Origin of the sequence: Acidovorax benzenivorans (assembly GCF_028680575.1) — a bacterium.
Classification (GTDB): Bacteria; Pseudomonadota; Gammaproteobacteria; order Burkholderiales; family Burkholderiaceae_C; genus Acidovorax; species Acidovorax benzenivorans.
Genome location: NZ_JAPCKI010000008.1, coordinates 1 through 55903, shown reverse-complemented (window position 1 = coordinate 55903; position 55903 = coordinate 1). Strand labels below are relative to the sequence as shown.

Here is a 55903-nt window from a genome sequence, read left to right as displayed (position 1 = left end):
CCGATGTGGTGCTCGAATCGCGCCAGGTTACCGACGAAAGTGCTTTCCCGGTCAAGAAGATGCCGGTGCGCGTGGCCTCGCTCGACAAGAAATCGCACGACGTGATGCAGGTGCGCCTGCAACTGCCTGCCGCAGACACCTTCCGCTATCACGCGGGCCAGTACATCGAATTCATCCTGCGCGACGGTGCCCGCCGCGCTTACTCGATGGCCAATGCGCCACACACCCAAACCGAGGCGCCCGGCGTGGAACTGCACATCCGCCACATGGCGGGCGGCAAGTTCACCGACCATGTGTTTGGGGCGATGAAAGAAAAGGAAATCCTGCGCGTCGAGGGCCCGTTCGGCAGCTTCTTCCTGCGCGAAGACTCCGACAAGCCCATCGTGCTGCTGGCATCAGGCACCGGTTTTGCCCCCATCAAGGCGCTGATCGAGCACCTGCAGTTCAAGGGCATCAGCCGCCCCACCGTGTTGTACTGGGGAGGCCGCCGCCCTGGCGACATGTACCTGGCCGACTGGGTACAGGCCCGCGTGGCCGAACTGCCGTGGTTGCGCTATGTCCCGGTTGTCTCCAACGCCCTGCCCGAAGACGGCTGGACCGGCCGCATCGGCTTTGTGCACGAGGCGGTGCTGGACGACTTCGCAGACCTCTCGGGCCACCAGGTCTATGCCTGCGGCGCGCCCATCGTGGTCGAATCCGCCCGCGACGCCTACAGTGCCCAGCGTGGCCTGCCGCCCGAGGAGTTTTTTGCCGACGCGTTCACGTCGGAAGCCGACAAGCACGGCGGCTGACACCCCCTCAAAAGGCCCACCACGGCACCTGCCCCGCTACCGACCGTGCGCGCAGCTCTCGCCCCGCCAGCCCCGCAGGGCGCACCGCGCCATTGGCTCGCCACCCACCGCGCAGGCTTTATCGCCACGCTGCTGTGCTTGGCCGTCCTGCTGGTGTGGGGCGCGGGAGAATGGGCCGAGCAGAGCGAACGCGATGCCCAGTGGGACAACCTGCGCCGCCTGGGCGAAGTGCAGGCCCTGGCGCTGCGTGGCGTCGCCACGCGCTACAACTACCTGCCCTTCACAGCCGCGCAGCACCCGCTGGTGCGCCAGCTGCTGCGCCAGCCTGCATCGCAGGCCGTGCGCGACGCCGCCAACGCCTACCTGCAGACGGTGAATCAGCATGCGGGCTCCGACATGCTGTACGTGATGGACCCGCAGGGCCTCACGCTCGCGTCCAGCAACTGGGACACCCCCAACAGCTTTGTCCACCAGAACTACGGCAACCGCCCGTACTTTCGCGATGCCCTCGCGGGCCAGACCGGGCGCTTTTATGGCGTGGGCAAAACCACGGGCGAGCCTGGCCTGTTTGTCTCCGCCCCGGTGGTCGAGGCAGGCCGCGTGATCGGCGTGGTGGCGGTCAAGGTGCGCATGGAGCCCATCTCGGACCCATGGGCCCAGCTGCGCGATCCGGTGTTTGTGACGGACGAGCGGGGCATCGTCTTCCTCGGCTCGGTGCCCCACTGGCTCTACCGCACCAGCCAACCTGTGCCAGCCGCGCAGGTGCAGCAGCTACAACATGACGAACAGTACGGCACAGGCTGGACCCCCCGCCCCGTGCCCTGGACCTTGCGCCCACAGGACGACCCACCCGGTGCCGAGCTGCGCCTGGAAGGTCTGGGGGGCAAGCGGTATCTGGCCTTCGAGGAAAAACTTCCCGACCTGGGCTGGACCCTCACCGTCACTGCTGACAGCCGCGTGGTAGCCCTGGCGCGGCAACAGGCCTGGGCGCTGGCCACGCTGGCGTCGGGCCTGCTGGTGCTGGGCGCGTTGTACTGGCAGCTGCGCGAGCGGCGGCTGGCGGAAAACCGGCTGGCTCGCATCGAGCTGGAGCAGCGCGTGCAAGAGCGCACGCATGCACTGCAGCAGTCCCAGGCGTTTCGCCAGTCGATGGAGGACTCGCTGCTGGTGGGCATGCGCGCCCGCGACCTCGAAGGGCGCATCGTCTATGTCAACGCCGCCATGTGCGACATGGTGGGCTACCGGGCCGACGAACTCATCGGCCAGCTCCCGCCCTACCCCTACTGGCACCCCGACGAGCTGGACCGCCACTGGAACGACAGCGACACCGTGCTGGCCGGCAACGCGTTTCCCCAGGGGCGGGAGAACCGGCTGAGACACCGCGACGGGTCGGACGTGTACACCATGTTCTACACCACGCGCCTCATCGACGGCAGCGGCCAGCACATCGGCTGGATGAGTTCAGTGGTCAACATCACCGCACAAAAACGGGCCGAGGAACAGCAGCAGCAGCGCGAGACCCAGCTGCAGCGGGTGCAGCGCGTGATCACCGTGGGTGAGATGGCGTCCACCCTGGCCCACGAGCTGAACCAGCCGCTGGCCGCCCTGGTCAACTATGCAGCCGCCGCGCGGGCGCTGGCCGCCCAGGGCAAGACCGGCCCCCTCAACGACAGCCTGGAGGCCCTGTCGGCCCAGGCACTGCGGGCCGCTGACATCGTGGGCCGCATCCGCCGCTGGGTGCGACAGCACCCCGAAACCCGCGAGCCTTGCGACCTGCCAGCCATCGTGGAGCAGTCGCTGGAGCTGCTGCTGCGCGCCGAGGCCCGGCGCCAGGGCATCCCCGTGCGCGTGGAACAGGTCGGAGCCCCTTTGCAGGTGAATGCTGATCGCGTGCTGCTCGAACAGGTGGTGATCAACCTGGGCCTGAACGCCCTTCAGGCCATGCAGACCCACCAGCCCTCGCCCGGCGGGCACGAATTGCGGCTGCGCATGGCAGCGGACAACGGCCACGCGCTGTTGCAGGTGCTCGACCGGGGCCCGGGCCTGCCGCCCGGCATCGCCGAGCGCCTGTTCGAGCCTTTCTTCACCACACGCTCTGACGGCCTGGGTCTGGGGCTCAACATCTGCCGCTCCATCATTGAGAGCATGGGCGGACAACTGCAGGCCCGCAACCGAGAGGGCGGCGGCGCGGTCTTCGAGATCCGCCTGCCCTGCACCGCAGCCAGCAAGAATGCCACCGCGCCATGACTTACGACACCGCCCCTATCGCCGCAGACTCGCCCGACCACACCCTGGTCCATATCGTGGACGATGACGAAGGCGTGCGCCAGTCGCTGGCCGCACTGCTGATCGCACGGGGACACACGGTACGCACCTTTGCGGGCGGGGAGACCTTTCTGGCGCAGGCCGCGCTGGACCAGCCCGGCTGCGTGCTGCTGGACCTGCGCATGGAAGGCCTGAGCGGGCTGCAGGTGTTCCACGAACTCGGCCAGCGCCACACCGTGCTCAAAACCGTGTTCCTGTCGGCCCACGGCGAGCTGTCCTCCGCCGTCGCAGCCGTCAAGCAAGGGGCGGTGGACTGGCTCGAAAAGCCGTGCAACGAAGCCACTCTGCTGGCCGCCGTCGAGAAGGCCTCCACGCTGTCGCAAGCGCAGGCACGGCAAGCACAGCGACAGCACCTGCTGCGCGAGCGCTGGAACGCCCTGAGCCCGCGCCAGCAAGAGGTGGCCCAACTGCTGGCCACCGGCCTCAGCAGCAAAGAGGTGGCCCGCGCACTGGCCCAGCGTGACCCCGAGCGCCCCATCGACCCGCGCACCGTGGACACGCACCGGTCCGCCATCTTCCTGAAGCTGGACATCCGTTCGTCGCACGAACTGGGCATGCTGGTGGAAGACCTGGGCGTGGCGCTCAGCGCGCCCCGCACGGCATGACGATCACCGTCTGACCATCACCCCCTCAGGGCTTCATAAGCTTTCTTACGAATTTTTTGCACAATGGCACCCATGAACCGCAGAAACCTCATCCTCCTCGCTAGCGCCGCTGCCGCCGCAACGGTTTTTTCGTCCTCCGCCGCATGGGCTCAGGATGCGGGCCAGCCCATCCGCCTGATCGTGCCGTATGCCCCAGGCGGCCCCATCGACGTCACGGCCCGCGCGCTGGCCGAACGCGTGCGCGATTCGCTGGGCACGGTCATCATCGACAACAAGGGCGGTGCAGGCGGCAACATTGGCGCCGACGCCATTGCCAAGGCCGCCCCCGACGGCCTGACCATCGGTATCGCTGCCACCGCCACCCACGCGGTCAACCCCTGGCTGTATGCGCGTATGCCGTACGACGCGGGCAAGGACTTCGCGGGCATCACGCAGATGGTGCGCGTGCCCAACGTGCTGGTCATCAACGCCGCCAAGGCCGAACAGCTCAAGATCAACACCCTGGCCGACCTGATTGCCTACGCCAAGGCCAACCCCGCCAAGCTCAACTACGGCAGTGGCGGCAATGGCAGTGCGGGCCACCTGGCGGGCGAGATGTTCAAGCAGCGCGCGGGCATCTACGCCCTGCACATCCCCTACCGGGGCGCCAACCCGGCCCAGCTGGCGCTGCTGGCGGGCGAGGTGGACTTCAACATCGACAACCTGGCCGCCGCCGCCCCCAACATCCGCGCAGGCAAGCTCAAGGCGCTGGCCGTGACCTCGCTGGACGCCTCGGCCTCGCTGCCGGGCGTGCCACCGCTGTCGGCCACGTTCAAGGGTTTCTCCATCGACACCTGGTGGGGCCTGGTGGCACCCGCTGCCACGCCCAAGCCCATCATCGACAAGCTGAACAAGGCCTTTGTGGCGGCGCTGAACGCCCCCGAGACCAAGACCCGTTTTGGTGCACTGCTGGCAGAGCCTGTAGCTACCACACCGCAGCAGTTCGACAGCTTCATGGCCAGCGAACGCGCCAAGTACCAGCAGGTGGTGAAGGCGTCCGGGGCGAAGGTAGATTAACCCCCTGAGCGGCTGCGCGCTCGGTGCCGCCGCCAGAGGCGGCAGCTCTTCGATGCCGCCCGCAGCCTGGCGAAGCCGGTTCCACGGTGGCACTGGCGTTGGTGCCGCGCCAGTTTCATCTGGTGCGGGGAAGCCATCTCACCAGGAAAGTTTTTTAAGCCTTTTTGGCCTCTAGCGCTTATCCATAAAGCACTAACAGCTCCTGATTCAGGAGCAAACTATCTACTCACCACAGCGTCTGCCCAACCTGGGCCTTCCAACTGGTGAATGTCCTGCGATGCCACGGCCTGCAACACTGCGGCCTCCACGCGCTCCGGCACCAGGTCGGCCAGGGGGCGCAGCACAAACGCGCGCTCGGCCATGCGGGGGTGGGGCACGGTGAGTGTGGGGGTGTCGATCACCTGGTCGCCAAACCACAGAATGTCGAGGTCCAGCGTGCGCGGCGCGTTGCGGTAGGGGCGCTCGCGGCCGGCAGATAGCTCAATGGCTTGCAGGGCACCCAACAGGGCCTCAGGTGCCAGGGTCGTTGTCAGCTCGGCCACGGCGTTGAGGTAGTCCGGGCCACCGGCATCGACCGGTGCGCTGCCGTAGAGTGGCGACACGCGCGTTACCTGGGTACCGGGCAACTGACCGATGGCGGCCAACGCATTGCACAAGGCCTCTTGCCGCTCGCCCAGGTTGGCGCCCAGGCCCACATAGACCCAAGAGGGCCGCTCGGCCTGCTCGCCCATGTCCAGCAGGTTCACTCGCCAGCCGCGCCAGGCGCAGCACCCTCGCCGCCCCCGCCGCTACCGGGCTTGCGGCGACGACGGCGGCGCTTCTTGGGCGCACCGCCGTCGGCGGCAAATTCGGCCTCGCCGCCTGCATGTTCCGTGTCTTGGGCGAGGCCAGAGGCACGTGGTGCTGCGGCAGGCGGCGCACTGCGCGGCACACGCTTGACCACGGGCTGCGCTTTCTGGCGCGCTTTCTGCTCTTCCTTCGCCTGATCCATCAGGTCATCGCGACGCTCGTCGTCCGCCGCCTGGAAGTCTTGCCACCACTCGGCCAGTGCTTCTTCGACCTCGCCCACATCGGCGCGCAGGCGCATGAAGTCGAACCCGGCCCTGAAGCGCGGCTGCATCACCATGCCATACGGGGTATTGCCCACGCGCTTTTCAAATCGCGGCTGCATGACCCAGATCTCGCGCATGTCGGCGGCCAGCTTGCCCCGGCCCGACACGTCGCCAATGCGCTTGTCGAACACTTCGTCGATGGCCTCCTGCAGCGCGGGCAGAGGATGCTGGCGCTGGTTCAGGCGCTCCGTCCAGCCATTGCGCACGTCCTCCCACAGCACGCAGGCCAGCAAGAAGCTGGGCGCCACGGGCTTGCCTTCGTTCACGCGGCGGTCGGTGTCCACCAGAGCGGCTTTGACAAACGGCGTATCTGCACGCTCCACGGCCACGTCCAACAGGGGGTAGATGCCCTTGGACATGCCCAGCTTGCGCAGTTGCTCGATGGTGGCAATGGCGTGGCCGGTTTGCAGCAGCTTGAGCATTTCATCGAACATGCGGCTTTGGGGCACCTCGGCCAGCAGCGCCTGCGACTGCACCAGCGGTGCGGCCGACTTGGCATCGATGCTGAAGCCCAGCGGGCTGAGCTTGGCCGCAAACCGCACGGCGCGGATGATGCGCACCGGGTCTTCGCGGTAGCGCGTGGCGGGGTCGCCAATCATGCGCAGCGTCTTCTTCTTGGCGTCCTGCAGACCCTTGTGGTAGTCCACCACGATCTGGCTGACCGGGTCGTAGTACATGGCGTTCACGGTGAAGTCGCGGCGCGTGGCGTCTTCGTCCTGCGGGCCCCAGACGTTGTCGCGCAGCACGCGGCCGCTGGCGTCCACGGCATGCTGCATGCCCGACAGCTGGGCCTTGCTGGTCTTTTCGTTGCCCGCCACCTGGCCTGCGGCGGCGTTGTCGAGGTAGGCGCGGAAGGTGGAGACCTCGATCACCTCATGCTCGCGGCCCCGGCCGTGCACCACGTGCACGATGCGAAAGCGCTTGCCGATGATGAAGGCGCGGCGAAACAGCCCCTTGACCTGCTCGGGCGTGGCATTGGTGGCCACGTCGAAGTCCTTGGGGCGCAGGCCCAGCAGCAGGTCGCGCACGGCGCCGCCCACGATGTAGGCCTCGAAGCCCGCGTCCTTGAGCGTCTGCACCACCTCGGCGGCGCGGCGGTCCACCAACTCGGGGTTGATGCCATGCACCGAGGCGGGCACCTCTTCGCGCTTGCCGAAGTGGGGCTTGCCGCCCGAGGTTCCAGGCGTCGATTTGCCCAGCAGTTTGTCGATGAACTTCTTGATCATGGGTAGGGAGGTATCAGGGGTGCTGCGCTCGCGCAGGGGGTCAGGAGGCCGCCTGGCTGGCGGGTGCTGCGAACAGGTCCAGTATGCGCCAGCCGCGCTCCTGGGCCAGGGCGCGCAGGCGCGGGTCGGGGTTGGTGGCCACGGGGTGGTTCACCTTCTCCAGCAGGGGCACGTCGTTCATGGAGTCGCTGTAGAACGTGCTTTCGACATCGGCCCAGGCCAGTTGCCGCTGGGCCAGCCATTGTTCCATGCGCCGCACCTTGCCTTCGCGCATGGTGGGAATGCCGTCGATTTCGCCGGTGAACCAGCCGCTGGTATCGCGCACCAGTTGCACCGCCAGCAGTTGCGGCACGCCCAGCGCCTGGGCGATGGGCGTGGTCACAAACTCATTGGTGGCGGTGACGATCAGCACCTCGTCACCCGCCGACTGGTGCTGGCGGATCAGGTCGAGCGCCTGCGGCTGGATGGCAGGCGTGATGACCTCGCGCATGAACTGCTGGTGCGCAGCCGCTGCGGCCTCGGGCCCGCGCAGGCGCACGGCCTCGGTCGCAAAACGCACGTAGTCGTGTACATCGAGCGTGCCCGCCTGATAGTGGGCATAAAACTCGTCGTTGCGACGCGCGAACTCCACCGGGTCGTTCCAGCCGATGCGGATGGTGAACTCGCCCCACTCGTAGTCGGAGTCCAGGGGCAGCAGCGTGTGGTCCAGGTCAAACAGCGCAAGCCGCAGGCGGCGGGGTTCAGAAGTCATTCAGGTTCACAAAAAGACAAAAGTGGGTCCAGCATCATTCCGATTCGAGCATCGTCTTGAGCAGCGGAATCGTGATGGCGCGCTGGGTGCGCAAGGCAAACGCATCAAGCTGGTCCAGCAGCTGCATGAGGCTGCCCAGGTCGCGCGAGAAGCGGTTGAGCATGTAGTCCATGACGTCGTCACCCAGGAACACGCCGCGTGCATCGGCCTCCTGGCGCAACACGGCGCGGCGCTCGGCCTCGCCCAGCAATTGCAGCTGGAACACATGGCCCCAGCCCAGGCGGCTGCGCAGGTCGTCGCGCAGCGGCAGGTCGGCCGGGGGCAGGTCACCCGCAGCCAGCACCCAGCGCTGGCTGCCGCTGGCAGGGCTGATGGCGTTGACGAACCAGTTGAAGGCGGTGGCCTGCTGGGCGGTGCTGTACAGGTGCACATCGTCCATGACCACGGCGGCCCAGTGTTCATCAAAATCCGGCGGCTCGCCCACCGAGGGGTCGAGCCAGCCTACGCTGGAGCCCTGCTCGCGCAGGGCCTGGCGCACGGCCTGGAGTAAATGGGTCTTGCCACTGCCGGGCTCGCCCCACAGGTAGGTGGGCACGGGAGACCGGGTGGCCTCGCTGCTGCCCACCCCGGCAGCCAGGCGCAGGTGCTGCAGCGCGGCCTCGTTGGGCCCGGCAAAAAAACGGTCCAAAGTAGGCCCGGTGGCCAGGCCAATGTCGAGCGCCAGTTGCTTCATCAGCATGCGCGAAATCCGTGCAGCACGGGCTGGCCCATGGCGGTGGGTGCGAGATCGGCGGTCAGGGAAGGGGTCAGCAGCGGCATCACAAATGGGTGAGAAGGCACCGGGCCGTCGAGGACTCCGGCCAGGCGCGGCGGCAAAGTGGCGTACGGCGCGTGGTCACCGACCGGCTCCCTTGCAGGGGCTGGGTGACAATGGCCGCGATTTTAGTCTGCCGCCAGCCCCCATGGCCGCCACCTGGCCCCACCCTCACCCGCCCTGCACCATGGCCCCTCCCACTGCCCCCACCAAGCGCCTGCCCGCCAGCATCTGGGCCCTGGGCTTCGTCAGTCTGCTGATGGACGTGTCGTCCGAGATGATCCACAGCCTGCTGCCGGTATTCCTGGTCACCACGCTGGGCGTGAGCATGCTGGCGGTGGGCCTCATCGAGGGGGCCGCCGAGGCCACGGCGCTGATGCTCAAGGTGTTCTCGGGGGTGCTGAGCGACTGGTGGGGGCGGCGCAAGCCGCTGGCGGTGCTGGGCTACGGGCTGGGGGCGCTGTCCAAGCCGCTGTTTGCCATGGCACCCACCGTGGGCCTGGTGGTCACGGCGCGCCTGATCGACCGCGTGGGCAAGGGCATCCGGGGCGCGCCGCGCGATGCGCTGGTGGCCGACCTGGCACCGCCCGGCATGCGTGGCGCGGCGTTCGGGCTGCGGCAGTCGCTCGATACCGTGGGCGCCTTTGTGGGCCCGCTGCTGGCCATGGGCCTGATGCTGCTGTGGGCCAACGACTTCCGCGCGGTGTTCTGGGTGGCCGTGATTCCGGCCGCCCTGTGCGTGGCCCTGCTGCTGGTGGGCGTGCGTGAGCCCGAGCGCGCCGCCAGTGCCGTGCGCACCAACCCCATCCGCCGCGACAACCTGCGCCGCCTGAGCAGCGCCTACTGGTGGGTGGTGGCCCTGGGCGCCGTGTTTACGCTGGCGCGCTTCAGCGAGGCGTTTTTGGTGCTGCGCGTGCAACAGGGTGGTCTGCCGCTGGCCTGGACGCCCCTGGTGCTGGTGCTGATGAACGTGGTGTTTGCACTGGGCGCCTACCCGCTGGGCAAACTGGCAGACAGCACCCGCCACACCACGCTGCTGGCCTGGGGGCTGGTGGCGCTGATCGCGGCCGATGCGCTGCTGACCTTCAGCGACCGGGGTGTCGTCGCCTGGCTGGGCATTGCGCTGTGGGGCCTGCACATGGCCATGACGCAGGGTCTGCTGGCCACGATGGTGGCCGACACCGCGCCCGCCGACCTGCGGGGCACGGCGTTTGGCATGTTCAACCTGGTCAGTGGTGTGGCGCTGCTGGTGGCCAGCGGCCTGGCAGGCCTGCTGTGGGACCGGCTGGGCGCCAGCGCCACGTTTGGTGCCGGAATGCTGTTTGCCACGCTGGCGCTGGCCGGTGTGCTGGTGCAATCCGCACGGCACGGTCGCACCCCAAAGCCCCCCGACCCACAGGGCTGAGAAAGTGCGTCAGGGCGTGCCCCTTAAAATCCCCGGATTCCAGCCCGCTCGGCGGGCCTACCAGCACCACACCACCCATGAGCTCTTCTGCCCCCTCCACCCCCATCTCCTACAAAGACGCCGGCGTTGACATCGACGCGGGCGACGCCCTGGTCGAGCGCATCAAGCCGCTGGCCAAGAAGACCATGCGCGAAGGCGTGCTGGCGGGCATTGGCGGCTTTGGCGCGCTGTTTGAAGTGCCCAAGCGCTACAAAGAGCCCGTGCTGGTCTCTGGCACCGATGGCGTGGGCACCAAGCTCAAGCTGGCGTTTGAATGGAACATGCACGACACCGTGGGCATCGACCTGGTGGCCATGAGCGTGAACGACGTGCTGGTGCAAGGCGCCGAGCCGCTGTTCTTCCTGGACTACTTTGCCTGCGGCAAGCTCGATGTGGACACGGCCGCTGCCGTGGTTGGCGGCATCGCCAAGGGCTGCGAACTGAGCGGCTGCGCTCTGATCGGCGGCGAAACCGCCGAAATGCCCGGCATGTACCCTGCGGGCGAATACGACCTGGCCGGTTTTGCCGTGGGCGCGGTCGAAAAGTCCAAGATCCTGACCGGCAAGGACGTGGCCCCTGGCGATGTGGTGCTGGGCCTGGCCAGCCACGGCGTGCACTCCAACGGCTTCTCGCTGGTGCGCAAGTGCATTGACCGAGCCGAAGCCGCTGGCACCGTGCCCGCCACGCTGGACGGCAAGCCCTTCAAGCAGGCCATCATGGAGCCCACCCGCCTGTACGTGAAGAACGTGCTGGCCGCGCTGGCCGCACATCCCATCAAGGCCCTGGCCCACATCACCGGCGGTGGCCTGCTGGAGAACATCCCCCGCGTGCTGCCCGACGGCACGGCTGCCCACCTGAAGAAGGGCAGCTGGCCCCAGACCGAGCTGTTCGCCTGGCTGCAGAAGACTGCGGGCATCGACGACATCGAGATGAACCGCACCTTCAACAACGGCATCGGCATGGTGGTGGTGGTGGACGCGGCCAACGCCGAAGCCACGGCCGCCACGCTGCGTGCGGCAGGTGAGCAGGTGTACGCGATTGGCACGATCGCAGCGCGCGGCGAGGGCGCCGCCGTCGTGGTGGCCTGACCCCCCGCCTGGAACACTGCCCCCTCATCGCGCATGGCGCAGCGCCCCTCCCCAGCCCCCGCACCCTCAGCGCGGCCTGAGCCCACGCCCACCACACTGCCGCCGCGCGCCCTGAACCAGGGCATCGTGGTGGCCAGCTACCTGCTGGTGGCCGCCGTACTGCTGCTGGTGATGTGGCGCGGCCTCCTGCCCGGCCTGCTGTGTGTGTGCCTGGGCTTTTTGCTCACCCGCGCGCTCACGGGCTGGTTTGCGGCGGGGTTGGGCCGCATCCAGCGCCAAGCTCCCCCGTCTACCACCAGCCTGCGCGCAGCGCAGGTCACGGCCGCTGGTCTGGTGATGCTGCTGCCCCTGGCGCTGCTGGCGCTGGGCCTCACCCATTCGCGTGGCTACCTGGTCAACGCACCGCAGCAGTACCAGGAACTGCTCACCTACATGGCCCGCACGGTGCTGGAGCTGCGCCTGAAGCTGCCGGCCGACATGGCCACCCACCTGCCCGAGGGTGTGGCCGACATCCAGCGCATCATTGCCAGCTACCTGGGCGCCAAGGCCGGGGCCCTGGCCATGGCGGGGCGGGCCTGGCTGGCAGGCGTGCTGTTTGCCTACGTGGGCCTGCTGATCGGCGCACTGGCTGCCGTACGGCCACCGGTGCTGGCGCGTGGCCCGCTGGCCCAGCAGCTCAAGCTGCGCATCACGCTGTTTGGCGAGGCGTTCCGCCAGATCGTGGCAGCACAGTTCTGGATCGCGGCGTTCAACACCCTGCTCACCGCCCTCTTCCTGCTGTTTGTGCTGCCCGCGTGGGGGCTGCAACTGCCCTATACGCCGGTGCTGATCACCTTCACCTTCGTGGCCGGGCTGGTGCCCATCGTGGGCAACCTGGTGTGCAACGTGGTAATCACCATCGTGGGGCTGTCGGTGTCGCCGCTGGCGGCGGCCGCCTGCCTGGGGTTTCTGATCCTGATCCACAAGGCCGAATACGTGATCAACGCCAAGGTGGTGGGCCGCCGCACCCAGATGGGCGTGTGGGAGCTGCTGAGCGTGATGTTCGTGGCCGAGGCCGTGTTCGGCCCCGCCGGGCTGGTAGCGGCGCCGCTGTTCTACGCCTACCTCAAGAAGGAACTGGTGGCCGCACGGCTGGTGTGACCGCAGCCTTGCCCCCGCCTTCGGGAGCAGCCTCTGGCTCTTGTGATCACTTTTTGATAGCAACAAGCGCAATGAACATAAGCGCCTGCTGCATTTTTCGTTACTATTTTCCGAATTGCCGGGCCACAAAGGCCCAGACCAGCGCCGACGCATCGGGCCCGGTCGGGTCGCTGTAGGGCAACTGGGCGGCGCCACCGCTCCAGGCATGGGCCAGCCCGACCACCTCGCGCAGGGCCACCACGGTGCGGCCACGGGTCTTGAATTCGGTCACCCGCATGGGGTAACGCTGGCCGCGCTGCAAAGTGCGGATGGCGCTCGCCCGCGCGCCCAGCGCATCGGCCCACAACAAGGCGGTGGCCGCTGCATTGCGCATCGACACCACGCCATCGGCATCCCCATGCAGGATCAGCAGCGGGGGCAAGGCCGCAGGGGCGCTGACGGGCAGCACGGTAGCGTCCGTCGGTGCGACCGCAGCGGCAACCGCAGAAGGGTCCGGCAGATGGGCTTCGCGGCGGCCATGCATGGCCGCCAGGGCGGTGGCGGCGGACTCGGCGGTGCCGGGCGCCACGCCGGAATGCATGGCCACCGCGCAGAACCGGTCGGGGTAAAGCGCCGCCATCAGCACCGCCATGCTGGCGCCAGCCGACAACCCGGCCACCGCCACCCGTGCCAGGTCCACCGGCAGGCGGCGCGCCACCTTGTCCACGGCAGCCAGCAGCGTGGCGGCTTCGGCCTCGGCCCGGCCGCTGCGGCGTTCAAACCAGTTCCAGCAGCCGTGGGCGTTGGCCATGCGCTCCTGCTCCGGGTACAGCACCACAAACCGATGGCGCGCCGCCAGCCGGTTCATGCGCGACACGGCAGCCATGTCCCGCCCCGTCTGGCCGCAGCCGTGCAGCATCACCAGCAGCGGCAGCTTCTCGCCCGGCTGCAGGGCCAACGTGGCGGGCACATACGCATGAAACCGCCGCGCCCCCGCCGGGCCGGGCGCAATGCCAGAGATCCACTCGCCCCGCACGGGCACCGGCTTGCCTGCCGGGTGCGGTGTGCGGGCCGTGGAGGGAGCTTTGGCAACCGCCACCTTGTGCGGCACCGCCCGCAGCTTGGACGCCGCCTTGGCCCGCAACGGCCGGGTGGTGGCCCGTGCAGCCCGCGTGAAGGCCTTGAGATTGCGCTGGTAGGCCCGCGCCAGGGACGACAGCGAGAACAGGCGGGAGCGGCGGGGCATAGGCAGGCAGGTGGTCTTGCGGGCGATGTTCAAAAATCAGGGAAAACCCTAGCCACCTTAACAGCTTCCCGCTCGCCCTGGATTTTGCTATGTTTTTAATAGCTTCAAAGGAATGATTTACCGGCGCAAAACGCCAATTCACCCTCAAAACCTGCACTAAAGAGCGAGCAAGGCACCTGGAATGGTCTGCACGCTCCAGCCCGGCAGATCATCCGTCAGAGAATGATGGCTGAAATTGATCGAATCGTGTCTCCACCAGTTCGGACAGTGTGCCCCTGCGCGGCGAACATAAGCGCATCCCAACCACTTCCTTTGCGAGCACACCATGAAAACCTGTCTGATAGTGATTGATGTCCAGGAGTCGTTCCGCCACCGCCCCTTTTTCACCGAACATGACCTGCCCGCCTACCTGCAAGCGCAGAACGCGCTGATCGACGGGTGTGTCGCCCAGGGTATTCCGGTGGTGCGCGTGTTCCACAGCGACGGCCCCGAAGTGGCCGAGAACCCGTTCTCGCAGGTCTCGGGCCAGGTACGGCCCCTGCAAGGCTTGGCCACCTTCGACGCGGCAGCCACCTTCACCAAGTCGCGCCACAGCGCGCTGGTGGGCACGGGCCTCGATGTATGGCTGACACGCCACGGCATCCAGCGCCTGATCGTGAGCGGCATCCGCACCGAACAATGCTGCGAAACCACCACCCGCCACGCCTCTGACCTGGGCTGGGACGTGGACTACGTGACCGACGCCACCCTGACCTGGGACATGGTGCAGCCCGACGGCCAGGTGCTGGCAGCGGCCGACATCAAGACCCGCACGGCCACCGTGCTGCAAGGCCGCTTCGCCACCCTGTGCACCGTGCAGCAGGCGCTGGACCGGGCCGCAGCATGAGCAGCGTTACCCCCGCCCACCGCGCGCACCCTTTGCAAGTGGCCATCCTCGTTTTCGACGACGTGGAGGCCCTGGACCTGGGCGGGCCCTATGAGGTCCTCACCACCGCCAGCCGCATGCACCAGCGGCAACACCCTGGCGCGCCTGCACCGTTTGTGGTGCAGTGCGTGGCCCGCAGCATGGGTCCGGTGCGCGCCCGCGCGGGCTTGTGCGTGTTGCCCGATGCGGACTTTGCCAACGCAACCGTGCCAGATGTGCTCATCGTGCCCGGCGGGGTGGTTGATGCCGCTGCGGCCTGCCCCGCCACCCGCGCCTGGGTCGCCCAGGCAGCAGGCCATGCGCAGATCACGGCCTCGGTGTGCACAGGGGCCTTCATCCTGGCCGCAGCCGGTGTGCTGACCGAAGGCCCGGCCACCACCCACTGGGAGGACATCGCCGACCTGCGCGCGCAGTACCCCGCACTCGACGTGCAGGAGAATGTGCGCTGGGTGGACCGGGGTGCGCTGGTCACGTCTGCAGGCATCAGCGCGGGTATCGACATGAGCCTGCACCTGGTCACCCGGCTGGTGGGCGCGGCGCTGTCCGAGCGCACGGCCCGCCAGATGGACACGCCCTGGAACCCCACGCCATGACACGCTTTTGAGGCGCCCTCGCTGACAACCACCCATGCAAAACCCGGCCCCTTCCCCCATCCACGTCTATTTCGCCCTGCTGCCAGGCAGCCTGGTGCTGGACTGGGCGGGCCCGGCCGAAGCGCTGCGCATCGCCAACCAGACCCTGGCCAAACAAGGCCAGCCCGAGCGGTTTGTGCAGCACTTTGTGAGCCCCACGCCCGAGTCTGTCTCGTCGGTAGGCGCCGTGCTGACCCAGCTGGAGCCGCTGCCTGCCACCCTGCCCAGTCCCGCCTGGGTGGTGCTGGTGGGGCTGGCCGGGCAACACATCGCGGTGGACGGCGCCGAGGCCCGCGCGCTGCTCCACTGGCTGCGCGGGCTGCGGCCCGTGGCGGGGCAGCTGGAGCTGATCACCGTGTGCGCGGGCTCGGTGCTGGCCGCCCATGCCGGCCTGCTGACCGGGCGCCGCGCCACCACCCACCACCAGCATCTGGACGAGCTGGCCGCCGTGGACCCGCGCTGCGACGTGGTCGCCAACCGCGTGTTTGTGGCCGATGGCGCCGTGTACAGCAGCGCGGGCGTGACCACGGGCATCGACCTGCTGCTGCACCGCATCTCGGACACCTGTGGCCCCGCGCTGGCCGCGCAGGTGGCGCAGGCCATGGTGGTGGCCCTGCGCCGGGGGCCCAACGACCCCGAGTTTTCGCCGTTTTTGCACCACCGCAACCACCTGCACCCCGCCCTGCACCGCGTGCAGGATGCCGTGGGCCAGCAGCCCCAGGCCGACTGGAGCGTGCCCCAGATGGCCGAGGTAGCCCACACCTCGCCCCGGCACCTCACGCGGCTGTTTCTGGAACATGCGGGCATCGCCCCCCTGCAATACCTGCGCCGCATCCGCCTGGCCACCGCCGAGGCCGCGCTGCGGTCCGGCCAGAACGTGACGCAGGCCGCGCTGATGGCAGGGTTCAGCTCGGACACCCAGCTGCGCCGGGCATGGCACCAGTTCGGGCGCGGCGGCACCCCGTCGCAGGGCAGCGCGCGCAGCCATTGAGGGGTGAGGCACAGGCCGTGCCGCGCCGTGCAGCCCCTCGGCACCGGCTGATAATCGGGTCCTTTGCCGCACCACCCCACCGGGTCGCCACCATGCAAGAACCACCCCGCCCCGCCGATGAGCCGGACCGCCTGCAGGCGCTGCGCCAGTTGCTGATTCTGGACACGCCGCCCGAAGAGCGGTTTGACCGCCTGACGGCTTTTGCCGCGCAGGAGTTCGATGTGCCCACGGCGCTGCTCTCGCTGATCGATGACGACCGCCAGTGGTTCAAGTCGCGGGTGGGCATGAACCAATGCGAGACCTCGCGGGGCATCTCGTTCTGCGGCCACGCCATCCTGCAGGACGACATCATGGTGGTGCCCGATGTGAACCAGGACGAGCGCTTCATCGGCAACCCGCTGGTGACGGGCGAGCCCCACATCCAGTTTTATGCCGGTGCTCCGCTCAAACTGCCGGGCGGGCAGAACGTGGGCACGCTGTGCCTGATCGACAACAAACCGCGCACCCTGGACGCCATCGACCTGGCCATCCTGGGGTCGCTGCGCGACTTGGCGGTGGAAGAGCTGGTGCGGCGCGACCAGGGAGCCCCGACCCCATGAGCGACCACAACCCCCAGGATATTTTGCTGATCGAACCCAGCTCGCTGACCGGCAGCATCATCGTCGCCACGGCCCGCCAATTGAACCTGCCAGTGGTGCGACAGGTGAACAGCGTGCGCATGGCCCAGCAGCGGCTGGGCCACGAGAACTATGCGGGCGTGATCGTCTCGCTTGACGAGCAAGAGCAGGAGGCCGTCGCCCTGCTGGAGCAAGTGCGCAACGATGCGCTGGCCGTCAGGGCCAGCGTGCCGGTGGCGGTGACCACCACACAGGTGGATGCGACCACCGCCGTGAAGATGAAGGCCCTGCAGGTGCGGCGGGTGTTGATCAAACCCTTCAAGGTGCGGGACGTGATCGCCACCATCACCATGCTGAAGGACGCGTAACCACGCCCTCGCGCACAACGCGCCGGTGGGTTCAGTAGATCTCCGGCACGTACATGCTGGCAGGCACGGGCTGGCGCAAATACTCGGGGTTGCGCACGCGGTCGGGCAGCACCACGGGCGGGTGTGGCACCTCCTGGTAAGGCAACTGACCCAGTAGGTGCGCGATGCAGTTCAGGCGCGCCTTTTTCTTGTCCACCGCCTGCACCACCCACCAGGGGGCTTCGGGGATGTGGGTGCGCTCCAGCATCGTTTCTTTGGCCTTGGTGTAGGCCTCCCAACGCACGCGGCTTTCCAGGTCCATGGGGCTGAGCTTCCACTGCTTGAGCGGGTCGTGGATGCGCCCCAGAAAACGCAGGTGCTGCTCTTCATCGGTGATGGAGAACCAGTATTTGACCAACGTGATGCCCGAGCGCACCAGCATCTTCTCGAACTCGGGCACGGTGCGGAAGAACTCTTCGTACTCATCGTCGCTGCAAAAACCCATCACCCGCTCGACGCCCGCGCGGTTGTACCAGCTGCGGTCAAACAGCACCATTTCGCCTGCCGCAGGCAGGTGTGCCACATAACGCTGAAAGTACCACTGCGTGCGCTCGCGGTCGTTGGGTGCGGGCAGTGCCGCCACGCGGGCCACGCGGGGGTTCAGGCGTTGGGTAATGCGCTTGATGACGCCGCCCTTGCCAGCCGCATCGCGCCCCTCGAACAGGATCACCACCTTCTGGCGGCTGTGCTGCACCCAGTCCTGCAGCTTGACGAGTTCGCCCTGCAGGCGAAACAGGTCCTTGAAATACTGCTGGCGCGCCAGCTTGTCGCCAGGGCTGGGGGCGCCAATGTCATCGACCTCGCGGTCTTCGATCTCCAGCTCCAGCTCTTCGTCGTAGCTGTCGATGAGGTCGTTGGCGATGCGCTGCATCAGCTCCTGGGTGTCAAGGGCGTTGTTGTAGAACATGGGCAAGCATCCGGCGGTAGTGCAAAACAGATGCGCGATGGTGGACTGCCGCAGTGACAGCGCCGTGACACTGGCGTGATCTGTCACAACGTTGTCATGCCCTGAGGCCAGCATGCGAGGCCGTGCCGCCCGCAGACCACTCCCCCCTTTTGTCCACCCCTCTCTCCGCCAGCGCCAGCCAGAACTACGGCGGAGACGCCGCCGGGCTGATCTGCGGCTACCTGCTGGGCGCCAACACCCCGCCGCATGAGGTGGATACGGCCCAGGCCGCGCAGTGGCTGGCGAGCCTGCAGGCCGGGGCCGCGCCGCCAGGGCAGTTCCTGTGGTTGCACTTCAACCTGAGCCACGCGCAGGCCGTGCGCTGGATGGAGCGGCACGCCGACCTGCCTGAAGCCTTTTTTGACGCGCTCAAGGACCGTTCGGTGTCCACCCGCATCGAGCGCGACGACGACACGCTCATCGCAGTGCTCAACGACGCACATTTTGATTTTGCGTTCGAGCCCTCGGACATCGCCACGCTATGGACCAGCGTGGCGCCGCACCTGATGGTGACAGGCCGCACGCGCCCACTGCGGTCGGTGGACGCGCTGCGAACCGCTGTGCGCAGCGGCAATGCGCCCTGCTCCAGCGTGGCGTTGCTGGCCGAACTGATGCGCACCCAGGCCTCGGGCCTGGTGGACATCGTGCGGGGCGTGACCCAGCGGATTGACGACGTGGAAGACGCGCTGCTGGCTGGGCGCCTGGACCACAAACGCGCGCGGCTCGGTGTGTTGCGGCGCTTGCTGGTGCGTCTGCAGCGACTGCTGGCGCCCGAGCCTGCCGCGCTGTTTCGCCTGCTGCAGCACCCGCCTGTCTGGATGGGCGCCGACGACGCACAGGAGCTGCGCGATTCGACCGAGGAGTTTTCGGTGGTGCTGCGCGACATGCAGGGCCTGCAGGAGCGCATCAAGCTGCTGCAGGAAGAGATCGCCGCCAGCGTGCAGGAGGCCAACAGCCGCAGCCTGTTTGTACTGACCGTGGTAACCGTGCTCGCACTGCCCATCAACATCCTGGCAGGCCTGTTTGGAATGAACGTGGGTGGCGTGCCGCTGGCGGACAACGGGCATGGCTTCTGGATCATCGTGGCCGTGGTGGCGGCCTTCACGGCAGTAGCGGGCTGGCTGGCCCTGCGGGGCACACGCGACGCTTAGAACCTGTTCGCCGTCTTTTCGGGGTCGGGCGCCTGGGCCTCTACAATCGCGCCCCTTGCCCAGATCCCCCGGACCGCCTGCCACCATGAACATCGTCGTCAACGAAGAACTCAAAGCCTACATCGAACCCCTGACCCAGGACGAGCACGACGCGCTGGAACGCAGCATCCTGACCGAAGGCTGCCGCGACGCGCTGGTGCTGTGGGGCGATGTGTTGGTGGACGGCCACAACCGCTATGGCATCTGCCAAAAGCATGGCCTGCCGTTTCAGACCGTGCAGAACCCCCGTTTCCAGTCGATGGAAGACGTGCACCTGTGGATGATCGACCAGCACCTGGGCCGCCGCAGCGTGTCGGATTTCCAGCGCGGTGTGCTGGCGCTGCGCAAGCGCGAGATCATGGCCGAGCGCAAAGCCCGAGCAGCCGCCTCTACAGAGGCCGCCGAAGCCCCCCCCGCCCCTGACGCGCCCGAAGCCGCTGCCGCCCTGCCCGCCCCCGACCCGTTGAGCAGCCGCGAGGCCATTGCCAAGGCTGCGCGCCTGAGCAGCAGCCAGGTGGTGATGATCGAAAAGATCCAGAAGCAGGCGGCGCCCGAGCTGGTAGCGGCCGTGAAGTCCGGCACCATCTCCATCAACGCCGCAGCCGCCGTGGCCACCCTGCCCGCCGAGGAACAGGTGGCGGCAGCGGCGGCCGGCAAGGACGAACTCAAGCAGGCTGCCAAGCGCGTGCGCGAACTCAACAAGCGCAAGCCACGCGAGGAGGCTGCGATAGAAGAGAGCCCAGCAGACGCACCCGCCGACTCCGCACCGGCCACCGACGAGCTACACACCCTGCGCACCCGCGTGGCAGAGCTGACGGCGGAGAACACCGAGCTGCGCCGTCAGGTGGCGCAATTGCAGGCAGCGCTGCCTGCAGACAGCACGCCGTTCTAAAACGTGTTTTTCAGAGGGGCAACGCCGGGGGTCAGCCGTTGGCGTTGCGCAGTGCGCTCAGCCGGTCGGCAATGAGGTCGATGTCCAGCCCGTCTTCACTGTGGGCCAGGTAGGCATCCAGGTCGGCCACGGCCTCGGCCGTGTTGCCACGCTCGGCATGCGCCAGGCCCCGGTCACGCCGTTCGCCCCAGGCCTGGGGTAACAACACGATCAACCGGTCCAGCACGGCGACCAGCCGTTGCCAGTCCTGCTGGGCGCGGTGCACCTCTTTGAGGTTGCGCAGCATGCGCGCAATGATGTCGCGCGGCGTGGCCGCCTGCAGGTACAGGCCGAGCGGCACGTCGTAATCGTCCACCAGACCATTGCGGCGCTTGTAGGGCTCCAGCCGCTCGGCCAGCTCCTCGCGGCTGAGTGACTGGCCCGAGATCGGGTCCAACACCACCTGGCCCTTGGGCAGCAGCACCTTGACCATGAAGTGCCCCGGGAACGCAATGCCCCGCGCATGCAGGCCCAGGCCCTGGGCCAGTTCCATCCACAGCACGGCCAGGCTGATGGGGATACCCCGGCGCGTGCGCAGCACGGCGTTGAGGTAGCTGTTCTCGGGGTCGTAGTAGTTGTTGATGTTGCCGCCGAAGCCCAGGTCGGTAAAAAAGAACTGGTTGAGCGTGCGCAGCCGCTGCAGCGCGGGCGCATCGGCGGGCAGGCGGCGCTTGATGCGGGCCTGCAGCTGGTCCACATCACCCAGCAGTTGCTGCACGTCGAACTCGGGGTATTCGTCTTGTGCGAGGCTGGCTGCGGCTTCGAGCAGCGGAAAGTGGTCGTCGCTTTGCACCAGCGATGCAAAGTACTCCAGCGAGGTGGGCACGGAAAGGCTCAGGGACATGGCAGCTTTGTACGGGGCCGTCGCCATGGCGTCAAGCCACAGAAGAACGGGCTTTGCAGGGTATTTCGGGGGCCAGGTCTGCCGCAGCCGTTCAGCGGCGCAGCAACTGGCGCAGCTTCAGGCCGGCCGCCCACAAGGCGCCAAAGTACAGCACCGCTGCCGCAGCCATCATCGCGGCCAGCAGGCCGATGCGTTGCAGGCGCTGTGCCTTCATTTCCACCCAGTCGAAATGCTGGGCACCCCAAACCAGCAGCACTGCCAGCAAGGCACTGGCCGCCACCACCTGCAGGGCAAACTTGCCCCAGCCCGGCAGGGGCTTGTAGCTACCGCGCCGCAGCAGCCCCACCAGCAGCCAGGTGGCGTTGATGACCGCGCCCACGCCAATCGACAGCGTCAGCGCCGCATGCTGCAAATAGGGCACCAGCACAAAGTTCATCATCTGCGTGAGCACCAGCACCGCCACGGCAATCAGCATGGGCGTGCGCATGTCGTGCTTGGCAAAGTAGCCCGGCGCCAACACCTTGATGGCCACGATGCCCACAATGCCCACCCCGTAGCCCGCCAGGGCCAGCGTGGTCTGCTGCACGTCCCGGTCGGCAAAGGCACCGTAGTGGTAGAGCACGGCCACCAGCGGCTTGGCAAACACCAGCAGCGCCACCATGCAGGGCACCGACAGCACCACCACCAGCCGAAGCCCCCAGTCAAGCATGGCCGAGTAGCGTTCGTCGTCCTGCTTGGCTCGGGCGCTGGCCAGTTGCGGCATCAGCACCACGCCCAGCGCCACCCCCAGCAGGGCGGTGGGCAGCTCCATCAGGCGGTCGGCATAGGTGATCCAGCTCACGCTGCCAGTGGCCAGGTGCGAGGCAATCTGCGTATTGATGAGCAGGGAGACCTGCGCCACGCTCACACCCAGCAGAGCAGGCAGCATCAGGCGCGCCACCTTGCGGGTGGTGGGGTCGGCCCAGGCCGCGCGGATGGCGGACCAGCGCACACCAATGTGTGGCAACAGCCCCAGGCGCAGCAGCGCGGGCACCTGGATGGCCAATTGCAGCAGGCCACCCAGCATCACGCCCGCCGCCTGCGCGTAGATGGGCTCGATGCCGTGGCGCGCAAACAAGGGCGCGCCCAGCGTGATGGACAGGATGAGTGCGATGTTGAGCAGCACCGGCGACGCTGCGGGCACTGCAAACTTCTTCCAGGTGTTGAGAATGCCCCCCGCCAGCGCCACCAGCGACATGAAGCCGATGTAGGGGAACATCCAGCGCGTCATGGTGACGGCGGCGTCAAAACCCTGGGGCGACTGCTGGAGGCCGCTGGCCATGGCCCACACCATCCAGGGCGCACCCAGCACGCCAGCGATGCACAGCAGCACCAGTGTCCAGGCCAGCAAGGTGCCCACATGGTCGATCAGTGCCCGCGCACCATCGTCACCATCCTGGGCGCGGGCGGCAGCCAGCACCGGCACAAAAGCCTGGCTGAAAGCGCCCTCGCCCAGCACGCGGCGGAACAGGTTGGGAATGCGGAACGCCACATTGAAGGCGTCCGTCATGGCGCTGACCCCGAAGACGGAGGCCATGAGCAACTCGCGCACCAGCCCGGTGATACGGGAGACGAGAGTCAATAGGGAGACGGTGGAGGCGGCTTTGAACAGTGACACCGCAAGAAGTGTAGCCCCCCTGAGCCGCTGCGCGTCTTCCCCCGGAAGGGCCGCACCCGCTGGCCTGGCGGAGCCAGTTCCACGGGTGCGCTCGCGATGGCGCTGCGCCGGTTTCAGCCAGTGGAGTGGATGCGGGAAGTGCTCTGGGCTATAATCGCGGGCTTTGCTGGCATCATCCACAGACCCCAAGGAAATAAATCATGGCATCCGCTAAACCAAAGAAGAAGAACCCGCGCCTGGCGTCGGGCCGCAAGCGCGTCCGTCAGGACGTCAAGATCAACGCTGCAAACACCTCGCTGCGTTCCAAATACCGTACCGCTGTCAAGAACGTCGAAAAGGCCGTTCTGGCTGGCGACAAGACCAAGGCGACCGAACTGTTCGCCAAGATGCAAGCCGTGGTGGACACCGTGGCTGACAAGGGCATCTTCCACAAGAACAAGGCTGCTCGCGATAAGAGCCGTCTGTCTGCCAAGGTGAAAGCCCTGGCACTCGCTTCCGCCTGATCTTCAGGCAAACAGCCCGAACGGCAACTGCCGTTCGCCGTTTGTAACGGGTGCGCTGCCAGCAAAAAAACGAACAAACCGCCTTCGGGCGGTTTTTTCGTTGGCGCTTGAAAACGGTGCAGAGCGGCGCGATGCGCTGCAGAGTTTGGGATGTTGAACGCGCACTGGCCGATCGCCCCACCAGCCCCAGCCAGACTAGGTCAGCTCAGGGCTTGGCAGCAGGCGGGTCGGGCAGCAGGCAGGCCTCGGCCACCTGCAGATTGTTGTCGCGGGCGAAATTGATCACGAAGTCCCAGGCCATGGGCTCGTGCCCCTGCAGGTCGCGGTGTACGACCACACATTTCACGCCGTTGAGCGTGGTGGGAATGCACCAGGGCGAATAGCTCAGATGGCTGCCTGGCCGGGCTCCACCGGGTCGAAAGCTGCTCATCACCCCGGCCAGCCGCTCGGCCCAGTCGCTGGGACGAAAGGTTTTCCCGTCATGGGTGATGCCCTGGATGAAGACTTCTTTGGAGGAGGGGGAAACCATCGGGGATTGGGGTGGTAGTGAGGGCACAGACGCAGGATCACTGCATGTTGCACCGCAGCGCGACATTCTAACTCTTATATAAGAGCTAGCTCCCTAATCCCTCTGCCGCGCTACACATAGCCCCCCAAAAGAGGGTAAAGGCCCGGCATTGCAGTGATGCGCAATCGTCAACAGACCGCACCCCTGCTCCCCCTAGAATCGTGACTCGCTTTTTCGCCACCGTACCGTCTGGAGATTTCCGCATGACCGCTTCCATCCCGGCAGCTTCGCCCCACGTGATGAACACCTATGGCCGCGTACCCATCGCGCTGGCCCGTGGGCAAGGCAGCCGCGTCTGGGACGTGAACGGCAAGGAATACCTGGACGGCCTGGGTGGCATTGCCGTGAACACGCTGGGCCACAACCACGCCAAGCTAGTGCCCGCGCTGCAGGACCAGATCACCAAGCTGATACACACCTCCAACTACTACCACTCGCCACTGCAAGAGCAGCTGGCCGCCAAGCTGGTGGAGCTGTCGGGCATGACCAACGTGTTCTTCTGCAACTCGGGCCTGGAGGCCAACGAGGCGGCCCTGAAGATCGCACGCAAGTTCGGCGTGGACAAGGGCATTGCCAAGCCCGAGATCGTGGTTTACGAAAAGGCCTTCCATGGCCGCTCGATTGCCACCATGTCAGCCACCGGCAACCCCAAGATCTACAGCGGCTTCGGCCCGCTGGTCGAGGGTTTTGTGCGCGTGCCGCTCAACGACATCGAAGCCATCAAGCAAGCCACCGAAGGCAACCCCAATGTGGTGGCCGTGTTCTTCGAGACCATCCAGGGCGAGGGCGGCATCAACCCCATGCGCGTGGAATACCTGCAACAGCTGCGCAAGCTGTGCGACGAGCGCGGCTGGCTGATGATGATCGACGAAGTGCAGTGCGGCATGGGCCGCACCGGCAAGTGGTTTGCCCACCAGTGGGCGGGCATCGTGCCCGACGTGATGCCGCTGGCCAAGGGCCTGGGCTCGGGTGTGCCGATTGGCGCGGTGGTGGCGGGCCCCAAGGCCGCCAACGTGCTGCAGCCCGGCAACCATGGCACCACCTTTGGCGGCAACCCGCTGGCCATGCGCGCCGGGGTCGAAACCATTCGCATCATGGAAGAAGACGGCCTGCTGCAAAATGCCACCACGGTGGGTGAGCACCTCAGGGCGGCACTGCAGCGCGAGCTGGGCAGCCTGTCCGGTGTGAAGGAGATCCGGGGCCAGGGCCTGATGCTGGGCATTGAGCTGAACAAGCCCTGCGGCGCCCTGATTGGCCGCGCAGCCGAGGCGGGCCTGCTGCTGTCGGTGACGGCCGACAGCGTGATCCGCCTGGTGCCCCCGCTGATCCTCACCACCGCCGAAGCCGACGAAATCGTCGCCAAGCTGACCCCGCTGGTCAAAGCCATCCTGGCTGAATAAAGCAAAGCAAGATTCTCATGACGACGCTGACACATTACCTGCAGTTCACCGACCTCAACGCCGACGAGTACACCTACCTGTTCGAGCGCGCCGCGCTCATCAAGAAGAAGTTCAAGGCCTACGAAAAGCACCACCCTCTGGTGGACCGCACGCTGGCCATGATCTTCGAGAAAGCCAGCACCCGCACGCGCGTGAGCTTTGAGGCGGGCATGTACCAGCTCGGCGGCAGTGTGGTGCACCTGACCACCGGCGACAGCCAACTGGGCCGCGCAGAGCCCATCGAGGACAGCGCCAAGGTCATCAGCCGCATGACCGATCTGGTGATGATCCGCACCTACGAGCAGGCCAAGATCGAGCGTTTTGCCGCCAACTCGCGCGTGCCCGTCATCAACGGCCTGACCAACGAATACCACCCCTGCCAGATCCTGGCAGACATCTTCACCTTCATCGAACACCGTGGCTCCATCCAGGGCAAGACGGTGGCCTGGGTGGGCGACGGCAACAACATGGCCAACACCTGGCTGCAGGCCGCGTCGCTGCTGGGCTTCAAGGTGCATGTGAGCACCCCGCGCGGTTACGAAGTGGACGAGAAATTGGCCGCTGGTGCCCATGGAATCAGCGCTGACAGCTATCAATTCTTTAGCGACCCCATGGAAGCCTGCCAGGGCGCTGACCTGGTCACCACCGATGTGTGGACCAGCATGGGCTACGAGGCCGAGAACGAAGCGCGCAGATTAGCCTTTGCCGACTGGTGTGTGGACACCGAAATGATGGCCGCCGCCCAACCCGACGCCCTGTTCATGCACTGCCTGCCTGCACACCGGGGCGAAGAGGTCGAGGCCGACGTGATCGACGGTCCGCAGTCGGTGGTGTGGGATGAGGCGGAAAACAGGATGCACGTGCAGAAGGCCCTGATGGAGTACCTGCTGCTGGGCAAACTGGCCTGACAGCCCCATGCCCTGGCGCCGCCAGCCCGCCCACAGCGCCGAATTACTGGCGCACTGGCAGGCCCTGGGCCAAGCGCTGGGGCGCGACACCCCCGCTTGGCGAGCCGAGGGCCGACGCCTGCTGCGCAGCTGGGCCCGCTGGCCCCGCGCCTACCACGACACCACGCATCTGCGGGCCTGCCTGCGGCACCTGCAGGCGGTGCAAGACCAGCAGCCCGGCACGCTCCAAAGCCCCCATGCTGTGGCCCTCGCCCTGTGGTACCACGACGCCATCTACTGGCCGTGGAGCGGGCACAACGAGGCGCGCAGCGCCGACTGGGCGCGCCAGTTCCTGCTAAGCCAAGGGCTGCCCACCGCGCTGGCAGAGACCGTGCACCAGCATGTGATGGACACCCGCCACACGCCCGGCCCGCTCACGGGCGATGCGCAGTGGGTGGTGGACATCGACCTGGCCACCCTGGGCCAGAGCGACGCGGCGTACCGCCAGTTCGAACGCAACGTGCGGCGTGAATACTTCTTTGTGCGCTGGCCGCGTTATGTGGCGGGGCGCAGCGCGGTGCTGCAAGGCTTTCTGAACCGCCCGCACATCTATGGCACAGCCTACTTTGCGCAGCGCTACGAGGCCCAGGCGCGCGCCAACCTGCAACAGGCTTTGAACGCGCTGGGCCAGGGCCAGCTGCATCAGTAGGCGATATGAGCCAAAACGGCCTGCAGCGCTAGTGAATCAAACGCAGGCAGCTATATAAAATATAGCACCCATCAAGAAGCAGGCCCGCGACGTACGGGCATGGCCACGGGCTTTTCAGCGCCCGCCTCGGATGGCGCCGCGCAACTGCCGCAGCTGCTGCATTCACCATCGCCTCCACCGCAGCCGGGCGACTGGACCAGCCCCGGGTGGACCTTGCCCAACCCTTGGCGCCAGCGCCTGGGTAGATAACGCCAGAGCACATAGAGCGCTGCGGCAAGGACGATCAGACCGACGATAAATTGCTGGGCCATAAGAACCGTCCCCCTCAGCCACCGCCCAGCGCCAGCGCCACGCGGTAGGTCACAAAACTGGCGGCATACGCCATGGCAAACAGGTACACCACCATGAGCAGCGGGTAGCGCCAGCCATTGGTCTCACGCCGTACGGCGGCAATGGTGGAGATGCACTGGGGTGCAAACACGTACCAGGCCATCAGCGACAGCGCGGTGGCCAGCGACCACGAGCCTGCAACCAGCGCCCCCAGTTGGTTGGCCACCTCGTCGCCGGTGGCAGACAGCGCGTACACCGTGCCCAGCGCACTCACCGCCACCTCGCGAGCCGCCATGCCGGGCACCAGCGCAATGGCAATCTGCCAGTTAAAGCCAATCGGTGCAACGATGACCTCCAGCAGGCGCCCCAGCTGGCCAGCCAAGCTGTAGGTGATGGCGGGCTGCGTGGCGCCATCCGGCGCGCCGGGGTAGGTGGACAGAAACCACAACAACACCGTGACGGCCAGGATGATGCCGCCCACCCGCTTGATGAAAATCACCGCCCGCTCGTACAGGCCGTAGGCCAGGCCCCGCACGCTAGGCCAGCGGTACGCGGGCAGCTCCATCATCAGCGGCGTGGCCCGCGTATCGCTGCGGGCCAGCTGGGCCACTGCCGCCACCGCCATGGCGCTGGCGATGCCCGCCACATACAGGGCAAACAGCACCACGCCCTGCAGGTTGAACACCCCCGCCACCGTGCGCTCGGGGATGAAGGCTGCGATCAGCAACGCATACACCGGCAGGCGCGCTGAGCAGGTCATGAGCGGGGCGATCATGATGGTCACCAACCGGTCGCGCCAATGGGTAATGGAACGTGTAGCCATCACGCCCGGCACCGCGCAGGCAAAACTCGACAGCAACGGGATGAACGAGCGGCCTGACAAGCCCACCGTGCCCATCACACGGTCCAGCAAAAACGCTGCACGCGGCAGGTAGCCGGAGTCTTCGAGCGCCAGGATGAACAGGAACAAAAACAGGATCTGCGGCAAAAACACCAGCACCCCGCCCGCGCCTGCCAGCACCCCGTCGGTCAACAGGCTGCGCAAGGGACCGTCGGCCATGTGGCTGTTAAGAAGCGCCGCCAGCCAGCCCACGCCATCTTCAATCCACGACTTGGGCAGCTCGGCCCAACTGAACACCGCCTGGAACATCAGGAACAGCGTGGCGGCCAGGATCAGCATGCCCCACACCGGGTGCAGCACTACGGCGTCGATCCGGTCGTCGGTGCGCAGGCTGACTACGGGCACACGCACGGCCAAATCCAGAATGCGCCGCACCTCCTGGTGGGTGCGGATGACGTCGTTCTGCGCTTCGAGGTCGCTCGCATCCAGCCGCGCCGCTGCATCGGGCGCCACCACCGGGCGCTGCAGTTGCTGCAGGTTGGCGCCATCCAGCCACTGCACCAGCTCCTGGGCACCATTGCCGCGCACACCCACGGTTGCCAGCACGGGCATGCCCAGCTCGCGCGATAGCGCTTCGCGGTCGATGGCAATGCCCTGGCGCTCGGCCACATCCATCATGTTGAGCACCAGCACCATGGGCAGGCCCAGGGCGCGCGCCTCCAGCACCAGACGCAGGTTCAGGCGCAGGTGGGTGGCGTCGGTCACACAGACCAGCACATCGGGCACGGGCTCGCCCGCGCGGCGCCCGCGCACGATGTCGCGGGTGATGGCCTCGTCCACGCTGTGTGCATGCAGGCTGTAGGCACCCGGCAGGTCCAGCACGCGCACGCGGCGGCCGGCGGCGGTCTGCAGCAGGCCTTCCTTGCGCTCCACCGTCACGCCCGCGTAGTTGGCCACCTTCTGGCGTGCGCCGGTGAGCAGGTTGAACAGCGCGGTCTTGCCGCAGTTGGGGTTGCCCAGCAGCGCCACGCGCAGGGGCGCATCGGCGGCGGTGGGCTGCACAGTAGCCTGGGCGTTCATGCCAGCTCCTTGGCAGACAGGCTGGTGTCATCCAGCGGCTGCACCTGCACCATGGAGGCCTCCTGGCGGCGCAGCGCAAACGTGGCCTGCCCCACCCGCACCGCGATGGGATCGCCGCCCCAGCCGCCGCGTGCAACCACCTGCACGGTTTCGCCGGGCAGGAAGCCAATCTCCAGCAAGCGCAGCAGCATGCTGTGCTCTTGCGCGTCCTGTGCGGGCAACAAACCCGTGACCCGGCCCTGGGCACGGCGGGGCAACTGGTCCAGCCGGGTGGACAGGGTCTGCTGCGTAGGAAGATGCAACCGCGCCGCAGCGCCATCGTCCATGGTCTTCATGGTGATTGGCCTCGATACAAATAATATTGATTCTCATTCTACCAATATCTGTATCGTGCTGGTTGCCGTCTCACTCTCTCCTTGACGCAGCGCAAGCCGCAGTCCCCGCTGCCCTGCCCAGGTGGTCAGTCACATCGCTCAAACCTGAAGGAAGTTGAGAAATCATCCACCCTGGCGGCGCGAAAATTGGGATTTATTGGGCCAAAGTGGAACGAAACGAAACGGTTCATTGCAATAGCATTGCAACTGGTGGACGGCTGCTAGGGGCTCAGGAACGGCTTCAGTTTTCCATCGACGAAGTGATTGGGCCGCCAGCCCGCGAAGATTTTGTCCACGAAGAATTTATCTGTTAGTCCAGCAGCGACCCCAAGGGTTGGGTCAACGAGGGAGACTGCACCTGTGAATAGGTAGCGGATCAGTTTCGCCTCTGACGTCCGAATCCAGTCTTGAGAGCTAGCCGCCAACAGGTACTCGCGAACTAGTCCCGTATCAGGGGTGGCTGCGCTTAGCCACTGCTTAAACTTCACTGAGCGCTCGTAAAGCCGCATGAAGTCTGCAAACGACCTCTCCCCTGAATCGATGAGTTCCGCGATCATGGGCATGTCCGGAAGAGTGACCTCGAGAAAGGTTTGCTGCGCTGCCAGGTTAATGCCTGTTCTTCTAAGTAGGGCTTCGTGCCTCACTTGGATAACGCCTGAAGTCGTCGTTGATGTAACGAAGTCGCCCCCGTAGTGAGCTGCCAACTCAAGGTCTGTCCTTGCTTCTTGCAGCTGATTGAGGATATGTGCGACTGTGAGGGGCTCCAACGGCGGGACCTGCTGCGCGCGGCGTCCATTTATGGATCCGAAGTCGATGTTCTCGAAAACGTAGTTGCCCAACTCTGTTTCAAGTACTTCGAATTTCAGCCCCGTTCCCGGATCGCCCCCCTCAGGCAAGAGACTGAGAATTCTGCGGACTGCGGCGTGTACATACTCGGCGTCTCTCAAGTCTTGTCTTGCTGCCTCAATCAATCCACCGCTGCGGAAGTGATCACCGGTCAGCTTGCGAACCGGTACATACTGGAGAAAACGGCGAGTGAACTCTTTAGCGCGCCTGCCAGTGATGCCCTGGCGGTTGAGATGAAACTCGATTCTTTCGGCTGTACTCTTGCGGATACCAACAGTTTCGTGGCCAGTAACTGTCATTGCATCGAAGGTGTGAACCTTCATCGGCCCCACAACATTGGTGACGGTGGCCAATGTCTCCTCAGAATAGACAGCGCTGAAATCGGGTCGGGCCAGCAACGCTAATAGACCCTCGGGGCCAACGCTACCGATAAGCGTCCTGAAACTCCCGACATCAAGAATGACGTGAACTTTTTTGTAGAAAAGCAGCGCTTGCGCTATTTGGCCTGCGGAGACCGGCGTCCCGGCTTCTGAGCGACGAAGAACTATGTGTTCGAACATCTGTGACGAGTGGTATTGAGAGTTACTTTTATAGGCAACTGCCAATGTACTCCAGCCCTGCGCAAACGCCATTGATTGGTCCTCAGGCTAGCTGATCAATTCGAGCTGCCCAGCCGCCTCCGCATCCGCGTTCTGCGCCTTGATCTTCTCCCGGATGCGCTTGAGCAACTTCCCCATCCCGCGCGGCGTCATCCCATACCGGCGCGCCAGATCATCCTTGTTGCGGCCGTCGAACTGGTCGTAAATCTCCAACTCCTTGAGCGTCAGCTTGTACTGAGCGTCCTTCGGGAAAGTCACCACCTGGCCCGCCCAATAGGTGCTCAGGTAGTCCACGGCCGACGAGCCGATGACCGAGGCCGCATCGGGGGGCGTGCCCATTTCCTCCAGCTGACGGGCGATCACCGCCTGCAGCTCTTCCAGCAGCTCATGGCGCTTGAGCGCCATGCGGGTGACTTCAACGCTCACTGTGCCGCCCCCTGGGGCGTCAAAACGGCCATGTCGGCCGATATGGGCCGATTCAACACGCCCATGAGGCATTCCCAGGCCCACCAGTGGATGTCAAAGCCCTGGCCCCTGTTCAGGTACAGATCGGACTCCTGCACCAGCTCACCCTGCGCGGCTACTTGCGCAGCGGCATCCACTACCAGGTCACGGGAGATGCAGAGGTCGAGGTGGGCAGCAACACCAAGTACGCCGCCATCCACCAGCTCGGCGGCACCATCGAGATGCCAGCGCGCCAGGCGACGGTGCGCTATCGCAGCGTGGCCGGCCGGGTGCTGTTTGCGGGCAAGAAGCACAAGCGGGCGACCGAACGGCAGGTGAACATACCCGCGTACCGAGTGAACATCCCGGCTCGACCGTTTCTGGGGGTCAGTTCTGAAGACGACCGTGAAATTAGGCAGATTGTTCTGGCCTGGTTGGGGGATAGGAGGGTGTAGTTTCTTGGGCAAAATGAGGTCGCAAACTACATACTGGAGGAACAAATGGTGGACGAATCCGCAGCGCAGGACGAACAGGAGTCGGACGAATCTGGGCTAGGCGAGGTAGCTAGCGCAGCTTTGGGGCATGTGACTGGGCTTCCAGCGCCTGTTCAGAAAACGCTTGGATACGTTCTTAAGCGGTTGACTACCTCTTTCATGGAGGTACCCCAAGCGTACTTTGCGGGCAAAGTGGCAGAAATTCAGGCAACCTCTGATGCACGGGTTCGGGCAATCCAGGCATCGGGGAGTGCCATAGCAGATCAGATCCAGGTCCCACCTACCTACCTGGATGCGGCCGGTATCAAGTTTGCGGAGCGAATCGTTGGGAAACAGAAAAATCTTGACGCCATCGCCAACAAAGCTGTCCACGAGTTGTCTAGGCGTTCGCCTCCCGAGATGACGGGTGATTCCACAGCATCAGCAGAGATTAGCGACGACTGGATGAACACGTTTGAAGCTGAAGCTGAGAATATGAGCTCCGACGAAATGAGGAACGTCTTCGCCAAATTGCTTGCAGGGGAAGTGGCGAGGCCTGGTTCATTCTCCCGCCGAGCCATAAAGGTTCTGGGCCAGATGGGCAATGAAGAAGCCGAGTTGTTTGCTCGCTATAGCTCTCTCGCAATACAGTTCACAAAAGCAGAAAAGGTTTTCGGTGGCTTGCTGATGACAGTAGGCGAGCGCCCCAGCACAAATGGACTTGGAAAATACGGCCTCGACTACCGATCGCTACTGGCTTTGGTTGAGTACGGACTCGTGTTGATCGATATGGATGGGGCACAACAAGTCGAATTCGAGAAGCAAGGAGACGACATCAGTTTTCTCCATAGCGGCAAGCACTACCGATGTGTTTACGAGGGGCAAGCAAAAACGACGGTGAAGCTTTATGGTGTCGTGACTTCGCAGGCTGGAAAAGAGCTTATGCAACTGGTTACGCCTATACCCGACCCTCAATACACGGAGCGCCTGGAGCGACATCTGAAAGCTCTGTCTTTGAGGCTTGAAGAGGTCAAATGAGACCACCCTTCTGAAGCTAAATAGGGTCCTGGTTCCCAATACTTCCAACCCGCTGCCGCCGACCATGGCGGCATGTCTCAACGCACCGCCTCCCGTAGCACCCGCATCGCTGTCTGCAGCGCTGGTGCCGCCGCCCTGGCCATAGCCGCTTGCACGTTCGGCGTGCCCGCCAAGACCGCGCAGGCGACGGGCGGCACGGTCATGCTGCAGCTCACCCCGGCGGGCACATTCAAACCCAACGACGGCCGCGAGCTGAAGCCCGGCGCCTGGCGCATCGATGCAGCCAGCGCGCAGCACGTTATCGAGCGATTCAAGAGCCTCTCCCTCTACGCCGTGGTCGGTCGCAACGTCTACAAGATGCCCGGCGCTGCTGGCAACGTGAAGCTCGAAGGCAACGCGAAGCAGCTGCCCTGGTTCAATTTCGAGTTCACGGGCGCCTGGCAGGCCGTCGAAGTATTGGGGGCCATGCCCGCCACCACGCCGGTCTTTGAGCTGCCACTGGGCGTAAACGCAGCGAACACCCGAGTCAAGCTGGGTGCCAAGTTCTGGCCCTGTAATGCGTTCAGCATCGACCTGGGCAACACGGTGACCAAGCAGGACTTGACCGAGGTTGACAACACCGAGATCACCGGCCGTGCCAGCAGCGGCTCTATCACGATCCGCAACACCCTGGCCACTACGCACGACTGGGACCAACTGATCGGCACCAAGCTGCCATTCGAGCTGTTGCACGGCCTGGGCGCCACCAACACGCTCACCGTGGCCGCGCCGCAGGCGCAGATCGGCAAGCCCAGCTTCGGAGAACAGGACGGCCTGCAGATGGTCACGCTGCCGCTGAAGTTCATCCCCACGGCCGCAGGAAACGACGAGCTGACCATCCGCGTCTGATCGCCGCCTGAGCCACGTATCGCCCCCGTTTCACGCATTGCAAAGGAGTTTTCCGCCATGGCAGTTGTCATCACCAAGAACCCCGCCTACTGGGCGCCCGGCCACTTCATCGTCCCGGACCAGCCCGACAAGCCGCTGGTCTTCAAGTTCAAGGCGCGCTTCAAGCGTCTGAACGAAGAAGAGCGCAATGCGCTGGACCAGCGCATCCACGCGGGCCGCGAGTATGTGCGCGCACTCAGCCGGGCGCTGCTGGAAAACCAGCCCGCGCCGCCCCAGCCCACCGACCAGATCACCGACAAGGAGGTGCTCGACCTGGTGCTGGTGGACTGGGATGGGTTCAAGAACGATGACGGCTCCGTGGCCATCTACACCCCCGCAGCGCGTGCCCAGGTGGTGTTCGACAACCCCGGCCTTGAGGGCGCCTTCGTGCGCGCCTACCCATGTGTTGCCTGACCCCGCAGAACTGCCTGCGGTCGCGGCCAACCCGGCCTGCCTGCACCGCGCTGGGTGCAGGGCGATGCGCTGGAGGTGCGCCAGGCCCTGCCTGGTGTACAGGCCGACCTCCTTTTCTCCTGCCCGCCCTATGGCAACCTGGAGCGATACAGCGACGACAAAGCCGACCTTTCCACCATGCGCTACCCCCGGTTCCTGCGCACCTACCGCCAGATCATCAAGGAGGCCGTGGCCATGCTGCGCCAGGATCGTTTCGCCTGCTTTGTGGTCGGTGACATCCGGGACACCCAGGGCCTGTACCGTGGATTTGTGGGCGACACCATCGCCGCCTTCCGCGATGCGGGCGCCAGGCTCTACAACGAAGCCATCCTGGTCACTCAGGCGGGCTCTCTGCCGATCCGGGTGGGCAAAGGCTTTGAGATCTCGCGCAAGCTGGGCAAGACGCACCAGCATGTGCTGGTTTTCGTGAAGGGCGACCCCCAGCGCGCGACGGCGGCCTGCGGAGCGGTGCGCTGATGCTCCCGGCGCCCGTGGTTGAGCAGCATGCGGGCGTCCTGGTTGTCCTCACACGGGCGCTGCAACTCGCATGGCCGAGCGCCCGATTTGTGGCGGTGGTGGTGGGTAAAGAGGGGTGTGATACGGGCCGAGCGAGGCGGATATTGCATCCGCTGCCCTTTGGCCGGTCGGCAAAGGTGCTGCCGCCTTTCCCAAGCGCGGCGGGCTACGACGCCAAGGCCTGGGAGTACATACGCGCCGAGGCGGGGCCTGGCGCGTTGTTTTGGAATGTGGGGGCTTGAGAGGGGCGATCAGGCAAAGCGCTCACGCAGGGCCGCATGACCGGCCTCTTTGGCCGCTTCGGGGTCCATGCCAAGCTGAGTCAGCCAGCGAGGGTTCGTGTATGCAGTGCGGGCGTCAAGGATCGCGTCACGGTGCTTGTCCAGGCGGGGGAACGATGCAGCCAGGCGGACGGCGTCAGCCCAACGGCCAGCGGCCATGTGTTCACGAACCAGGGAGGCTTTGGATTGGGGGGCGGTGGTCATTGCGAGGGCTCCTAAAAGTCGGTCGGACTCTAGGGAAGGACCCCGCAAAGTGCGAGTCAGGAGTTCTGCTGACGGCGCTTTGGAGCCAGCCCGGCTCCTCGCTTCATCGCAATTTCATTTCACCCGTTGTAACGATGGGCGAGAGGATTTATCGCACTGTCAGTGCTTGAGTTTTCGCGGCCCGCTTCACAAACCGCTTGCACTCCGCAGTAGCGCGGATGGATGTGAGCGTGTTTTCGCCGTCGATGTGCCGGGCAGTGAACTGCACCCAGGCCCCCTGCGGAATGCCGTGCATCAGGGCGGGGTTGACCACCCGGAAGGTCTGTGTGGTGAACGGCAGCTTGGCGCGAGGCAGCAGCTTCAGCCGCACATGCGTGGTGTTGCCACCCGCATCCACCTCCACAGACACCAGCCGCGCCCGGGTGTAGACCGGAGCCGCCGCAGGTGCTGCAGCCTCCACGGCCACCGAGGCCGCGCCTGCCGGAGCGACCGGTTGGGCGCCTGCCACAGCACACCCTGCGGCCAGAACCAGTGCAATGACCAGCCTACCGCTGCGCAGACCCTTGCGCACAAGCAACGAAGCGACGGCCTGCCCCATCAAAACGCCCATGCGCCCAGCTGGTAATAGTCAAACCCGCTGGTACGGCCACCCAGGCATTGCGCCAAAAAGTCCTCGGTCTTGCGGTACATGGTGAGGTTGTTGGGCCAGCGCTGGTTGCCATGGCCGTCGCCGGTGAAGGTGACGTAGTCCACCTGCTTGCCCGCCTTGCGCAGGGCCGCCACCATCCATTCGGACTGCTCCAGCTTCACGCGCGGGTCGTTCACGCCGTGCATGATGAGGATGGGCTTTTGCGCATGCTCGGCCCGGTACAGGGGCGACTTCGCATCCATGCGCGCACGGTCCTCTGGCACGGCGGGGTTGCCCACATAGCGGTGCCACCAGGGCAGGCCCAGTTCCCAATAAGGCGGGGCGGCCTCCAGCAGGCGCGCAATATCCGTCACACCCACCACATCCACGGCACAGGCAAACACCTCGGGCGTAAAGGTGGCGCCCACCAGGGCCGAATAGCCGCCGTAGCTGGCGCCATAGATCGCCACGCGCTGCGGGTCGGCCACGCCGCGCTCGACGGCCCAGCGCACGCCGTCCACCAGGTCGTCGTGCATGCGGCCTGCGAACTCGCCCCGGGCTTTTTCCATGTGGGTGCGGCCATAGCCGCTGGAGCCCCGGTAGTTCACCTGCAGCACCGCATAACCCCGGTTGGCCAGGAACTGCTGCATGGCGCGGCTGGTGGTGCCATCGCCCCAGCGGTCGCGCGCCCAGGGGCCGCCATGCACCAGCAGCACCGTTGGCAAACGTTGTGGCGCCGCCCCCACGGGCAGCGTGAGGTAGCCGTGAATGGCGAGACCATCGCGCGCGGTGTAAGTGATGGGTTGGGTGGGAGCCAGGTCCTTGGCAATCAGGCTCAGGCGGTTCTCGCCCAGAAAGCGGGGCTCGTGCCCATCGCGCAGCAGGTAATGGCGCGTGCCCCGGTCGGTGGCCACCGCCACCGTGAGCACCTTGTCGGTCCGGTCCAGACTGGTCACCAGCACCTCTGCGGGCTTGTCACCGGCCAGGGCAGACAGCCGGGCATCGAGCGCGGGGTCGAACACCTTGCGCGCCGGGTAGCCCGGCATGAAATGCGCCAGCAGCGGCTCGCGGGTGCGGCGGCTGAGGGTCACGCTGTCCAGGTCCACGTCGGGCGAGGCAAACCACTCTTCCTCGGTGCCTGTGGTCAGGTCCAGCCGCACCAGCGCCAGCTTGTCGCGCCCCCGGTTCGACAGCGCCCAGGCCTTGCGTCCCTCATCGTGCAGGCCAAAGATGTTTAGCGTGTCCCACCGGCTGCGCTCGGCAACGGTCACCCAGCTGCCCGGCTCGGCGCCAGGCCGCTCCAGCAGCACTTGCTCGCCCTTAATCTGTGCCCGGACACGCAGCTGGCCCGTGGTATCCACGCCCCACCAGCCCACGTTGCCGGGGTTGGTGGCCATCAGCACCGGCGCACCACCTGCAGGGTTCACGCGGTACAGGTCAAACACCTTTTTATCGCGCCGGTTGGAGGTGACGATGAAGTCGGACGAGGCATCCACCGCCTCTGCAAAATGCGCCACCGAGCGTGGTGCAGGCATCAGCTCACGCAAGTCAGTGCCGGGGCCATCGACCGCGCCCGCATAGATGCGGGTGTTTTCATCGCCCGCGGGGTCGGCCGTGATGCCGAGCCAGCGGCTGTCGGCACTGAAGCGGATGGCGCGAGCACGGATGCGGAACGCCTTGGCGTCGCTCCCATCGATGGACTGCACCCAGATCGCGGGCACCACGCCGTCGGTGCCAAACCAGGCAATGTGTTTTCCATCCGGCGACACGCGGTAGCCCCCCGTGGACTGCCGGCTGGCCACAAAGTCGCGCACCGGCACCAGGTCGGGCAGTTGCGCCCCTGCCAGCGACGGGTGCGTTGGCCCGGACGCACAGCCCGCCAAAGCCAGCGCAGCAACCAGCGCCGCACTGCCCCACCATCGCCGCATCCCGTCTTGTCCTGTCGTCCATTGCATCGCCTTCTCCCCCACGTGTTGAGCCATTGAACACGGCCATTGTGCAAAGCCCTGTCTTAAGGGCAGCCAAAGACGCCTGCGGCTGCACCCCGCAACGGCCATGGCTCCCGCCACAATCGCCCCATGCACATCCTGCTCATCGAAGACGACCTGGACCTGGGCCGCGCGCTGCAGTCCGCACTGAAGGTGGAGGGCCTGACCAGCGAATGGCTGCGCCGTGCGGTGGACGCGCCCGCTACGGTCGACGCCACCACGGTGGACTGCGTGCTGCTGGACCTGACGCTGCCCGACGGCAGTGGCTTTGACCTGCTGGCGCGCTGGCGCAACCAGACGGGGCACAGCGGGCAGGTGCCCATCATCGTCATCACCGCGCGTTCGGCCGTGGAGGACCGGTTGGCGGGGCTGGACGGCGGGGCGGACGACTTTGTGATCAAGCCCTTTGCCACGGCCGAGCTCATGTCGCGCATCCGCGCCGTGCTGCGCCGCAGCGCCCGCCAAGCCAGCGAGCGCTGGGTGCTGGGCGAGCTAGTGATCGAGCCGCGCCGCCATGCGGTGCAGCGCAACGGCACGGTGCTGGATGTGTCGCCGCGCGAGTTCCAGCTGCTGCTGGAACTGGCGCGCGAGCCCGGCGTGGTGGTGTCCAAAAGCGTGCTGTCGCAGCGGCTGGACCCGCTGGGCGAGCCCATGGACTTTGCCGCCATTGAAGTGCATGTGTCCAACCTGCGCCGCAAGATCGGTGCGGAGCTGATCCGCACGGTGCGGGGCGTGGGCTATCTGCTGCAGGCATGACCACGATGAAGCACGCGTTGCGCGGTGCATGGGCCTGGCTGGCAGAGCCCACGCTGATGCGCCGCAGCGTGGCCTCGGTACTGGTGGCGTTTGTGGTGGTGTGGGCGGTACTGCTGGGATACAACTTCGTCAACTACAAACACACCATCACCCGCGACCCAGGCCTGATGAAGTACGGCGACGCAGTGCTGGAATCGCTGGCCCCAATCACCGCCCCTGCGCACGCCGCCACGGCTGTGGCGGCCACCGACCACTGGACCAACATCCGCCGCCGCCAGATCGGGCTGCTGCCGGGGGTACAGATGCACGAGCTGCTGGATGCTGCCTCAGGCCAGCGTGTGTTTGCCTCGCCGGGGCTGCAGAACGTGGCCTTGCCGCCCGCCACACCACACACCGAGCCATTCATCCAGGAAGCCGCCCTGCAGGGCCGGTCGTTCCGCATCTACACCGGCCGCAATGCGCGCTGGGTGCTGCGGGTGTTCGAGACCAAGCGCACGGATTCCAACTTCCTGCAGTACAACGGCCGCGCCCTGCTGCCCTATCTGCTGCTGGCGTCACCTTTTGTGCTGCTGGCGGTGTGGCTCTCGGTACGCCATGGTCTACGGCCGCTGCAGCAACTGGCCAGCCGCATTGCGCAGCGTGGGCAGGACGACCTGCAATCGGTGGGCTTCAACGCCCGCCACCGCGAACTCAAGCCCCTGGAGCAATCGCTGGACCACCTCTTTACCCAGCTGCGCCAGAAGGTCGAGCGAGAGCGCGCCTTTGTACAAGACGCTGCGCACGAGATCCGCACGCCGCTGGCCGTTATCACCGCACAGGCCCATGTGATGGCCCGCTCGCCCAGCGAAGCCGAACGCACGCAGGCCCAGGCCCACCTGGAGCAGGCCATTGCCCGCACCTCGCACCTGGCGCAGCAACTGCTGGACCTGGCGGCGCTGGACGACGCGCAGCGCCTCGCCCCGCGTGACCTGGATGTGGCGCAGTGGCTGCGCGGCGTGCTGGCGCAGGCTGCGCCTGCAGCGATGGCGCGGCAGATTGAACTGTCGCTGGACGCACCCGACACCCTGGACGCCAGGCTCGACCTGCCCGCGCTCGAATCGATAGCCCACAACCTCATCGACAACGCGATGAGCTACACCCTGGCCGGAGGCAATGTGGCGGTAACCCTGCGCCAGGAAGGCGCGGCCCTTCAACTTGTGGTGCAGGACGATGGGCCGGGCATTCCAGTCACCGAATGCAGCCGGGTGTTTGAGCGCTTTTACCGGGGCGCCGGGCACGCGGCCAATGGCTCGGGCCTGGGCCTCGCCATCGTGCAGCAGGCGGTGCGGCGCATGGGCGGGCAAGTGCAGGTGGGCGAAGGTTTGAACGGCCAGGGCGTGGGATTTTTCGTGAGCGTTCCCCTTCCTCGCAGCGCCTGAATCCGCCGGGCGAACCACCCACCATTTCGCCCCGCGTGCCCGGCTTCTTTCACGCCTTGCTCGGCGTCCGCTGGCGACGGCCGCATCGGTTGTGCTGAGTGCGTGCGATGCACAGAACGCTGTAGAGCGCCGTATTCAGTTACTTTAGGCCTCAACAAAAAACCGCAGGGCTGTTGGAAATAACCGACACCACGGGTTTTCAGGGACATGCAAACTTTGTCCCATGTCAACGCCTTCCTCATCCCACACCCGCCAGCTCTGGGACATCTCCCCGCCCGTGTTTGCGGGCAGCCCCGTGTTCCCGGGCGACACGGCCTACAGCCAGCAGTGGTGCGCCACCATCGGCCCCGGCTGCCCGGTCAACGTAAGCGCCATCACCATGTCGCCCCACGTGGGTGCCCATGCCGATGCACCACTGCACTACGACGCGCAGGGCGCCACCATTGGCGATGTGTCGCTCGACGCCTTTCTGGGCCCCTGCCGCGTGATCCACGCCATCGGCTGCGGCCCGCTGATCGAGTGGCAGCACATCGCCCATGCGGTGGACAGCGCCCTGCCCGCCCGCGTGCTGGTCCGCACCTACGCCCAGGCCCCCGAGCAATGGGACGGCCAACTCACCGCCTACGCCCCCGACACCATCGAGCGCCTGGCCGACCTGGGCGTGTTGCTGGTGGGCATCGACACCGCCAGCATCGACCCGGCCAACAGCAAGACGCTGGACAGCCACCAGGTCATCCGCCGCCGGGGCCTGCGCGTGCTGGAAAACCTGGTGCTCGACGCCGTGCCCGAGGGCGACTACGAGCTGATCGCCCTGCCCCTGAAGCTGACCACCGCCGACGCATCGCCCGTGCGCGCCGTGCTCAGGGCGCTTTGACAACAAAAATTCAAGCCTTTTTGGCCTCTAGCGCCTATCCCATAAGCGCCAGCAGCTATCAAAACAGAAGTAACCGACCCGGACCATCATGACCACTACCCTCCAAGACTGCCGCGCCCTGGATGCGCAAGACCCGCTGGCCCCGCTGCGCGACCACTTCAGCCTGCCTGCGGGCGTGATCTACCTTGACGGCAACTCGCTGGGCGTGGCGCCCAAGGCCGCCGCCGCGCGCGTGGCCGATGTGGTCACCCGCGAATGGGGCACGGACCTCATCAAATCGTGGAACACCGCCAGCTGGTTTGACTTGCCCCAGCGCCTGGGCAACCAGCTCGCTCCGTTGATCGGCGCGGGCCCCCATGAGGTGGTGTGCACCGACAGCACCTCCATCAACCTCTACAAGGTGCTGAGCGCGGCGCTCAACATCGCGCGTGAAGACGGCCCCGCCCGCAAGCGCATCGTGAGCGAGCGCAGCAACTTCCCCACCGACCTCTACATTGCCGAAGGCCTGTGCAAGGAGCGCGGCCTGGAGCTGGTGCTGGTGGAGCCTGAAGAGATCACCGCTGCGCTGACCAGCGACGTGGCCGTGCTGATGCTCACCCACGTGAACTACCGCACCGGCGCCATGCACGACATGGCCGCCATCACCGCTGCCGCACATGCCCAAGGCATCTTGTGCGTGTGGGACCTGGCGCACAGCGCAGGTGCGGTGCCCGTGGACTTGAACGGCGCAGGCGCCGACTTCTCCATCGGCTGCGGCTACAAATACCTCAACGGCGGCCCCGGCGCACCGGCTTTTGTGTGGGTGCACCCGCGCCACGCCAACCGCTTCTGGCAACCGCTGTCGGGCTGGTGGGGCCACGCCGCACCTTTTGCATTTACGCCGGATTACAAGCCTGCACCGGGCATCACGCGCTACCTGTGTGGCACGCAGCCCATCATCAGCCTGTCGGCCTTGCAGTGTGGGCTGGACGTGTTCACGGCGGCCGAAAGCCTGGGTGGCATGGCCGCATTGCGCACCAAATCGCTGGCGCTCACAGACCTGTTCATCAAGCTGGTGGAAGAGCGCTGCGCAGGCCACGGCCTGGGCCTGGCCACGCCGCGTGCGCACGCCCAGCGCGGCTCGCAAGCCTGCCTGACCCGCGACGAAGGCGCTGGCGTCAACGGCCAGGGCAGCGGCGCCTACGCCATCGTGCAGGCGCTCATTGCACGCGGTGTGATTGGCGACTTCCGCAAAGGCGACGGCGGCACGGGTCGCCACAAGGACATCTTGCGGTTTGGCTTCACGCCGCTGTACCTGGGCTTTGAAGATGTATGGAATGCCGTGGAGCACCTGCGCCAGGTGCTGGAAAGCGGCGAATGGCAAAAGCCAGAGTTCAACCAAACGCACGCAGTGACCTGATAGCCGTCTGCATACAAAAACCAAAAATCCGTTCACGCTGAGCTTGTCGAAGCGCCGCGCAGGGCTTCGACAGGCTCAGCCCGAACGGTTCTAGTGGATCGAACGCGTATCCAGGAGACCGACCATGTGCCCCTTTTCCCAAACCCCCGCCAGCGAAGCCCCCGGCGCCGCCCTGCCCGAATCCATCGTGCACGAGGAGCGCGCCCAGCTCGACTTCAGCAAAAGCATGAGCTACGGCGACTACCTGCAGCTTGACGCCATCCTCACCGCACAAAAGCCGCTGTCGCCTGCGCACGACGAGATGCTGTTCATCGTGCAGCACCAGACCAGCGAGCTGTGGATGAAGCTCATGCTGCACGAGCTGCGCGCGGCCATCGGCCACATTGCGCGCGACGAGTTGCCGCCCGCGTTCAAGATGCTGGCGCGCGTGAGCAAGATCATGGAACAGCTGGTGCATGCGTGGGATGTGCTGGCCACCATGACGCCGCCCGAGTACAGCGCCATGCGCCCGTACCTGGGCCAGTCCAGCGGATTTCAGAGTTACCAGTACCGCTGCATCGAGTTCTCGATGGGCAACAAGAACCACGCCATGCTCAAGCCCCACGAGCACCGCGCCGACCTGCTGGCCCTGGTGCAGGCCGCGTACGAGGCACCATCGCTGTACGACGAAGCCCTGCGCTTGCTGGCACGGCGTGGCCTGGCCGTGCCAGCCAGCCACACTGAGCGCGACTGGACGCAGCCCTATGCAGAAAACGATGCAGTGGAGCAAGCCTGGCTGACCGTGTACCGCAACCCCGAAAAACACTGGGACTTGTACCAGCTGGGCGAAGAGCTGACCGACCTGGAGGACGCGTTCCGCCTCTGGCGCTTTCGCCACGTGACCACGGTGGAGCGCGTGATCGGCTTCAAGCGCGGCACGGGCGGCACGGGCGGGGTGAGCTACCTGCGCAAGATGCTGGACGTGGTGCTGTTCCCCGAAATCTGGAAGCTGCGCACGGACCTATGAGCGAAGGGAAGGCTACGGCGGCTGCTTGGCAGCCACGTACCTGCTCAGTGGGAACCAGGGGCAAAGCACGTGGCGCACGCACCAGTCGCCAGCGCAGGCAACCAGGAGGCCGTGGTTTGCCGCTTGTGCAGGCTACTGAACGCCCGCCACCATCATGGGGCGGTTGCTGCGGCACCAGATCGGTGCCAGGTGACCAATCTGGATGGTCAGCTCATTGCCCTTGCCAAGCACGGTGGTGGGGCCGTTGCTGAAGGCGTATCCGGTTTCTGCAGCCTGTTTGGGCAGTTCCACCGTCCAGCCGCTGCGACGCATCACGCTGCGGCCCTGCTCGGGGTAGAACTGCATCTCTACCTTTTCGCCATTGCCGCAGGCGTATTGCATGCTGCGGCCATCCGTCTGTGTGCTGAACGCCTGCATCGCGGGGGGCTGGCTTGCGCAGCCCGACAACATGAGGGTAGCCAACGCACCCGAACCCAACAAAACCATCGTCTTCATCGGTCACTCCTGACATCGCGGCGCAGCCTGACAGCGCACGACAACTTCCATCCAACGGCTTGTGGCCACCGGCCACCGGGGCCCATTCAAAGCCCCGTGGTGACCACCCAAGCACAAACCTTGCCACTCACCACTGCCTGCACCATCCTGATTGCGAGAGACCGAAACCTGCGATTCCAGAGCCGTGACCAACACCCGGTGCAGCGCATAGGCACAAGAGTGCCCCAGGCCCCCGGCACCGTCATTGGGGTGATCCCCACATCGAGAGCCTCCTCTAAAGTCTGCCCGCGCCCTGTGGCGCCCTCATGACGGCCCCGACAGCCCATGGACAGGGCTGGATTGGATGCACCGGAGAGTCCAATCCGCAGAAGAAACATCTAATTACAAACACCGATACCCCAAAGTTCGCAGCATCCGATGCGTTTGGTGGGGTATGGGGCGGCGGGACTGGGACATACCCTAGGTGCGCACGTACAAGCGCCCTCCAGCCGTCCAGCCCACCCCCAATCTGCCTGCCCTGTCCGTGGGCGACAGTGGCGCTCAGGCTCTGCGGGTAACCTCGCGGGGCACAGTCGCTGACGGAGAGCCCCTCCCGACAGCCGCGAAATCTGCTCTGGAGACCCTCCCTCGTGCCCACCTCGCAGCCCTCTGCACCGCTTCTCGCTCCCCGCACTGCCTGGTCCATGCTGCTGGCGCTGGTGGCTGGTTTTGCGTTGAGCCAGGCGTTTCGCACCATCACGGCCATCATGGCCACGGGGCTGCGTGCCGAGTTCGGGTTGTCGGCGCAGGCACTGGGGGTGTTTGCCGGGGCGTTTGCGTTTGCCTTTGGCACCATGCAGCTGTTCATGGGCATTGGCATCGACCTGTATGGCGTGCGGCGCACACTGCTGGTGGCGTTCCCGCTCACCATTGCGGGCGCGGTGCTGTCGGCACTGGCGCCGGGCTATGGCACGGTGCTGCTGGGGCAGGTGCTGATTGGTGTGGGCTGCGCACCTGCCTTTCTGGTGTGCACGGTGTTCATTGCACGCTACTTTCCCGCGTCGCGGTTTGCCATGGTGTCGGGTGTGGCCATGGGTGTGGGCGGGCTGGGTATGTTGTTCACCGGCACGCCGCTGGCCTGGCTGGTGCAGCAGTCGTCCTGGCGCATGGGGTTTGGTGTGCTGGCGGGCCTGGCGGCGCTGGCGTGGTTGCTGATCTTCTGGAAGGTACGCGAGCCCGCACAGCCCACCGACGATGCCGCTCCGCGTGAATCGGTGCTGCAGGCGGTGCGCGGCTTTGGCGCCTTGTTCTTGCTGCCGCACACGGCCGGCATCATGCTGCTGGCGCTGATGACCTATGCCTCATTTCTCACACTGCGCGGGCTGTGGCTGGGGCCGTTGTTGATCGAGCGGCACGGCTATTCGCTGGTGGCCAGCGGCAACGTGGCCATGCTGACGTCCCTGGTGTCGCTGTTCAGCCCGGCCTTTTTTGGTCGGCTGGACCCCGGCCCCACGCGGCGCAGGCGCTGGCTGCTGGGTTTTACGGCCCTGCTGGCGGCCTTGTTTGCGGCCATGGGCTTTTTGCACGCCGAATGGCTGGACGTAGGCGGCTCCATCGCCGTGGGGCTGCTGTCGGGCTACATGGTGCTGCAGTATTCGGACGTGCGCTCGGCCTACCCGGCCGCCATGACCGGGCGCGCCATGGCGGTGTTCACCATGGCGCTGTTTCTGGGCGTGGCGCTGATGCAGTGGGTCACGGGCGTGGCCGCGTCCCTCGCCACAGCGCAAGGTGCCGACCCCTATGTGGCGGTGATGCTCACCATAGCGGCCATGCTGGGAGTGGGTGCGGCAGCCTTCAGGCTGCTGCCCGCGCCCGCACCTTGACCCGCGCGGGGCCGGGCGGGCACGCTGCCGCGCTGGCACCGTCCACACGCCACCACTGCAGCACGCCAAACATCAGCTCAAAAGCGGTGAAGCCCAGCACGATGGCATTGGCCCCGTGCGCCACGGCGTAGATCTGCCAGGCGGCAAACAGGAAGCGCGCCACGCCATCGAGCCGCCCCAGCAGCAGCGAAGGCGCCACGATGCGCGCCACCGACCACACCACCACTACCGAGCCCAGCAGGTTGGCCAGCAGCATGTGGGTGGTGTCGAGCGGGTGCAGCGTGCCCGGCAGCCCCAGCGTCTGGGCCAGCAGGTTCAGCTGGGCGTAAAGCCAGGCAAAGGTCCAGGGCAGGGCAAACGGCCAGGTGACGAGCAGGTCGTACCAGCCGCTGGTGCGCACGATGCGCAGGTAACGGTCGGAGGCGAAAGCGGGGATGTGCATAACAAGAAACCTCTGTGAATGAATCAATGAGGTCCTGAGCTTCCACCTTGAAGTACGCTTCAGGGTCAAGCACTTTGTACTTTGTATTGAGAGGGAGCGTGGAATGCTGATCGGAGAACTGGCCACCGCCTCGGGCCTGAGCCGCGAGGCGCTGCGTTTTTACGAACAGCAGGGCCTCATTCGTGCACGGCGGCTCAGCAACGGCTACCGCGACTACCCGCCCGAGGTGGTGACGCTGGTGCAGTACATCCGCACCGCGCAGCAGCTGGGCTTTACGCTGGCCGAGATTGGCGACCGGTTACCCGCCATCTGGGATGCGGCCGAGCCCGGCCCCGCGCTGGCGCAGGTGCTGGCCGCCAAGCTGCAGGAGATCGATGCCCGGATTGCAGCACTGCAGACCCTGCGCCAGACGCTGGCCGAGCGTGTGGCCACCGACTGCCCGCTGCAAGCCCGTGCGCCACGGGCCAAGGCCTCTTCGCCCGTTTTTTGAGCCCAATCGGGCGGTAGCGCTAGTGCATCATGCGCCAGCAGCTATCAAAAACAGAGCAGCCATTCTTCGCCCGCTGCGCAGGCGCCAGCGCAGCCGGGTCAGGTGACTGAAGCAGGCACCTGGTGCAACAGCACCGGGTGGTTGCCGTCGGCGTCCACACTCTCGATCTGCACCCCAAAGCCCCACAGGCGCGCCACATGCCGCAGCACTTCCTGCGTGTCGTCGGCCAGAGGGCGGCCCTGGTACTGGGTGTGGCGCAGGGTCAGGCTGCGGTCGCCGCGCAGGTTCACGTTCCACACCTGGATGTTGGGCTCGCGCGTGCCCAGGTCGTACTGCTGCGACAGCATCTGGCGCAGGTTGCGGTAGCCGTTCTCGTCGTGGATCTCGCTGACCAACAGCTCACGCTCGTTGGCGTCGTCGTGCAGCGCAAACAGGCGCATCTCGCGCATCAGGTGCGGGCTGAGGTACTGGCCGATGAAGCTCTCGTCCTTGAAGTTGCGCATGGCATGGTCCAGCGCGGGCAGCCAGGGGGTGCCTGCGATGTCGGGGAACCAGTGCCGGTCTTCGGGCGTGGGGTACTGGCAGATGCGCTGGATGTCGCGGTACATGGCAAAACCCAGCGCATAGGGGTTGATGCCACTGTAGGCACGGTGCCCCACGGGCGGCTGGTAGACGACGTTGGTGTGCGAGCCCAGCCATTCGATCATCACGCCATCGCTCAGGTAGCCCTCGTCGTACAGGGTGTTGAGCAGCGTGTAGTGCCAGAACGTGGCCCAGCCTTCGTTCATCACCTGGGTCTGGCGCTGGGGGTAGAAATACTGCGCGATCTTGCGCACGATGCGAACGATCTCGCGCTGCCAAGGCTCCAGCAGGGGCGCGTTTTTTTCGATGAAGTACAGGATGTTCTCTTGCGGCTCCTGCGGAAAGCGGTTGTGCTCCTGCGCCGCATCGTCCTTGCCGGGACGCATGGGCAGGGTGCGCCACAGCTCGTTCACCTGCTGCTGGGCATAGGCCTCGCGCTGCGCGCGCTCCAGGCGCTCGCGCGCCAGGTTCTTCTTGGAGGGGCGGCGGTAGCGGTCCACTCCAAAGTTGGCCAGCGCGTGGCACGAATCCATGAGCCGCTCCACCTCAGCCATGCCGTAGCGCTCTTCGCACTGGGCCACGTAGTCCTTGGCATACACCAGGTAGTCGATGATGCTGGACGCATCCGTCCACATGCGAAACAGGTAGTTGCCCTTGAAGAAGCTGTTGTGCCCATAGGCGGCATGGGCAATCACCAGGGCCTGCATGGCGGTGGTGTTCTCCTCCATCAGGTAGCTGATGCAGGGGTTGGAGTTGATGACGATCTCATACGCCAACCCCATATGCCCGCGCCGGTAGCGCCGCTCGGTGGCCAGAAACTCCTTGCCGTAGCTCCAGTGCCGGTAGTTCACCGGCATGCCGACGCTGGAGTAGGCATCCATCATCTGCTCGGCGGTGATGATCTCCAGCTGGTTGGGGTAGGTATCCAGGCCAAAGCGCTCGGCCGCGGCAGCAATGGCCGCGTGGTAGCGCTCGATCAGCTCGAACGTCCAGTCGCTCGGGTCGGGCAACGGCTCGGCGGGTCGTTCCCCGGCGGGCAAGGGCTGGCCGGGCACGGCGCGATGGCGACGCTCGCCCACGGCGGCGGCTTTCCAGGGGTTGTCGGTGATGCGGCGCTCCAGCACCGGGTACTGCACAACGTTGTTCATGCGGGCACCCCCTCTTTCTTGAAGAGGTCGCGGAACACGGGATAGATGTCGCCCGGCTCGGAGACCTTGCGCATCGCAAAGTGGGAGAACAGCGGCAACAACTGGCTGTACTCGTCCCACAGGTTCTGCTCCTCCTCGGCCACCTGCACATAGGCAAAGTAGCGCACCAGCGGCAGGATGCGGTCTACCAGCAGGTCGCGGCAGTTGCCGCTGTCGTTGGTGAAGTTGTCGCCGTCGCTGGCCTGGGCGACGTAGATGTTCCAGTCGCCTTGCGGGTAGCGCGCACGGATGATCTGGTCGAGCAGCACCAGCGCGCTGCTCACCACCGTGCCACCGCTTTCGGTGGAGTGGAAGAACTGCTCCTCGCTCACCTCGGCCGCCTGGGTGTGGTGGCGGATGAAGACGATGTCGATCTTCTCGTAGTGCCGCGTGAGAAACAGGTACAGCAGGATGAAAAAGCGCTTGGCCAGGTCCTTGCGCGCCTCGTCCATGGAGCCCGAAACATCCATCAGGCAGAACATCACCGCCTGGCTGTTGGGCACGGGCACCTGAACGCGGGCCCGAAAACGCAGGTCGATGGGGTCGAGGTACGGAATCCGGCCCACGCGCTCCTTGAGCACGTCGATGCGGTGCTGCAGCTCGGCCACCGCCTCGCTGGTGCCGTCGTCCTGCGCCAGCAGGGCGTCCAGCTCGGCCTGCAGCGCCAACAGCTCGCGGTGTGCCGACTTGCCCAGCGCAATGCGCCGCCCCAGCGCCCCACGCATGGTGCGCAGCACGGCCAGGTTGTTGGGGATGCCGTCCTGGCTGTAGCCCGCGCGGCGCGACTTCCACTGTGGGTTCTCGCCAATGTGGGTGCGCAGCAGGTGCGGCAGCGCCAGGTCTTCAAAAAAGAGCTGCATGAACTCTTCCTTGGTCAGCGTGAAGGTGAAGTCGTCCTCGCCCTCGCCGCTGTCACTGGCCTGCGAGCCGCGCCCGCCCGCCCCGCCCTGGGGCCGCTCAATGCGGTCGCCGCGCACATGCTCTGCATTGCCGGGGTGCACGGTGTCGCGGATGCCGCCCTGGCCATGGTGGAACACAGGCTCGCTGATGTCCTTGCGTGGGATGGTGATGCTCTCGCCCTGCTCCATGTCGCGAATGCCACGCTGCGAGACCGCACGGCGCACACTCTCCGCAATCTGCTCCTTGAAGCGGCGGACAAAGCGTTCGCGGTTGCCCACAGATTTGTTCTTGCCTGCGAGCCTGCGGTCGATGATTTGCAGTGCCATCCCCTTGCTCCCCTGCATAGGCCAGCGCCCCGGCGGGACGCGCTGGCAAAACCTTCCAGAGCGATCAACAGCGATCAGCTGCTCTTGCGCACCCGCAGGTACCACTCACACAACAGCCGCACCTGCTTGGAGGTGTAGCCCTTGTTCACCATGCGGGTGACAAAGTCCTCGTGCTTGCGCGCCTCTTCGGCGCTGGCCTTGGCGTTGAAGCTGATCACCGGCAGCAATTCTTCGGTGTTGGAGAACATCTTCTTCTCGATCACCAGGCGCAGCTTTTCGTAGCTGGTCCAGCTGGGGTTCTGGCCCTGGTTGTTGGCGCGCGCGCGCAGCACGAAGTTGACGATCTCGTTGCGGAAATCCTTGGGGTTGGCAATGCCTGCGGGCTTCTCGATCTTCTCCAGCTCGGCGTTGAGCGCACCCCGGTCGAACACCTCACCGGTGTCGGTGTCGCGGTACTCGTTGTCCTGGATCCAGTAGTCCGCATACGTCACATAGCGGTCGAAGATGTTCTGGCCGTACTCGCTGTAGCTCTCCAGGTAAGCGGTCTGGATCTCCTTGCCGATGAACTCGGCATAGCGCGGCGAGAGGTATTCCTTGATGTAGCTGGTGTACTTGGTCTCCAGCTCGGCAGGAAACTGCTCGCGCTCGATCTGCTGCTCCAGCACGTACATCAGGTGCACGGGGTTGGCGGCCACCTCGGCGCTGTCGAAGTTGAACACCTTGGACAAAATCTTGAACGCAAAACGGGTGGAGACGCCCGTCATGCCCTCGTCCACACCCGCGTAGTCGCGGTACTCCTGGTAGCTCTTGGCGCGCGGGTCGGTGTCTTTCAGGCTCTCGCCGTCATACACCTGCATCTTGCTGAAGATGCTGGAGTTCTCGGGCTCCTTCAGCCGCGTGAGGATGGCGAACTGCGCCATCATCTTGAGCGTGCCGGGTGCGCACACGGCGTTGCCCAGAGACGATTCGCGGATGAGTTTCTCGTAGATGCGGGTCTCCTCGCTCACGCGCAGGCAGTACGGCACCTTGACGATGTAGATGCGGTCCAGGAAGGCCTCGTTGTTCTTGTTGTTGCGAAACGCCTTCCACTCGCTCTCGTTGCTGTGGGCCAGCACCACGCCGTCGAACGGGATGGCGCCAAAGCCCTCCGTGCCCTTGTAGTTGCCCTCCTGCGTGGCTGTCAGCAGCGGGTGCAGCACCTTGATGGGTGCCTTGAACATTTCCACGAATTCGAGCAAGCCCTGGTTGGCCAGGCACAGGCCGCCGCTGTAGCTGTAGGCATCGGTGTCGTCCTGGGCAAAGGTTTCGAGCTTGCGGATGTCCACTTTGCCCACCAGGCTGGAGATGTCCTGGTTGTTCTCATCGCCCGGCTCGGTCTTGGCAATGCCCACCTGCTTGAGCACGCTGGGGTAGCGCTTGACCACGCGGAACTGGCGGATGTCACCGCCATACTCTTCCAGCCGTTTCACCGCCCACGGCGACAGCACACGTTGCAGGTAACGGCGCGGAATGCCAAACTGATCTTCCAACACCGGGCCGTCCTCCTGCGCATCGAACAGGCCCAGCGGCGACTCGTTCACCGGCGAGCCCTTGAGCGCATAAAACGGCACCTTCTGCATCAGGGCCTTGAGGCGCTCCGCGATCGAACTCTTGCCGCCCCCCACGGGGCCCAGCAGGTAGAGGATCTGTTTGCGCTCCTCCAGCCCCTGCGCGGCGTGGCGGAAGAAGCTCACCACCTGTTCGATGGACTCCTCCATGCCATAGAACTCGGTGAACGCGGGGTAGCGCTTGATGACCTTGTTGGCAAAGAGCCGCGACAGGCGCGGGTCGTTGCGCGTGTCCACCATCTCGGGCTCGCCAATGGCGGCCAGCATGCGCTGGGCCGACGTGGCGTAGGCCATGGGATCACGTTTGCACTCGGCGAGGTACTCGTCGATCGACATTTCCTCTTCGCGGCTACGGGCATAGCGCGCGGCGAAGTTGCTGATGGCATCCATACGACCTCCTGTGACAGCACCCCTGACGGGCTCAGGTGGCACCACGGTGTTGCATTGGCTATCGCTACCGGCTTGGCCCTTTGTAGCACCACGAACTGCGCTTGAACAGCGAATTCGTGAGGTCATGATGGACCTTTTCAGGGCGTTGCACACACAGGGATAGAGCGTGGCACACTGCGCAAAGTTCACCCTGCAAAACCCGCTCACGGGTTGCCCCGGATAGGGAATGCACTGACAACCCAGAGGTCGTGTTGATGCCCCATGCGTGGAGCATGCGCCAACGGCTTATGCGCAGGACGCCCCGCGCACACCCCCCATCACAACGAACTGGCGCTAGAGCCGTCGCCCCGGTACAACCAGGGCACATCCAGCACCCGCTCGCCCAGCAGGCGCAACGACAGGTCGCGCCCCCAGCGCGCGGGCCCGGTGGCGTGGAAGATGCGCCCGTTGCGTGTAGACCTGGCCTGCACCCGCGCGTTGCGTTGCCAGCGGTTCAACGCGTAGCGGCGCAGGCGCAGCGGCACGTCGAGGTCGTGCATGGCCAACGCACGCTGCAGCTCGGCCGCGTCTTCAATCGCCATGCCCGCACCCTGGGCCAGATACGGCCGCATGGGGTGGGCCGCATCGCCCAGCAGGCCCACCAGGCCTTGCGCCATCTCGTCGGCGCTGCGCACGGGGGGGCGGTCGCACAGGGGCCACAGGCGCCAGCCAGCGCCGCCCACAGCACTCACGCTGCGCACAACATCCTGCAGTGCGGTGCAGGTGCCTTGCAGCGCATGCTCCAGGCCTGCAGCGTTGGCGGCATGGTCCCAGTTCTCCAGATCGTGCGGCGCGGGGCCTTGCACGATGACCACCAGGTTCTGCAGCTCGCCCCGGCGCACGGGGTACTGCACGGCATGCAGGCGCGGGCCCAGCCAGGCGGTGACCTGGCCCGTGCGCAGTGCATCGGGCAGCGCATGTTGCGGCACCAGCGCTCGGTAAGCCAGGTGCCCTGTCACGCGGGGCGGCACGGCACCGAGCAACTGGGTGCGCGTGCGGCTCCACAGGCCATCGGCGCCGATGAGCGCATCGCCCTCTACCGCCTTGCCCCGGCTGGTGCGAACCGTCACGACACCATCGGCATCGGTGAATCCGTCAATGGCGTGCTCCAGATGCAACTGCGTGTCTGTGTATTTGGTCACGGCGGCCAAGAGCAGGCCATGCAGGTCTGCACGATGAATGGTGGCGTAGGCCGCGCCATAGCGCTGCACCGCCGTGGGGCCCAGCGGCAGCACGGCCAGTTCCTGGCCGCTGACGGCGTTACGTACCTGCAAGCGGCTGGGGAACGCAGCCACAGCCAGCAACGGCTGCTGCAGGCCCCAGGCTTGCAGGCGGCGCACCACGTTGGACCCAATCTGCACGCCCGCCCCTACTTCGCTGAACGCGGCAGCACGCTCATACAGCCGCACATCCCACCCCGCACGCGATGCACCCAACGCCGCGGCCAAGCCGCCTATGCCGCCACCGGCGACCAACACCTGTTTTTTCATGGAGTGATTGTGAACTGCACGCGCTGGCGGGCGTTTGTCATAACGCAGGCCGTAGCGCCCGCTCCAGCACTTCGGCCGGCATGGGCCGGCCAAACAGGTAGCCCTGGAAGGCCTTGCAGCCGTAGCGCTGCAAAAACTCCAGCTGGCCTGTGGTCTCCACGCCTTCGGCCACCACGGCCAGGTCCAGGCTGTCGGCCAGGGCCAGGATGGTGCGCACGATAGCCGCATCGTTGGGGTCGGTCTGCAGGTCACGCACAAAGCTCTGGTCGATCTTGAGCTGGTCGAGCGGCAGGCGCTTGAGGTAGCTCAGGCTGGAATAGCCGGTGCCAAAGTCGTCCAGCGAGAAACCCACGCCATAGCGGCGCAGGCGCTCCATGCGCACGATGATGTCCTCCACATCGGCCAGCAGCAGGCTTTCGGTGAGTTCGAGCTTGAGTCGTTCGGGGTTGGCGCCTGTGGCATCCAGCACGCCCAGCACCTGCTCCACAAAGTCGGGTTGGCGGAACTGCCGCACGCTCACATTCACCGACAGGAAGAACTGCCGGGTGAGCGAGCTGCGCGACCAGGCCACCAGCTGTGCGCACGCGGCTTCCATCACCCATTGGCCCAGGGGCAGGATGAGCCCGGTCTGCTCCGCCAGCGGGATGAACTCGGCGGGTGAGACCATGCCACGGCGTGGGTGGCGCCAGCGCACCAAGGCCTCGGCGCCCTGCAGCCGACCTTTGCCGTCCACCACGGGCTGGTAGTACAGCACCAGCTCCTTTTCTTGCAGGCCCCGACGCAGGTCGGCCTCCAGGGCCGAACGGTTGCTCACGGCCGCCTGCATGTCGGGGTCAAAGAACCGCTGGGTGTTGCGTCCCGCCGCCTTGGCCTGGTACATGGCCAGGTCGGCGTGTTTGAGCAGTTCGTCCACGCTCACGGTCTGCCGGCCAAACAGCGCAATGCCTATGCTGGGTGTGCTGTGGTGACTGGCTTCGCCCAGGGCATAGGGCTTACCCAACGTGGTAGCGATGTGACTGGCAACCAGCGCAGCCTCGGCACTCGCGTGGGCGGGGTCGGGGCTGAGGCCTTCCACCAGCACCACAAACTCGTCGCCACCAAAGCGGGCCACGGTGTCGGACTCCCGAACGCAGCCTGTCAGGCGCTGCGCCACCTGCAGCAGCAGTTGGTCGCCGGTGTCGTGGCCCAAGGTGTCGTTAAGGTCCTTGAAGTTGTCGAGGTCGATGAACAACAACGCGCCCTGAGTGTCAGAGCGTGCCACCGCCAGCGTGGCGTGCTGCAGCCGGTCCACCAGCAAGCGGCGGTTGGGCAGGCCGGTCAGCGAGTCATAAAAAGCCAGGCGCTCGATCTGGCTCTCGACCTGTTTGCGCTCGGTGATGTCGCGGCCCACGCCCCGGTAGCCGCGCAGGGCGCCGTTGGCATCGAACACCGGCACGCCGCTGACCGAGATCCAGTGCATGCTGCCATTCGCTCGCAGGCGCTGCAGCTCCAGGTCACGGAACGGCTGGTGCGCCGCCAGCAGGGCGCGGTGCTCGGCCCAGTCGGCCTCGGTCATGTTCAGAGCGCCGATCTCCCAGCGCGTGCGCCCGATGACGTCCGACAGCGGGATGCCGTTCACGCTCAGGTCACCCGCCAGTTGCACAAAGCGGCCCTCGACATCGTGCTCCCAATACCAGTCGGACGACAGGTCGCTCAGCGACCGGAAGCGCGCCTCGCTCTCGCGCAGTTCGTTCTCCACGCGCACATAGTCGCTCACATCGGCAAACGTGCGCACCAGGCTCCCGTCGGCCAACGTGGTGGTGCGCACCTCGAACGTGCGGCCATCGCGCGTGGTGCGCCAGTACAGCGCCGGGGCGGCAGCCACGGCCCCCCGGGCCACGTAGTCATGTCCGCGCCGGTCCACCAGGCTGTAGCCCGCGCCAAAGTCGCCGCGCTCGGCCTGCACCCGCGTCAGATCGGCCAGCGTGGGGCGCGCGGCCATCAGCGACTCGGGCAGGTTCAGCAGCTCCAGCACCCGCTCGTTGTAGACGGTGATGCGACCGTCGGGCCCAGTCTTGAAGATGCCCTGGCTCATGCTGGCCAGTGTGGCCTGCAGAGCCGAGCGCTGCTCCTGCAGCATGGTCAGCGCCTCTTGCCAGATGCGGGCATCCACCATGCGCACGGGCTGGCCCTGTCCCTTGGCGCCCTGGACCAACGCCACCAGGCGGTTGAGCAGCTCGCTCAGATGCGCGGCGCCATCGGCCTCGCGCAGCACATAGTCGCCCAGCCCGCAGCGAAAGGCGCGCGCGGCCAGCGCTTCTTGCGCCGCGTCGATGCACATCAACACCGGGCGACCTGCACACAGCTCCAACAGGCCGGGCAGCTCCTGGTCGGTGGGCTTGAGGCACAGCACCACAGCGTCCCAGGCCTGGCTGGCCAGGGGGGCCTTGGCGGTCTCGGGCGTGGGGCTGTTGACCACCCGCCAGTCGGGGTAACGCTCCGCCATGAGCCGCCGCGCAGCCGCCGCATGCTGGGTATCGATGTCCACCCACAGGATGCCCACGCTGTTCATGGCTGCGGCTCCTGCTGCGAGGACCGTGCTGCGGGCCCCAGCAGCGCCGAGTGGCCTGGCAGATGCTCACGCTCAAACAATTCCACGGGTCCGGGCCTTCCAAACAGATACCCCTGAAACCCCTCGCACCCATGCAGCCTCAGGAACGATAACTGCCCCGTCGTCTCCACCCCCTCCGCCACCACCTCCAGGTCCAGGCTCTTGGCCAGTGCCAGGATCGTCCGCACGATCGCCGCGTCGTTCG

The 55903-nt window shown here is 65.9% G+C and carries 55 protein-coding genes (1 of these 55 cut by a window edge); 30 read left to right on the top strand and 25 right to left on the bottom strand.

Annotation, left to right across the window (positions count from 1 at the left end):
- From OIN59_RS15260 to OIN59_RS15245, 4 genes are all read left to right on the top strand, one after another.
- Positions 1 to 791: the 3' portion of a CDP-6-deoxy-delta-3,4-glucoseen reductase gene (locus OIN59_RS15260; protein ID WP_274111776.1), read on the top strand. The gene continues 274 nt to the left of window position 1, outside the view; 791 of the gene's 1065 nt are visible here — the last part of the coding sequence; the start codon falls outside the window, past its left edge; the stop codon is at positions 789 to 791.
- Between the two features lie 45 nt (positions 792 to 836).
- Entirely contained in the window at positions 837 to 3038 is a 2202-nt protein-coding gene (locus OIN59_RS15255; protein ID WP_274111774.1) for an ATP-binding protein, read from the top strand.
- Positions 3035 to 3721, top strand: coding sequence for a response regulator transcription factor (locus OIN59_RS15250; protein ID WP_274111772.1), 687 nt, complete (start codon positions 3035 to 3037; stop codon positions 3719 to 3721). Before OIN59_RS15255 ends, OIN59_RS15250 begins: the two co-directional genes overlap by 4 nt.
- Positions 3722 to 3793: 72 nt before the next feature.
- Entirely contained in the window at positions 3794 to 4777 is a 984-nt protein-coding gene (locus tag OIN59_RS15245) for a tripartite tricarboxylate transporter substrate binding protein (RefSeq protein ID WP_274111770.1), read from the top strand.
- Between the two features lie 218 nt (positions 4778 to 4995).
- Here OIN59_RS15245 and folK read toward each other — a convergent pair whose 3' ends face one another.
- From folK to hda, 4 genes are read right to left on the bottom strand one after another with little or no spacing between them, the layout of a single operon-like run.
- Positions 4996 to 5508 (bottom strand): 2-amino-4-hydroxy-6-hydroxymethyldihydropteridine diphosphokinase, encoded by a 513-nt coding sequence (gene folK / locus OIN59_RS15240; protein WP_274112013.1) that lies wholly within the window; start codon positions 5506 to 5508, stop codon positions 4996 to 4998.
- Between the two features lie 11 nt (positions 5509 to 5519).
- On the bottom strand, positions 5520 to 7115 hold the full coding sequence (gene pcnB / locus OIN59_RS15235; protein WP_274111768.1) for a polynucleotide adenylyltransferase PcnB: 1596 nt from the start codon (positions 7113 to 7115) through the stop codon (positions 5520 to 5522).
- A gap of 40 nt (positions 7116 to 7155) precedes the next feature.
- Complete coding sequence (locus OIN59_RS15230) at positions 7156 to 7866, bottom strand: histidinol-phosphatase (RefSeq protein WP_274111765.1); 711 nt, start codon at positions 7864 to 7866, stop codon at positions 7156 to 7158.
- Between the two features lie 34 nt (positions 7867 to 7900).
- Positions 7901 to 8599, bottom strand: a complete 699-nt coding sequence (gene hda / locus OIN59_RS15225; protein WP_274112011.1) for a DnaA regulatory inactivator Hda — start codon at positions 8597 to 8599, stop codon at positions 7901 to 7903.
- A 268-nt stretch (positions 8600 to 8867) separates the two neighbouring features.
- Here hda and OIN59_RS15220 point away from each other — a divergent pair, with 268 nt between their 5' ends.
- The 3 genes from OIN59_RS15220 (at position 8868) to OIN59_RS15210 (ending at position 12352) form a co-directional block, all read left to right on the top strand.
- The gene (locus tag OIN59_RS15220) at positions 8868 to 10085 is read left to right on the top strand and encodes an MFS transporter (RefSeq protein ID WP_274111763.1); all 1218 of its coding nucleotides are present in this window, start codon (positions 8868 to 8870) and stop codon (positions 10083 to 10085) included.
- Positions 10086 to 10162: 77 nt separating this feature from the next.
- The gene (gene purM, locus OIN59_RS15215) at positions 10163 to 11212 is read left to right on the top strand and encodes a phosphoribosylformylglycinamidine cyclo-ligase (RefSeq protein ID WP_274111761.1); all 1050 of its coding nucleotides are present in this window, start codon (positions 10163 to 10165) and stop codon (positions 11210 to 11212) included.
- Between the two features lie 33 nt (positions 11213 to 11245).
- Positions 11246 to 12352, top strand: coding sequence for an AI-2E family transporter (locus OIN59_RS15210; RefSeq protein ID WP_274111760.1), 1107 nt, complete (start codon positions 11246 to 11248; stop codon positions 12350 to 12352).
- 103 nt (positions 12353 to 12455) lie between these two features.
- Here the strand turns inward: OIN59_RS15210 and OIN59_RS15205 are convergent, their stop codons facing one another.
- The gene (locus OIN59_RS15205; RefSeq protein WP_274111758.1) at positions 12456 to 13577 is read right to left on the bottom strand and encodes an extracellular catalytic domain type 1 short-chain-length polyhydroxyalkanoate depolymerase; all 1122 of its coding nucleotides are present in this window, start codon (positions 13575 to 13577) and stop codon (positions 12456 to 12458) included.
- A 325-nt stretch (positions 13578 to 13902) separates the two neighbouring features.
- Between OIN59_RS15205 and OIN59_RS15200 the strand changes: the two genes are divergently transcribed.
- The 5 genes from OIN59_RS15200 to OIN59_RS15180 all read left to right on the top strand — a co-directional run bounded on the left by OIN59_RS15200 (position 13903) and on the right by OIN59_RS15180 (position 17110).
- Positions 13903 to 14463 (top strand): cysteine hydrolase family protein, encoded by a 561-nt coding sequence (locus OIN59_RS15200; protein WP_274111756.1) that lies wholly within the window; start codon positions 13903 to 13905, stop codon positions 14461 to 14463.
- Positions 14460 to 15095, top strand: coding sequence for a DJ-1/PfpI family protein (locus OIN59_RS15195; protein ID WP_274111754.1), 636 nt, complete (start codon positions 14460 to 14462; stop codon positions 15093 to 15095). Before OIN59_RS15200 ends, OIN59_RS15195 begins: the two co-directional genes overlap by 4 nt.
- Positions 15096 to 15129: 34 nt before the next feature.
- Complete coding sequence (locus tag OIN59_RS15190; protein ID WP_274111752.1) at positions 15130 to 16125, top strand: GlxA family transcriptional regulator; 996 nt, start codon at positions 15130 to 15132, stop codon at positions 16123 to 16125.
- A gap of 92 nt (positions 16126 to 16217) precedes the next feature.
- Positions 16218 to 16724 (top strand): GAF domain-containing protein, encoded by a 507-nt coding sequence (locus tag OIN59_RS15185; RefSeq protein ID WP_274111750.1) that lies wholly within the window; start codon positions 16218 to 16220, stop codon positions 16722 to 16724.
- Positions 16721 to 17110, top strand: coding sequence for a DNA-binding transcriptional response regulator (locus tag OIN59_RS15180; RefSeq protein WP_274111748.1), 390 nt, complete (start codon positions 16721 to 16723; stop codon positions 17108 to 17110). The genes OIN59_RS15185 and OIN59_RS15180 overlap by 4 nt, the downstream gene beginning before the upstream one ends.
- Positions 17111 to 17141: 31 nt before the next feature.
- Here the strand turns inward: OIN59_RS15180 and ppk2 are convergent, their stop codons facing one another.
- Positions 17142 to 18056, bottom strand: a complete 915-nt coding sequence (gene ppk2, locus OIN59_RS15175) for a polyphosphate kinase 2 (protein WP_274111746.1) — start codon at positions 18054 to 18056, stop codon at positions 17142 to 17144.
- A 149-nt stretch (positions 18057 to 18205) separates the two neighbouring features.
- Here ppk2 and OIN59_RS15170 point away from each other — a divergent pair, with 149 nt between their 5' ends.
- Positions 18206 to 19246: a transporter gene (locus OIN59_RS15170; protein ID WP_274111744.1), complete on the top strand. Its 1041-nt coding sequence runs from the start codon at positions 18206 to 18208 to the stop codon at positions 19244 to 19246.
- An 85-nt stretch (positions 19247 to 19331) separates the two neighbouring features.
- Positions 19332 to 20177 carry a ParB N-terminal domain-containing protein gene (locus OIN59_RS15165; protein WP_274111742.1) on the top strand — a complete coding sequence of 282 codons (846 nt, stop codon included), beginning with the start codon at positions 19332 to 19334 and terminating at the stop codon, positions 20175 to 20177.
- Positions 20178 to 20208: 31 nt separating this feature from the next.
- Here OIN59_RS15165 and OIN59_RS15160 read toward each other — a convergent pair whose 3' ends face one another.
- Both OIN59_RS15160 and murJ read right to left on the bottom strand, forming a co-directional pair.
- Positions 20209 to 21060: a SirB1 family protein gene (locus OIN59_RS15160; protein WP_274111740.1), complete on the bottom strand. Its 852-nt coding sequence runs from the start codon at positions 21058 to 21060 to the stop codon at positions 20209 to 20211.
- 91 nt (positions 21061 to 21151) lie between these two features.
- Complete coding sequence (gene murJ, locus OIN59_RS15155) at positions 21152 to 22717, bottom strand: murein biosynthesis integral membrane protein MurJ (RefSeq protein WP_274111738.1); 1566 nt, start codon at positions 22715 to 22717, stop codon at positions 21152 to 21154.
- Between the two features lie 200 nt (positions 22718 to 22917).
- On the opposite strand from murJ, the gene rpsT reads away from it, so the two are divergent.
- Positions 22918 to 23220: a 30S ribosomal protein S20 gene (rpsT, locus tag OIN59_RS15150; RefSeq protein ID WP_124511256.1), complete on the top strand. Its 303-nt coding sequence runs from the start codon at positions 22918 to 22920 to the stop codon at positions 23218 to 23220.
- Between the two features lie 205 nt (positions 23221 to 23425).
- Here the strand turns inward: rpsT and OIN59_RS15145 are convergent, their stop codons facing one another.
- Positions 23426 to 23749 (bottom strand): DUF3579 domain-containing protein, encoded by a 324-nt coding sequence (locus OIN59_RS15145; RefSeq protein ID WP_274111735.1) that lies wholly within the window; start codon positions 23747 to 23749, stop codon positions 23426 to 23428.
- 242 nt (positions 23750 to 23991) lie between these two features.
- Here OIN59_RS15145 and OIN59_RS15140 point away from each other — a divergent pair, with 242 nt between their 5' ends.
- The 3 genes from OIN59_RS15140 to OIN59_RS15130 are packed head-to-tail and all read left to right on the top strand — an operon-like array spanning position 23992 to position 26823.
- Positions 23992 to 25188 (top strand): aspartate aminotransferase family protein, encoded by a 1197-nt coding sequence (locus OIN59_RS15140; RefSeq protein WP_274111733.1) that lies wholly within the window; start codon positions 23992 to 23994, stop codon positions 25186 to 25188.
- Positions 25189 to 25205: 17 nt separating this feature from the next.
- A complete protein-coding gene (gene argF / locus OIN59_RS15135) occupies positions 25206 to 26135 on the top strand; it encodes an ornithine carbamoyltransferase (protein WP_274111731.1) in 930 nt (309 codons plus the stop codon).
- Between the two features lie 7 nt (positions 26136 to 26142).
- A complete protein-coding gene (locus tag OIN59_RS15130) occupies positions 26143 to 26823 on the top strand; it encodes an HD domain-containing protein (protein WP_274111729.1) in 681 nt (226 codons plus the stop codon).
- A gap of 71 nt (positions 26824 to 26894) precedes the next feature.
- Here OIN59_RS15130 and OIN59_RS15125 read toward each other — a convergent pair whose 3' ends face one another.
- The 5 genes from OIN59_RS15125 to OIN59_RS15105 all read right to left on the bottom strand — a co-directional run bounded on the left by OIN59_RS15125 (position 26895) and on the right by OIN59_RS15105 (position 31319).
- Positions 26895 to 27134: a hypothetical protein gene (locus OIN59_RS15125; protein ID WP_274111727.1), complete on the bottom strand. Its 240-nt coding sequence runs from the start codon at positions 27132 to 27134 to the stop codon at positions 26895 to 26897.
- A 14-nt stretch (positions 27135 to 27148) separates the two neighbouring features.
- Entirely contained in the window at positions 27149 to 29074 is a 1926-nt protein-coding gene (gene feoB, locus OIN59_RS15120; protein WP_274111725.1) for a ferrous iron transporter B, read from the bottom strand.
- On the bottom strand, positions 29071 to 29400 hold the full coding sequence (locus OIN59_RS15115) for a FeoA family protein (protein WP_274112009.1): 330 nt from the start codon (positions 29398 to 29400) through the stop codon (positions 29071 to 29073). Before OIN59_RS15115 ends, feoB begins: the two co-directional genes overlap by 4 nt.
- Positions 29401 to 29669: 269 nt before the next feature.
- On the bottom strand, positions 29670 to 30926 hold the full coding sequence (locus OIN59_RS15110; RefSeq protein ID WP_274111723.1) for a hypothetical protein: 1257 nt from the start codon (positions 30924 to 30926) through the stop codon (positions 29670 to 29672).
- Positions 30927 to 30941: 15 nt separating this feature from the next.
- Complete coding sequence (locus tag OIN59_RS15105) at positions 30942 to 31319, bottom strand: Mor transcription activator family protein (RefSeq protein WP_274111721.1); 378 nt, start codon at positions 31317 to 31319, stop codon at positions 30942 to 30944.
- An 86-nt stretch (positions 31320 to 31405) separates the two neighbouring features.
- On the opposite strand from OIN59_RS15105, the gene OIN59_RS15100 reads away from it, so the two are divergent.
- The 5 genes from OIN59_RS15100 (at position 31406) to OIN59_RS15080 (ending at position 34705) form a co-directional block, all read left to right on the top strand.
- Complete coding sequence (locus OIN59_RS15100) at positions 31406 to 31792, top strand: phage virion morphogenesis protein (RefSeq protein ID WP_274111719.1); 387 nt, start codon at positions 31406 to 31408, stop codon at positions 31790 to 31792.
- Between the two features lie 48 nt (positions 31793 to 31840).
- Complete coding sequence (locus OIN59_RS15095) at positions 31841 to 32848, top strand: DUF2806 domain-containing protein (RefSeq protein ID WP_274111717.1); 1008 nt, start codon at positions 31841 to 31843, stop codon at positions 32846 to 32848.
- A gap of 72 nt (positions 32849 to 32920) precedes the next feature.
- Positions 32921 to 33736 (top strand): phage protease, encoded by an 816-nt coding sequence (locus OIN59_RS15090; protein ID WP_274111715.1) that lies wholly within the window; start codon positions 32921 to 32923, stop codon positions 33734 to 33736.
- 57 nt (positions 33737 to 33793) lie between these two features.
- On the top strand, positions 33794 to 34189 hold the full coding sequence (locus OIN59_RS15085) for a hypothetical protein (RefSeq protein ID WP_274111713.1): 396 nt from the start codon (positions 33794 to 33796) through the stop codon (positions 34187 to 34189).
- Positions 34190 to 34243: 54 nt separating this feature from the next.
- Positions 34244 to 34705 carry a DNA methyltransferase gene (locus OIN59_RS15080; protein ID WP_274111711.1) on the top strand — a complete coding sequence of 154 codons (462 nt, stop codon included), beginning with the start codon at positions 34244 to 34246 and terminating at the stop codon, positions 34703 to 34705.
- Positions 34706 to 34995: 290 nt separating this feature from the next.
- On the opposite strand, the gene OIN59_RS15075 is transcribed toward OIN59_RS15080, so the two are convergent.
- The 3 genes from OIN59_RS15075 to OIN59_RS15065 form a co-directional block, all read right to left on the bottom strand.
- On the bottom strand, positions 34996 to 35229 hold the full coding sequence (locus OIN59_RS15075) for a hypothetical protein (RefSeq protein WP_274111709.1): 234 nt from the start codon (positions 35227 to 35229) through the stop codon (positions 34996 to 34998).
- 148 nt (positions 35230 to 35377) lie between these two features.
- Entirely contained in the window at positions 35378 to 35839 is a 462-nt protein-coding gene (locus OIN59_RS15070) for a copper-binding protein (protein WP_274111707.1), read from the bottom strand.
- A complete protein-coding gene (locus OIN59_RS15065; protein WP_274111706.1) occupies positions 35827 to 37785 on the bottom strand; it encodes a S9 family peptidase in 1959 nt (652 codons plus the stop codon). Before OIN59_RS15065 ends, OIN59_RS15070 begins: the two co-directional genes overlap by 13 nt.
- 150 nt (positions 37786 to 37935) lie before the next feature.
- On the opposite strand from OIN59_RS15065, the gene OIN59_RS15060 reads away from it, so the two are divergent.
- The 5 genes from OIN59_RS15060 (at position 37936) to kynA (ending at position 43298) form a co-directional block, all read left to right on the top strand.
- Positions 37936 to 38601 (top strand): response regulator transcription factor, encoded by a 666-nt coding sequence (locus tag OIN59_RS15060; RefSeq protein WP_274111704.1) that lies wholly within the window; start codon positions 37936 to 37938, stop codon positions 38599 to 38601.
- Positions 38598 to 40019: a sensor histidine kinase gene (locus OIN59_RS15055; RefSeq protein WP_274111701.1), complete on the top strand. Its 1422-nt coding sequence runs from the start codon at positions 38598 to 38600 to the stop codon at positions 40017 to 40019. Before OIN59_RS15060 ends, OIN59_RS15055 begins: the two co-directional genes overlap by 4 nt.
- A 223-nt stretch (positions 40020 to 40242) precedes the next feature.
- On the top strand, positions 40243 to 40893 hold the full coding sequence (gene kynB / locus OIN59_RS15050; RefSeq protein ID WP_274111699.1) for an arylformamidase: 651 nt from the start codon (positions 40243 to 40245) through the stop codon (positions 40891 to 40893).
- Between the two features lie 88 nt (positions 40894 to 40981).
- Positions 40982 to 42292, top strand: a complete 1311-nt coding sequence (gene kynU / locus OIN59_RS15045) for a kynureninase (protein ID WP_274111697.1) — start codon at positions 40982 to 40984, stop codon at positions 42290 to 42292.
- Between the two features lie 124 nt (positions 42293 to 42416).
- Positions 42417 to 43298 carry a tryptophan 2,3-dioxygenase gene (kynA, locus tag OIN59_RS15040; RefSeq protein ID WP_274111695.1) on the top strand — a complete coding sequence of 294 codons (882 nt, stop codon included), beginning with the start codon at positions 42417 to 42419 and terminating at the stop codon, positions 43296 to 43298.
- Positions 43299 to 43430: 132 nt separating this feature from the next.
- Here the strand turns inward: kynA and OIN59_RS15035 are convergent, their stop codons facing one another.
- Complete coding sequence (locus OIN59_RS15035) at positions 43431 to 43793, bottom strand: MliC family protein (protein WP_274111693.1); 363 nt, start codon at positions 43791 to 43793, stop codon at positions 43431 to 43433.
- A gap of 683 nt (positions 43794 to 44476) precedes the next feature.
- On the opposite strand from OIN59_RS15035, the gene OIN59_RS15030 reads away from it, so the two are divergent.
- Positions 44477 to 45655: an MFS transporter gene (locus OIN59_RS15030; protein ID WP_274112007.1), complete on the top strand. Its 1179-nt coding sequence runs from the start codon at positions 44477 to 44479 to the stop codon at positions 45653 to 45655.
- Here OIN59_RS15030 and OIN59_RS15025 read toward each other — a convergent pair.
- Positions 45627 to 46097, bottom strand: a complete 471-nt coding sequence (locus tag OIN59_RS15025) for a hypothetical protein (protein WP_274111691.1) — start codon at positions 46095 to 46097, stop codon at positions 45627 to 45629. The genes OIN59_RS15030 and OIN59_RS15025 overlap by 29 nt on opposite strands.
- 103 nt (positions 46098 to 46200) lie before the next feature.
- Here OIN59_RS15025 and OIN59_RS15020 point away from each other — a divergent pair, with 103 nt between their 5' ends.
- Entirely contained in the window at positions 46201 to 46587 is a 387-nt protein-coding gene (locus OIN59_RS15020; protein WP_274111689.1) for a MerR family DNA-binding protein, read from the top strand.
- 98 nt (positions 46588 to 46685) lie between these two features.
- Here OIN59_RS15020 and OIN59_RS15015 read toward each other — a convergent pair whose 3' ends face one another.
- The 6 genes from OIN59_RS15015 to OIN59_RS14990 all read right to left on the bottom strand — a co-directional run.
- Entirely contained in the window at positions 46686 to 48317 is a 1632-nt protein-coding gene (locus tag OIN59_RS15015) for a SpoVR family protein (RefSeq protein ID WP_274111687.1), read from the bottom strand.
- Entirely contained in the window at positions 48314 to 49582 is a 1269-nt protein-coding gene (locus OIN59_RS15010; protein WP_274111685.1) for a YeaH/YhbH family protein, read from the bottom strand. Before OIN59_RS15010 ends, OIN59_RS15015 begins: the two co-directional genes overlap by 4 nt.
- A gap of 74 nt (positions 49583 to 49656) precedes the next feature.
- Positions 49657 to 51579 carry a PrkA family serine protein kinase gene (locus tag OIN59_RS15005; protein ID WP_274111684.1) on the bottom strand — a complete coding sequence of 641 codons (1923 nt, stop codon included), beginning with the start codon at positions 51577 to 51579 and terminating at the stop codon, positions 49657 to 49659.
- A 317-nt stretch (positions 51580 to 51896) separates the two neighbouring features.
- Positions 51897 to 53108, bottom strand: coding sequence for an FAD-dependent monooxygenase (locus OIN59_RS15000; protein WP_274111682.1), 1212 nt, complete (start codon positions 53106 to 53108; stop codon positions 51897 to 51899).
- Between the two features lie 37 nt (positions 53109 to 53145).
- A complete protein-coding gene (locus tag OIN59_RS14995) occupies positions 53146 to 55659 on the bottom strand; it encodes a putative bifunctional diguanylate cyclase/phosphodiesterase (RefSeq protein WP_274111680.1) in 2514 nt (837 codons plus the stop codon).
- Positions 55656 to 55903 (bottom strand): EAL domain-containing protein (locus OIN59_RS14990; protein WP_274111678.1); only part of this gene is annotated, 248 nt, incomplete at its 5' end. The genes OIN59_RS14995 and OIN59_RS14990, both read right to left, overlap by 4 nt.

What these genes read in the sequence shown, in the direction of transcription:
- OIN59_RS15250 (WP_274111772.1), top strand. Translation starts at nt 3,035, where the DNA reads ATGACTTACGACACCGCCCCTATCGCCGCAGACTCGCCCGACCACACC.
- OIN59_RS15245 (WP_274111770.1), top strand. Translation starts at nt 3,794, where the DNA reads ATGAACCGCAGAAACCTCATCCTCCTCGCTAGCGCCGCTGCCGCCGCA.
- folK (WP_274112013.1), bottom strand. Translation starts at nt 5,508, where the DNA reads ATGGGCGAGCAGGCCGAGCGGCCCTCTTGGGTCTATGTGGGCCTGGGC.
- pcnB (WP_274111768.1), bottom strand. Translation starts at nt 7,115, where the DNA reads ATGATCAAGAAGTTCATCGACAAACTGCTGGGCAAATCGACGCCTGGA.
- OIN59_RS15230 (WP_274111765.1), bottom strand. Translation starts at nt 7,866, where the DNA reads ATGACTTCTGAACCCCGCCGCCTGCGGCTTGCGCTGTTTGACCTGGAC.
- hda (WP_274112011.1), bottom strand. Translation starts at nt 8,599, where the DNA reads ATGAAGCAACTGGCGCTCGACATTGGCCTGGCCACCGGGCCTACTTTG.
- OIN59_RS15220 (WP_274111763.1), top strand. Translation starts at nt 8,868, where the DNA reads ATGGCCCCTCCCACTGCCCCCACCAAGCGCCTGCCCGCCAGCATCTGG.
- purM (WP_274111761.1), top strand. Translation starts at nt 10,163, where the DNA reads ATGAGCTCTTCTGCCCCCTCCACCCCCATCTCCTACAAAGACGCCGGC.
- OIN59_RS15210 (WP_274111760.1), top strand. Translation starts at nt 11,246, where the DNA reads ATGGCGCAGCGCCCCTCCCCAGCCCCCGCACCCTCAGCGCGGCCTGAG.
- OIN59_RS15205 (WP_274111758.1), bottom strand. Translation starts at nt 13,577, where the DNA reads ATGCCCCGCCGCTCCCGCCTGTTCTCGCTGTCGTCCCTGGCGCGGGCC.
- OIN59_RS15200 (WP_274111756.1), top strand. Translation starts at nt 13,903, where the DNA reads ATGAAAACCTGTCTGATAGTGATTGATGTCCAGGAGTCGTTCCGCCAC.
- OIN59_RS15195 (WP_274111754.1), top strand. Translation starts at nt 14,460, where the DNA reads ATGAGCAGCGTTACCCCCGCCCACCGCGCGCACCCTTTGCAAGTGGCC.
- OIN59_RS15190 (WP_274111752.1), top strand. Translation starts at nt 15,130, where the DNA reads ATGCAAAACCCGGCCCCTTCCCCCATCCACGTCTATTTCGCCCTGCTG.
- OIN59_RS15185 (WP_274111750.1), top strand. Translation starts at nt 16,218, where the DNA reads ATGCAAGAACCACCCCGCCCCGCCGATGAGCCGGACCGCCTGCAGGCG.
- OIN59_RS15180 (WP_274111748.1), top strand. Translation starts at nt 16,721, where the DNA reads ATGAGCGACCACAACCCCCAGGATATTTTGCTGATCGAACCCAGCTCG.
- ppk2 (WP_274111746.1), bottom strand. Translation starts at nt 18,056, where the DNA reads ATGTTCTACAACAACGCCCTTGACACCCAGGAGCTGATGCAGCGCATC.
- OIN59_RS15165 (WP_274111742.1), top strand. Translation starts at nt 19,332, where the DNA reads ATGAACATCGTCGTCAACGAAGAACTCAAAGCCTACATCGAACCCCTG.
- OIN59_RS15160 (WP_274111740.1), bottom strand. Translation starts at nt 21,060, where the DNA reads ATGTCCCTGAGCCTTTCCGTGCCCACCTCGCTGGAGTACTTTGCATCG.
- rpsT (WP_124511256.1), top strand. Translation starts at nt 22,918, where the DNA reads ATGGCATCCGCTAAACCAAAGAAGAAGAACCCGCGCCTGGCGTCGGGC.
- OIN59_RS15145 (WP_274111735.1), bottom strand. Translation starts at nt 23,749, where the DNA reads ATGGTTTCCCCCTCCTCCAAAGAAGTCTTCATCCAGGGCATCACCCAT.
- OIN59_RS15140 (WP_274111733.1), top strand. Translation starts at nt 23,992, where the DNA reads ATGACCGCTTCCATCCCGGCAGCTTCGCCCCACGTGATGAACACCTAT.
- argF (WP_274111731.1), top strand. Translation starts at nt 25,206, where the DNA reads ATGACGACGCTGACACATTACCTGCAGTTCACCGACCTCAACGCCGAC.
- OIN59_RS15130 (WP_274111729.1), top strand. Translation starts at nt 26,143, where the DNA reads ATGCCCTGGCGCCGCCAGCCCGCCCACAGCGCCGAATTACTGGCGCAC.
- OIN59_RS15125 (WP_274111727.1), bottom strand. Translation starts at nt 27,134, where the DNA reads ATGGCCCAGCAATTTATCGTCGGTCTGATCGTCCTTGCCGCAGCGCTC.
- feoB (WP_274111725.1), bottom strand. Translation starts at nt 29,074, where the DNA reads ATGAACGCCCAGGCTACTGTGCAGCCCACCGCCGCCGATGCGCCCCTG.
- OIN59_RS15115 (WP_274112009.1), bottom strand. Translation starts at nt 29,400, where the DNA reads ATGGACGATGGCGCTGCGGCGCGGTTGCATCTTCCTACGCAGCAGACC.
- OIN59_RS15110 (WP_274111723.1), bottom strand. Translation starts at nt 30,926, where the DNA reads ATGGCGTTTGCGCAGGGCTGGAGTACATTGGCAGTTGCCTATAAAAGT.
- OIN59_RS15090 (WP_274111715.1), top strand. Translation starts at nt 32,921, where the DNA reads ATGTCTCAACGCACCGCCTCCCGTAGCACCCGCATCGCTGTCTGCAGC.
- OIN59_RS15085 (WP_274111713.1), top strand. Translation starts at nt 33,794, where the DNA reads ATGGCAGTTGTCATCACCAAGAACCCCGCCTACTGGGCGCCCGGCCAC.
- OIN59_RS15075 (WP_274111709.1), bottom strand. Translation starts at nt 35,229, where the DNA reads ATGACCACCGCCCCCCAATCCAAAGCCTCCCTGGTTCGTGAACACATG.
- OIN59_RS15070 (WP_274111707.1), bottom strand. Translation starts at nt 35,839, where the DNA reads ATGGGCGTTTTGATGGGGCAGGCCGTCGCTTCGTTGCTTGTGCGCAAG.
- OIN59_RS15065 (WP_274111706.1), bottom strand. Translation starts at nt 37,785, where the DNA reads ATGCGGCGATGGTGGGGCAGTGCGGCGCTGGTTGCTGCGCTGGCTTTG.
- OIN59_RS15060 (WP_274111704.1), top strand. Translation starts at nt 37,936, where the DNA reads ATGCACATCCTGCTCATCGAAGACGACCTGGACCTGGGCCGCGCGCTG.
- OIN59_RS15055 (WP_274111701.1), top strand. Translation starts at nt 38,598, where the DNA reads ATGACCACGATGAAGCACGCGTTGCGCGGTGCATGGGCCTGGCTGGCA.
- kynB (WP_274111699.1), top strand. Translation starts at nt 40,243, where the DNA reads ATGTCAACGCCTTCCTCATCCCACACCCGCCAGCTCTGGGACATCTCC.
- kynU (WP_274111697.1), top strand. Translation starts at nt 40,982, where the DNA reads ATGACCACTACCCTCCAAGACTGCCGCGCCCTGGATGCGCAAGACCCG.
- kynA (WP_274111695.1), top strand. Translation starts at nt 42,417, where the DNA reads ATGTGCCCCTTTTCCCAAACCCCCGCCAGCGAAGCCCCCGGCGCCGCC.
- OIN59_RS15035 (WP_274111693.1), bottom strand. Translation starts at nt 43,793, where the DNA reads ATGAAGACGATGGTTTTGTTGGGTTCGGGTGCGTTGGCTACCCTCATG.
- OIN59_RS15030 (WP_274112007.1), top strand. Translation starts at nt 44,477, where the DNA reads ATGCTGCTGGCGCTGGTGGCTGGTTTTGCGTTGAGCCAGGCGTTTCGC.
- OIN59_RS15025 (WP_274111691.1), bottom strand. Translation starts at nt 46,097, where the DNA reads ATGCACATCCCCGCTTTCGCCTCCGACCGTTACCTGCGCATCGTGCGC.
- OIN59_RS15020 (WP_274111689.1), top strand. Translation starts at nt 46,201, where the DNA reads ATGCTGATCGGAGAACTGGCCACCGCCTCGGGCCTGAGCCGCGAGGCG.
- OIN59_RS15015 (WP_274111687.1), bottom strand. Translation starts at nt 48,317, where the DNA reads ATGAACAACGTTGTGCAGTACCCGGTGCTGGAGCGCCGCATCACCGAC.
- OIN59_RS15010 (WP_274111685.1), bottom strand. Translation starts at nt 49,582, where the DNA reads ATGGCACTGCAAATCATCGACCGCAGGCTCGCAGGCAAGAACAAATCT.
- OIN59_RS15005 (WP_274111684.1), bottom strand. Translation starts at nt 51,579, where the DNA reads ATGGATGCCATCAGCAACTTCGCCGCGCGCTATGCCCGTAGCCGCGAA.
- OIN59_RS15000 (WP_274111682.1), bottom strand. Translation starts at nt 53,108, where the DNA reads ATGAAAAAACAGGTGTTGGTCGCCGGTGGCGGCATAGGCGGCTTGGCC.
- OIN59_RS14995 (WP_274111680.1), bottom strand. Translation starts at nt 55,659, where the DNA reads ATGAACAGCGTGGGCATCCTGTGGGTGGACATCGATACCCAGCATGCG.